The sequence below is a fragment of the Streptomyces sp. NPDC002868 genome (genome assembly GCF_055563295.1).
The window spans coordinates 171,669-228,860 of record NZ_JBVHDR010000012.1; the positions used below are offsets into that span (position 1 = coordinate 171,669).

Here is a 57,192-nt window from a genome sequence, read left to right on the forward strand (position 1 = left end):
GTGACGGGGCTGCGCGCCCGGGTCAGGGTCAGCAGGGCGGTCAGGGCGGCGGTCTCGCCGGCGCCTTCGGCTCGAGCGCGGGCCGCGGGGCGCAGAACGCTCCCTCCCGTAACGAAGCGCGCCAGAACGGCTTCCAGCAGGGTGCTCCGGCCGCAGGTGACCGAGGCCGGCAGCTGCCGCCCTCCGGCGGCCCGCGCGCCGAGCTCCCCGGCGGCAACCCCCGCCGCGAGGAGCCGCAGCGCCCGCAGCGTCCGCAGGCCGCCAGTTGGGGCAGCGAGCAGCCGCCGGCCCCGCAGCAGCGTCCGGCAGCGGATGCGCCGCGCGGCCACGAGGACAGCGACTCCACCCGCGGTCCCGGCTCGACGGCGGAGTTCGCACGGCCCGACTTCAACGCCCCGCCGCCGCGAGGCGCCAACACGGGCGCCGCTTCGGGCTCCACAGGACAGTTCGTACGCGGCGATGTGTACGGCACGCCTGACCCCTCGTCCACGGGCCAGTACGCCCGTCAGGATCTGAACGGCTCGCAGGACCCTGCGTCCACCGCTCAGTTCGCTCGTCCCGATTTCAACGCTCCGGCCCCGCGCCAGCGCGGCGGCCGGGACAACTCCGGCTTCGCCGCGCCGCGCCCCGCTGGGGGCACCTCCCATGCCGGAGGCCATGGGGGAGCGCTGCCCCCGCAGCCGCAGCCCGAGGCGCTGCCGCCGGCCGGTCCCGGCGACGGCCGTACGCCGCTGTACGACACGCTGGAGACGAACTGGTTCCACGGCACTCAGAACGGTCAGCAGGGCGGTCAGTCGGCACAGCAGCCGCAGCAGCCGGCGGACCGTCCCGTTCCACCGATGCCGCAGCGCTCCCCGGCGCAGACCCCGGTGACCCCGGGCAACGCGCCCAACGCGAGTGCTGCCGCCTGGCGCACCTCACCCAATGACGAGTTGGTACGCCAGGCGGAGCGGGTCAGGAAGCCCGCAGCCGGCGGCGTCACCACCTCTGGTCTGCCCCGCCGGGTCCCGCGCGCCAACCTTGTGCCGGGCACCGCACAGGAGCAGAACAACCAGGCCGGTCCGCAGGTTTCGCGTGCGCCTGACGACGTACGCGGCCGACTGACCAATCTCCGTCGGGGCATTCAGCAGGGCCGTCAGCAGAACAGCTCGACGACCGGCAGCTTCAACCTCGGCCCCACTCACCAGCAGGAGCGTTAGTTGAGCCCGATGAGCCAGGCGGCGCAGAATCTGAACTGGTTGATCACCAACTTCGTGGACAACACCCCTGGGGTGTCCCACACGGTGGTGGTCTCCGCCGACGGTCTTCTGCTGGCAATGTCCGAAGGATTCCCCCGCGACCGCGCCGACCAACTGGCGGCTGTGGCGTCCGGGCTGACCTCGCTGACCGCGGGGGCGTCCCGGATCTTCGAAGGCGGCCCGGTCAGCCAGACCGTTGTCGAGATGGAGCGCGGCTTCCTCTTCCTCATGTCCGTCTCCGACGGCTCCTCGCTGGCCGTGCTCGCACACCCCGAGTGCGACATCGGCCTCGTGGGCTACGAGATGGCTCTCCTGGTGGACCGGGCGGGCAGTGTCCTCACGCCGGACCTGCGCGCCGAGCTCCAGGGAAGCCTGTTGCACTGAACCCGCCTACCCCACGCAGGTGCTTCAGCCATACGCCACCGCACAGTCACCGTCAGGTCGCCCACAGGCCCCCCACCGGCCCACTCAGACGGCACGCCGACCACTTGCTGTCACGCCCGGAGGATTCATGACCCCGCCACCCGCCTCTCACGATCCGTACGGCGCCTCAGTCGACGCGTCGTACGGACTTGAGGGCGATCAGCCGCTGGTCCGTCCGTACGCCATGACCGGCGGCCGGACCCGGCCGCGCTACCAGCTCGCCATAGAGGCACTGGTCAGCACCACGGCCGACCCGGCGCACCTCGGGACACTGCTCCCCGAGCACCAGCGGATCTGCCACCTGTGCCGTGAGGTCAAGTCGGTGGCCGAGGTCTCGGCGCTGCTGTCGATGCCCCTGGGAGTGGCCCGGATCCTCGTGGCCGACCTGGCGGAGGCGGGCATGGTGGCAATCCATCAGCCGGGCAACGGAGAGGCCGGCGGCACGCCGGATGTGACACTGCTCGAAAGGGTGCTCAGTGGACTTCGCAAGATCTAGCGGCGGTGCAGCCCGGTCGACCACCAGCGCGAAGATCGTGGTGGCGGGCGGCTTCGGCGTGGGCAAGACCACGTTCGTCGGCGCGGTCTCGGAGATCAACCCGCTGCGTACCGAAGCCGTCATGACGAGCGCGTCCGCAGGCATCGACGACCTGACCCACACCGGGGACAAGACCACCACGACGGTGGCCATGGACTTCGGCCGTATCACCCTGGACCAGGACCTGATCCTGTACCTGTTCGGCACGCCCGGACAGGACCGCTTCTGGTTCATGTGGGACGACCTGGTCCGCGGTGCGATCGGCGCGGTGGTGCTGGTGGACACCCGGAGACTTGCCGACTGCTTCCCGGCGGTCGACTACTTCGAGAACAGCGGCCTGCCGTTCGTCGTCGCCCTCAACGGCTTCGAGGGACACCAGCCGTACAATCCGGAGGAGGTGCGCGAAGCTCTCCAGATCGGTCCGGACGCTCCGATCATCACCACCGACGCCCGCCACCGCGCGGACGCCAAGAGCGCCCTGATCACGCTGGTCGAGCACGCACTGATGGCACGGCTCAAGTAGACGGTCGAATGGACGGTCAAGTGGACGTCGACGTACGGCAGTTGTCGTAGTTGTGAGGGGACGGGCTGTGTCGATTGACACGGTCCGCCTCCGTGTTCATAACGTTTCGACAGAGAATTACCCGGCCTCGGACACCCGGTGCATACGAGTGGTACCACTGCGCTCACATCAGCCCCGCCATTTGACGGGGCTCGCCCCTTATGCCCCGATTTATCTGAGGCCTGCACACTCGGAATGGCTGATTCCAACTGTTTGGAAGGGGGCCGCTCGACGTGCTGAAATCTGGCGAACTCCCTAGTAGTAAAGCTCTGAACGAAACACGGCACAGCGTAGGTGCCGACGCCGAGAGGTTGTTGGTCGAGTGAGGCGAAGCATGACGAGCTCCGCAGAGCAGCAGGCGCGGGGCAACTTCACCCCGCCGCCGCGCACAGCGGCGTCGCCTGCGGATGCGCCCGGTCCGTCCCCGGCCGCCGGAAGCTCCAGTCGGCTGTCCCCGCGCAACTGGCGGGTGCCCACCCGTCTGAACGCGATCCTCCTCATCCCCGTGCTCGTCGGTCTGGTGATGGGCGGCTTCCAGGTCAAGTCCTCCATCGACACCTGGGACGAGGCGCAGGACGCCGAGAAGACGGCGCTGATCGTGCGCGCCGCCTCGGAGTACGGCCAGGCGCTGCTCAACGAGCGTGACCTCACGGCCGCGACGCTGCTCACCGCCACCAGCGAGGCAGACCGCCAGAAGCCCCCCGTCACCAAGGCGTACGAGACCACGGACGCCGCGAAGAAGAAGTTCGACCTGGCCATCCAGGACATGCCCGACAAGCAGGGTCTGGATCGCCGTCTGAGCCTCTTCCGCGCGGAGGAGCCGACCCTCGCCAAGCTCCGCCTGGCCGCGTACACCAAGGCCCTCGACCCGGTGAAGACCGAAGAGGGCTACGTCAAGGTCCAGCACTCGCTGATGGAGTTCTCGAACGAGCTCGGCCTCGGCACCGGCAACATCACCAGCTACGGCCGTACGGTCTACGCGGTCCAGCTGGCCAAGGCCGCCGCGTCGCTCCAGCGCTCCATCGGCATGCACCTGCTGGTCCGTCCCAGCGCGGACGACACCGTCCGCGCCCAGCAGACCGTGGCGTTCAACTCGTACAACTACCTCGAGCAGATCGCGATCGGCGAGTACGTCTCCGGCGGCACCCAGGCCGACACGGACAAGCTGAAGCAGATCATGGCGGGCAAGGCCGCCGCGGGCGAGAAGCAGCTCAAAGCCCTGGGCCTCAACCCCCCGCGGGACAAGAGCGGCCAGGTCCTGGCCGGCATGGCCGGCAAGATCGGCGAGGGGCTGAGCCCCAAGGAGCTGAAGAAGCTCGACGTCACGCCCGAGACCTGGATGGGCGCGTCCACCGCCAAGTTCGACGGCTACACCGAGATCGAGAACGAACTCGTCGACAAGGCCGTGACCGAGGCCGCGGCGATCTCCGACGACGCCAAGACCGACGCCATCACCAACGGCGGCATCGTCGTCATCGCCCTGCTCACCGCCTTCATCCTGGCCGGCCTCATGGCCCGCCAGATGAGCCGCTCGATGCGCCAGCTGCGCACCGCCGCCTTCGGCATCGCCGAGCAGCGTCTGCCGATGCTGGTCGACCAGCTGTCGCGTACGGAGCCGGGCCGCGTCGACACCCGCGTGCAGCCGATCCCGATCGACAGCCAGGACGAGATCGGCGAAGTCGCCCGCGCCTTCGACCAGGTCCACCGCGAGGCCGTGCGGCTCGCCGCCGAGCAGGCCATGCTCCGTGGCAACGTCAACGCGATCTTCACCAACCTGTCGCGCCGCAACCAGTCGCTGATCGAGGGCCAGCTGACCCTGATCACCGACCTGGAGAACAACGAGGCCGACCCGGACCAGCTGGAGAACCTCTTCAAGCTGGACCACCTGGCGACCCGTATGCGCCGCAACGGCGAGAACCTCCTGGTCCTCGCCGGCGAGGAGCCGGGCCGCCGCTGGAACCAGCCGGTGCCGCTGGTCGACGTGCTGCGTGCCGCCTCCTCCGAGGTGGAGTCGTACGAGCGCATCGAGCTGACCGGCGTCCCGGAGACGGACATCCACGGCCAGGCCGTGACCGACCTTGTGCACCTGCTGGCCGAGCTGCTGGAGAACGCCACCACGTTCTCCTCGCCGCAGACCAAGGTGCGCGTCACCGCGACCCGTCTGCCCGACGGCCGCGTGATGATCGAGATCCACGACAAGGGCATCGGCCTGACCGCCGAGGACTTCGCGGACATCAACCACAAGCTGGCCAACCCGCCGACGGTGGACGCCGCCGTCTCGCAGCGCATGGGCCTGTTCGTGGTCGGCCGCCTTGCCGACCGGCACGGCGTCCGCGTCCAGCTGCGCCCCTCCGGCGAGCAGGCCGGCACCACCTCGCTGGTCATGCTGCCCGACGCCATCACGCACGGTGGCGGTGGCGAGCCGCTGCCCGAGGACGACTTCACGGTCTCCCAGATCATTCCGGAGCAGCAGGTCTTCGAGCCCGCCCCGATCCAGAGTGCCCCGATGCGCACCGCCGCGGAGCTCGGCTTCGACGACTCCCGCTACGAGGACTCTCCGAAGCTCGACCCGGTGGGCCGCTCGCTGATACGCGAGGAGCGCCGTGCGGCGCTGGAGGCGCAGGCTCAGGGCGGCGAGCGGCCGCTCTACCGGGACGAGACGCAGTACCCGCAGGAGCAGCAGCAGTACGCCTCCGAGTACGGCCAGGAGTACGCGCAGGACTACGCCCAGGAGCAGCCGCAGGCGTACGACGGCTACCAGCCGCAGGGCGGATACCAAGGGCCCCAGGAGCACCAGGAATCCGCATATGCGGAAGCCACTTACCAGGCTTCGCAGACGCCGGAGCCGCAGTACGACGGACAGTTCGACACCCAGTCCCACCAGGCAGAGTGGCCGGAACAAGGTACGTACCAGAGTGCGTACGAGCCGGAGTACCGGACCGATTCGGAATCTGCCCCCGGCGCCCCCACGAACGCTCCGGAGCGCGTAGGCTTCGAACGTCCGGGACCCTCTCCGAGCAGCAGCCACGCGCTGACCGACGCCGGTCTGCCGCGGCGCGGCGGCACCCAGCAGCCGCAGCCCCAGCAGCAGTGGCAGCAGCCCGCCGAGCAGGCCCAGCAAGCTCCGCAGAGCGGTCAGGCCGAGGCGGCCGGCAACGGCGCCGGCCCCGAGGACTGGCGCTCGACCAACGACCAGCGCTGGCAGAGGGCGGAGAAGCTCCGCGAGCCGAAGGCGGGCGGGGTCACCCCCTCCGGTCTTCCACGGCGAGTGCCCAAGGCCAATCTCGTCGAGGGAACCGCGGAGCAGACGCCGCAGGGCGGCCCCCAGGTCTCCCGCGCCCCGGAGGACGTACGTGGCAGGTTGAGCAACCTGCGGCGCGGCGTCCAGCAGGGACGCAGCGCGGGAACGGACACGAACGGACCGGGCTTCGGCTCGGGCAGTACCTACAACCAGGAGCGTTAGTGTGAGCCCGATGAGCCAGGCGGCGCAGAATCTGAACTGGTTGATCACCAACTTCGTGGACAACACCCCTGGGGTGTCCCACACCGTGGTGGTCTCCGCCGACGGACTCCTGCTGGCGATGTCCGAAGGTTTCCCGCGGGACCGAGCCGATCAGCTGGCGGCGGTCGCCTCCGGTCTGACCTCGCTGACCGCGGGGGCGTCCCGGATCTTCGAAGGCGGCGCGGTCAACCAGACAGTGGTGGAGATGGATCGGGGCTTCCTCTTCCTCATGTCCATCTCCGACGGTTCCTCGCTTGCCGTGCTCGCACACCCGGAGGCCGACATCGGCCTGGTGGGTTACGAGATGGCTCTGCTGGTGGACCGTGCAGGCAGCGTGTTGACCCCGGACCTCCGTGCGGAGCTCCAGGGCAGTCTTCTCAATTAACAGACAGTGCGTTTCACGCCACCGCACCATAGGGTGCGGTGGCGCGGCTCCACAGGGACATGGACCGGCGACCGGCAGTCGGAGGAGGAAACGTGGCAACACCCCCGGGCGGACGCCCCTATGACGGTGCTCACCAACCGCCGGGTGATCACTCTCAGAACCGCTTCAACTTTCCCTCCGCGCCGAGCAGACAGGGCTCCCAGCAGCCCTACCAGCAGTCGCCGTACGACCCCTCGTACGACCAGCCGCAGCAGCCCCGGATCCAGCCGGTGCAGCGGCGGGCGCCGGAGCCCGCGCCTACGGCCACGCACAACCCGTTGGTGCGCCCGTACGCCATGACCGGCGGCCGGACCCGGCCGCGCTACCAGCTCGCCATCGAGGCACTGGTCAGCACCACGGCCGATCCGTCAAGGCTGCAAGGGCAGTTGCCCGAGCACCAGCGGATCTGCCGGCTGTGCATCGAGATCAAGTCGGTCGCTGAGATCTCGGCACTTCTCACCATCCCCCTCGGCGTTGCCCGGATCCTTGTCGCCGACCTGGCGGAGGCCGGACTTGTCGCCATCCACCAGCCAGGCGGCGACGAGGCCGCCGGCGGCCAGCCAGCCGTGACACTGCTCGAAAGGGTGCTCAGTGGACTTCGCAAGCTCTAGCGGCGGTGCAGCCCGCTCAACCACCAGCGCGAAGATCGTGGTGGCGGGCGGCTTCGGCGTGGGCAAGACCACGTTCGTCGGCGCCGTCTCGGAGATCAACCCGCTGCGTACCGAAGCCGTCATGACGAGCGCGTCCGCAGGCATCGACGACCTGACCCACACCGGGGACAAGACGACGACCACCGTCGCCATGGACTTCGGCCGTATCACCCTGGACCAGGACCTGATCCTGTACCTGTTCGGCACGCCCGGACAGGACCGGTTCTGGTTTATGTGGGACGACCTGGTCCGCGGTGCGATCGGCGCGGTGGTGCTGGTGGACACGCGTCGTCTCGCGGACTGCTTCCCGGCGGTCGACTACTTCGAGAACAGCGGCCTGCCGTTCGTCATAGCTCTCAACGGTTTCGACGGACACCAGCCGTACAACCCGGAAGAGGTGCGGGAGGCGCTGCAGATCGGCCCCGACACCCCGATCATCACGACCGACGCCCGCCATCGTGCGGACGCCAAGAGCGCGCTGATCACGCTGGTCGAGCACGCACTGATGGCGCGCCTGCGGTAGCCGGTACCACGGCCGCGTGTCTCTGTTGAGGACGCCCTCGCCTCCTGCTTGGAGTGCGGGGGCGTCCTGCTGTTGTTTTCTCCACCGCCCCGCCCCTTCCCGTAACTGGGGGCAAGCCCCCAGCCCCCTCGTACGCACGCTGGGGGTCCCCCCACGCCCGCAGGGCGCAGGGGGAGTGTCCTCAATCGCTGGACGCGGCCGCCGATCTCGGCGGCTCACCGGGCACCCAGGCGATGGACAGAGCTGCGCCGAGGAGGGCCAGCAGGAGGCCGACGAGGAAGCCGCCGAGGTTGGACATCGGAATCGACAGCAGGGCAAGCACGATCGCCGCGACACCCGCAAACACCCGCACGATGGGCTGGAACCACATGGTCAGGCCGAGCGTCGCGAGAAGCACGCCGATGACCAGTGAGCCGGAGCCGGCACTGGTGGCCATCTGGATGGTGAGTTGGCCGATCGCGAGGTCCGCGTACGGCAGATACACGATCGGCACCCCGCCGAGCATGGTCAGCAGCCCGGCCCAGAACGGCCGACTCCCCCGCCAGTCGCCGAAGTGCAGCCAGAGGCCCTTGAGGTAATGGACGTTGCGCCTTGGAGAATCGACGCTCATAGAACAGCTCCCGGGGGCCAGGCTTCCTTCGGACATGTGAAGAGAAGGGGCGGGTGCGGGGAATGAGTTCTTCTCATCGGTCGCGGCGTGTCTAGAAGCACTCGTGAACGCCCTTGTAGAATCTCAGGCTGCTTCCGCTGGTCCTGGTAATTCTGGCGCTCGTTGCCAGCACGATTTGCTTGGAATTGGTCACCAAAACCGAATCGGCCTCCTGCGCGGCACGGCCGGGGTCCGTTTTATCCCCTTCCTTGATGCCCGGTCCCTTTCTGCTGGTCCCGGCGGCAATACCGTTGTTTGTGTTCTTGAGCGTGATACTGCCACTGTCACTTTGGACTGTATCGGTGTACGTGTCACGAGCCGTGATCTTCTTTGCAGTCACCTTTACCGTGAACGTGCCGATCAGCGGGATGTTCCGAGCGACCACGGACTGGCAATAGCCCGTGGTCTTCGACTGCTTCAGGCCCGTGACCGTAACGGGAACGATCTTCCCGTCGTATCGCCGGTCTACGGCGCTGTACTGGATCAGCCCGACGCCTTCGGTGCGCTCAGCCGTTACTTTGAATTGCTGGTTGGAGACAAGGAACGACGCGGCAAGCGCGCCCTGGGCCAAGGCAACGAACAGCGCCGCGCTAGCGACGAGGCTGGGCACCATGACAACGGCAAACAGCCTCCATCTGATCCTGCCGTGCGTCCTGGACAAGACTTCTCCTCGTTTTTGAACGTGTGCCTCAGGCATCATCTCCGGCCTTCCACAAGCTCCCCCGGGACGGGGGAGCCGAGTCGCCAGTGAGAAATAACTCGAACATTCAGATGTCTCTTGGTCGGCTACGGGCGAGGGCATGAGAAGGATGGCGAGCGCATTCGGATGGTATACGCCGATTCGCTCGTGAACCCTTCCCGGAATGGCCGCCGATCGGGTGACATGGCGGGGCTGGTGAGGCCTATTCGCGGGGTCACCAGCCGTTCTTGCAGAACGGCCTTGGGGAACATCGGTACAGCGGTTATCGGTGAGATTGATCCTGCTGGCTACTCGGTCTCCGAGGACTGGAGCACTTGGGCCTGTCGACGCTTCTTGCCGTGGCAGATGTCCCGAGCAAGCTTGTGGCGGGACTCCTGGACGGTGAGCTGCCTGTGCGGGCCAGCGCCTCCAGCGGCCCGTAGCCGCCGGTCGGCTGAGGCGTTGTCGGTCGCGACCATCTCCTGCTTCACTCCGCCGTCCAGGTTCAGCAGGGCGTCCAGGATGAACAGGCTGTCGCGCGGGGTGCCGGGCACCACCAGCTGCCCGATCCCCGCCAACTGGTCATTGGACGGGGGACCGGGGCGGAGCCCCGACAGTCGGCCCGTCCGACGGAAACTCAAGCCTCGTCGGCGTTTGAGGCGTGGGGCCGGGGGCGGAGCCCCAGGAGAAGACAGCAAAGACCCCAGCGCCCGTACCGGGCGCTGGGGTCTGCGTTACGCGGCAGCAGCCTCAGCCCTGCCAGCTGTGGGCCGTGCGGAAGCCCCGCTGCCGCTCGAGGCGGCGCCAGCCCGCCGTGGAGCGGCCGCGGTGGGCAGCGTCGGTCTCGGACTGGGACGCCGCACGGGCAAGCAGCACCGCGGTGATCGCGGCCAGCTCCTCGGGGTCGGCGTGACCCTTCTCTACGCGCAGCAGGGAGGATGACGACTCGGCAGCAGTGCTCATGGCTTTCGGGCTCCAGTCTCGCAGGGTCACTGCGGGGGGTTGCCGTGCTTGCGGGACGGCAGGTCGGCGTGCTTTGTACGGAGCATCGCGAGAGATGCGATCAGCACCTCGCGTGTCTCGGCGGGGTCGATGACGTCGTCGACCAGGCCGCGCTCCGCCGCGTAGTACGGATGCATCAGCTCGGCCTTGTACTCCTTGACCATGCGGGTGCGCATGGCCTCGGGGTCCTCGGCCTCGGCGATCTGCCTGCGGAAAATGACATTGGCGGCACCCTCGGCGCCCATCACCGCAATCTCGTTGGTCGGCCAGGCGTAGGTGAGGTCCGCACCGATGGACTGGGAGTCCATGACGATGTAGGCACCGCCGTACGCCTTGCGGAGGATCAGCGAGATCCTCGGCACGGTGGCGTTGCAGTACGCGTACAGCAACTTCGCACCGTGCCGGATGATTCCACCGTGCTCCTGGTCGACGCCGGGCAGGAAGCCGGGCACGTCCAGAAGAGTGATGATCGGGATATTGAAAGCGTCGCACATCTGCACGAAACGTGCGGCCTTCTCGGAGGCTTCGATGTCCAGGACACCGGCCAGGGACTGCGGCTGGTTGGCGACGATGCCGACCACCTGGCCGTCGAGCCGAGCCAGGGCGCAGATGATGTTGCGGGCCCAGCGCTCGTGGATCTCGAGGTAGTCGCCGTCGTCGACGAGCTCCTCGATGACCTTGTGCATGTCGTACGGGCGGTTCCCGTCGGCCGGCACCAGGTCCAGCAGGACGTCGGAGCGCCGGTCCGCGGGGTCCTCGGCGTGGGCGACCGGCGGGTTCTCGCGGTTGTTGGAGGGGAGCATCGCCAGCAGGTAGCGCACCTCGGCGATGCAGGTCTCCTCGTCGTCGTACGCGAAGTGCGCGACGCCCGAGGTCTCGGCGTGGACGTCCGCGCCGCCCAGGCCGTTCTGGCTGATCTCCTCACCGGTGACGGCCTTGACGACGTCAGGCCCGGTGATGAACATCTGCGAGGTCTCGCGGACCATGAACACGAAGTCGGTGAGCGCCGGCGAGTACGCCGCGCCGCCCGCGCACGGGCCGAGCATCACGCTGATCTGCGGGATGACGCCGGAGGCGCGGGTGTTGCGCTGGAAGATGCCGCCGTAGCCGGCGAGCGCGGAGACGCCCTCCTGGATACGGGCGCCGGCGCCGTCGTTCAGCGAGACCAGCGGAGCCCCGGCCGAGATGGCCATGTCCATGATCTTGTGGATCTTGGTGGCGTGCGCCTCGCCGAGCGCGCCGCCGAAGATCCGGAAGTCGTGCGCGTAGACGAACACCGTTCGGCCCTCGACCGTGCCCCAGCCAGTGATGACACCGTCGGTGTACGGCTTCTTGGCCTCCAGGCCGAACCCGGTCGCCCGGTGCCGGCGCAGTTGCTCGACCTCATGGAACGATCCCTCGTCCAGCAGCAGCGCGATGCGCTCGCGGGCGGTCAGCTTGCCCTTGGCGTGCTGCGCCTGGGTCGCACGGTCGCTGGGGCCGCGGTGCGCCTCGTCGCGAAGGGCGTGCAGCTCGGCCACACGCCCGCGCGCGTCATTCGGCTCGCCGGTGGTCTCGTCCAAAACGGTCATGCATTGACCCTACGGATCCGACCAAGAAAACCCTGCCGTTGACTCCGTACAGTCTCCGGACGTTTCTCCTGTCGCCCTCTGACAGAACCATCGCGCACTGCAGCCCTAGTACCAGCTCACGGCCATCAAGCTTTGTGGAAGTTCAACAAGGCGTTCACCTGAGAGCCACCTCACAGTGGTGGCTGGCTCCAGCGGTGCCTCCGGTGATTCGCAGCCGCAGCGACCGGCCGGTGGCGAGCACCTCGACGGACGCATCCTTGCTGTTCACCTTGTGCACCGGGTGGTGCCAGGTGATCTCCAGCGGGGCCCCGGTGCGCGGCGGCTCGCTGATATGAAGAGTTGCTGTGCGGCGGTTACTCCGAACGAGGGCACTCGCCGGTGCGGTCGCGGTGAGCGGGCCCACCGTACCGGGCTGCCAGAAGTTCGCGGCGGTCAGTCCCAGGGAGCGGACAGCGACCGCCTGGCATGCCTCGCTGTTGGCGAGGATCTCCACCCGACGGCCGTCGCGGGCGCGCGCGGTGACGGTGCGGCGGGTCGCTCCCGGCAGCAGCAGATACGCGTACGAGGCGTCCACCGGGTCGGTGCCGTGGTCGAGCCAGAGGGTCTGGAAGCGGCGCGTGACGCGCTCGGTGGAGCTGGTGGTGTTGATGTCGCTCCAGGCGCCCGAGCGGTCCTCGCGCAGGGTGCGCAGCCGGGCGGTGCCACCGGGGAAGATCCAGCCGCCGTGGCCTTCGAGGTGCGCCCAGCGGGAACCGAGGGTCAGGGCGTTGGTGCCGCCCTCGCCGAGGTTGCGGTTGTCGACGATCGTCTCGACGGGCACCCCGTCGCTGCTCGTGATGCCGGCGCCGAGGCAGATGACCTCGTCCTCGACGCAGAACCACGACTTACGGGCCTCAAGGGTGGAGCCGAGGCCGAGCAGATGCTGGCCGACGGCCGCGAACTCGCCGTCGCTCGCCCCACCCACCCACTTCGCCGCGGGCTTGGGCACGCCCCATTCGCCGCCCGCCCGGTCGGCAAGTCGCTTGGTCGACACGGTCGTTCCGGGCAGCCGGTAGAAGTCGACGGTCGGCCAGAACCAGTCGGTGTACTGATCGCCCGCGGCCTCGCCCGGCCACCAGTAGAGCATTCCGGCTCCGGTGTGCCAGCCGCGCGGATTCTCGCCGTTGCCGCACTCGTAGTACGAGATCCGCTCCGAGGCCATGGAGATGTTCGCGGCACAGCCGGGCCGGCGGTGCACGGCCCGGTCCATCGAGGCGAAGAGCTGGTGGCCGACCGGCTCGGGCGCGGCCGGGACGGGCGACGCGGCGACTGCGTGCAACCGGGAGAGGTCGGCGACGCCGAACTGCCGGCCGGTGAGAATCGGCGTCACAGTGTCCCGCTCGATCCAGCCCTTGATCCTGGCGTGCCAGCGCTCCCGCTCGGCGGCGGAGGCTCCGCCCGCGAGCAGCGCGATCGCGGCGATCAGGCCCTGCCCGTGGAAGTGGTCACTGCGCATGATCCTGCGCTCGTCGCTCTTGAGGTAACCCCGGCTGATGGCACGGCCGTTGACGCTGTCCATCATCAGCCCGTTGTGGATCAGGGGCGCGTACGCCTGCTCGACGCTGTCCAGGATGATCTGGCGGTTGGGGTCGGTGACGGCCCAAGTGGAGCCCGCGAACAGGGCGAAGAGGCGACCGAGGCCGTCAAGCATGACCTGTCCGTACGTGCCGGAGTAGGCGACCCAGGTGTGCTGGATGAACGATCCGTCGGCGTAGAGGCCGTCGCCCTTGGTGACGTACGGGAAGACGGGCGAGAGGGCGTCCCGGGCGAGTGCGATCTTCTCCGGGGCCCTGCCGAGGACGCCGCGCAGGGCGACGGAGCGGCAGAGGTCGACGCGGTTGGCGCCGGTGGATGTGCCGCTGTAGTCGCCGAGCATCGCGTCGGGGACGAAGTGGTCGACGGCGGCGAAGGCGGCGTCGCGCCGGTCCTGGGTCAGCTTGTCCTGAAGGACGGCGACGATGTCCATGAGGAGGCGGGGGCTGCCTATCTGCCACTCCCACCAGTTGCCGTAGCGGGTGGTGGAGGGGTTGTAGATCTTCGAGGCGAGGTGGTCGAGCCCGCGGATGACGTCGGCGAGAAGTCCGGTGTCGCCGGTGAGGCCGGTGCCCTGCTGCGCGTACGCCTGGGTCATGGTCCACAGGCGGCTGTAGCTCTGGGTGATGCCGGAGGGCGGGTTGAAGGTGTAGCCGGGCCACAGGGAGGTGTCGGTGGGGGCCATGGCCGCGCGGAATCGGGCGGCCAGCTCGCCGGTCTCGGCGAGGCGGGATGCGTAGGGCTCCACGGCCGGGTCGTAGCCGGTCCCGAGGCTGATCTCCAGCCAGCGCAGGCGCAGTGTCTCGTGCTCGTCCTGTTCGGTGGCGTGTCCCCGGGAAGGAAAACCCAGGGTGAGAGCGCTTGCTCCCGCTGCGGCGAGGAAGATACGGCGGGACCATGCGGGCGTAAGCGGCACGGGAGCCTCCGGAAACAGAAGTGATGTAGACCGGTTGCCCGTTGGTCTAGCAGCCCTTCACCACGCCTTCAATGGGCATGACAGAGGGAGATAGAAAGCGCTTGCCCCTCGGTTGGCCTTCAGCACGAGGGGCAAGCGCCGTTCATCAGCCGCCGCAGTGGAAGCGAGCACTCCCCCAGTCGGCGTGGTCGTTGCCGTTCCCGTCGCCGCCGTCACCGACGACCAGGTCGACGTACTTCGCGCCCGTGACATCGGCCGTCAGCGACCAGGCGGCATCCGTCGCTTTCAGCACCGGCGACTTCACCTTCTCCGCGCCGTCCGCCAGCACGCTGAACTGCACGCTGCCGCGCGACGTCTGGACATCGTCCACCCCCACCCCGGCAGTGAAGGAGGTGCACTTCCCGCCCAGGTAGTAGCGGATCTTCGCCGGGGCGTGGCTGCCGAGTCCCTTCTCGTAGGCCACTCCTCCGATCTTCAGCGGGCTGCCGTCGCCCGTTCCCGTCTCGCCGTTGGACAGGTCACGCTCGACCGGTCCCCAGCCGTTCTCGGACGCCGTCCAGTCCAGGTCGCTCGCCCACGCGTCGGTGGCGGGCGGTGGCGGCAGAGCGCGTACCGAGGTCACGGCCGTGAGCTTGCGGAAGGCCCCGCCCACCGCGTACGAAGCCGCCCCGCCGATCGTGTACGTCCGGTACACGGCGTCCACCGGCGGCGTCACCTGCCATGTACCGGTCGCCTGCGCACCCGCCGCGACCGAGTCGAAGGTCACCGGACCCGCAGGCTCCGCCGTCCAGCCCTCGGGGAGCGTGAGCCCGACCGAGACACCGCTCACCGCGGTCGCCTCATTGTTGGTGAAGGCGGCCGTGACCTCGTTCTTGTGACCCGGCTCCAGGGTCTCGCCCGCCGTGACGGCCAGCGTTCCGCACGCCGCCTGCTCGGTGGCCGGGCCCAGATCGGTGACGGTGAAGCCGTCGAGCACGAAGTCCGCGCCGTCCGGGGCGTCGCCGCGCTTGCGCAGTCCGGCCCAGGTGCCGCCACAGCCCGCCGTCACGGTCTCGGTGAAGTGGCCGATCGTCCGCTGCTCTCCTATCGGCGTACGGCGGGTCTCCACGGCTCCGGTGCCGCCGCCGTAGCCGGTGACCCACTCGTACGCGCCCGCGTGGCTCGACTGGTAGTCGTATTCGACCCGGTAGCTGCGCCCGTCCAGCATCGGCACCGTCCAGGGCGCGGTGCGGTAGACGAGACCGGTGTTCTCCTCGTGCGACTTGAGAGACTCGGCCCCGCCCAGCACATCGTCGATCAGCTTTCCGTTCCAGCCGGCCTGGGTGTACGGGGCGTGCAGCCGGCTCACATGCGTACGGGGGTCGGTGACACCGCCGGCGTCGCCCTTGAGGAAGGGGCCCCAGCCCTGGTCGACGGCTTCGAAGTCCTCGTACACCAGCGCGCCGGACCGGGTCGCGGGCGCATTGGCCACGAGCCGTACGTCATCGATCCGTACTGCCGCCGAACTGCCCCGCGCCGCCTCGGCCTTGAGCGTCGCGACACCGCCCGCCGGCGCGGTGAAGTTCACCTTCGCCCGCTGGAAGTAACTGCCGTGCCAGTCGGACGCGGCCACCTGGTCCTTGGCCGTCGAGCGCTCGACGGCGACCGACTTCCCGTCGATGGACAGTGTCGTACGGCGCGACTTCCCCGGTTCGACCTCGATCCATGCCGAAGCGGTGTACCGCCGGCCGGCCTCAAGTCCCGTGATCCGCTGCGAGAGCGACGCGCTGTCCGTACCGCTGAGCGCGGCGCTGTTGCGGCCGTGGTCGTCGGTGTCGCGGGTGACCGTGCCCCGCTTGGACCAGGCGGCCAGCCCGGCGTCGTTGAAGCCGGGGTCGGCGACCGGGCCGCCCGCGCCCCACTTCGGGTCCTGCGCGGCGGGCGCGCGGTCCGGGTAGAGGACGTACGGCTGTCCGGCGGCCGCGGTCAGGGTGATCCGGCCGTCCACCGGCCGTACGGTCCCGGCCTTCACGCGTCCGTTGTCGGTGAGCTTGTAGACGGTGTACGACGACGCGCCGGTCACGGCCCAACTGCTGGTGCCGCCCGCCTTGTTGTAGTGGTACAGCTTCCTGCCGCCGTCCCACGGGAGCAGATAGCGGTCGCCGTCCAGGACCTTGCGGCCGTGGTCGTAGAAGGTGCGGCGGCCGCCCTCGACCGTGCCGCGCACACCGCCGGTGAAGGTCACGTCATTGCCGTCCCAGCGGGTGATCTGCTCCTGCTGGAGGTACTTGGCGGGCAGATCGCGCTGCCAGACGTTGTCGTAGAAGGCGTTCCAGTCAGTCTCGCCGGTCCAGCCCTCGAAGTCTTCGAGGGCGGTCTGGCCGAGGACCGGGTGGTTGTTCCAGACGTCCTTCTCGCCGTTGCGGATGAACCGGATGATCTGGGAGTTGAGGCCCTTGTTGGTGGCTCCGCCGTAGTCCAGGTCATTGGCCCAGTGCGACCAGAGCGAGGCCCGCTCGAACTTGTCGGCCCACTCGGTGCCGACGTTCCAGCCCTGTGCCTGCACGGCCTGCATCGTCTTGTCGGCGATCCAGCCGTGCGTGTAGTACACATCGATGTACAGGAAGGAGAGATTGCGGTCGGTCTCGTCCCTCAGCTGCTGGAATCTGCGGGCCAGATCGCCGCTGTTGATGTCGCGGCGCTGGTCGATGTAGTAGCTCTGGTTGAGCCAGTTCCAGCCGGGCTTGGTCTTGTCGACGAGGCTCTCACTGAAGTTCTTCGCCTCGGGGTACGACTCGGTGGCGTTGACGTGCACGCCGAAGGTCGCTCCCCACTTCCTGCCGTCCTTCAGCAGTGTGTTGAGGTCGCTGAGCCCCCCGGCGCGCTTGTTGTAGTTGCCGCCGTAGTCGGGGTGCGCCGAGTCGTGGCCCTCTGAGCCGTATCCCTTGAGCACCGCGAGCTGTCCGAGCCCGTCCGTGGCGAGCGAGATCCGCTTGACGTCGTCGAGGGTACGCAGGAAGGGGTGGGTGGCCTGGCTGGCGAAGTTGAACGGGATATGGGTGATCACCCGGTCGGGCGTCTGCTCACTGCCCGGGGCCCTGACCCCGATGGCGCGGAAGGCGACCGCGCCGTCCTGCCAGTCGACCTTCCGGTCGCCGTTGGCGTCGGGCGTGACGACGACCTTCGCCCAGGGGAGGCCCTTGCCGCTCTCCGGCTTCGGGGCGCCGCTCCCCCGGTAGGTCCACTGTCCGGACCAGACGCCGACGCGGGTGCTGGCGTCCGCGGCCTTGCGGGCCTGGTGCCAGAAGCGGGCGTCGTCGCCGCCGGTCGCGCCGGCCGGCTTGTCGTAGCTGGAGTTGGACTCGATGGCCGCGGCCAGCTGTCCCGTGTTGACCAGGGCGTACGAGGCTCCGACCGGAGCCGCGTCCGCCGCGGTGTCGGGCGTGACCGGGGCGAAGACGTCGGCGGTCTTCGTCGAGTCCGGGTCGAGGCGGGTGAAGGCTGTCGCGGCTCCGGCGTCCGTGCTGCCGACCGACACCAGGTCGTGTCCGGGGATGTCGATCGTGGAGACACGGAAGGCGTCGGTGTCGCGGACAGCGGTGACCTTGAAGGCAGTGGTCCGGCCGGAGACGGTGAGCGTCGCGTCGATTTCGACGCCGGGCAGGTCGCCGAAGGTCAGGGTGTACGCGGCGCTCGACGCCTTGACGGCGGGCGCGCCCTTCAACCGCACCGCGTACGCCTTGCCGTTGAGGGTTACCTCCGCGACCGCGCTCGTGCTCCCCAGGAGCGTGGCCCCACTGGCTCGGTCGGTGTACGACACCACTCTGGGGAAGTCCTTGGCGACGGCAACGGAGAGCTGGCCGGAGCCGATGACGACGGGGGCCTCGCCCTCGGCTGCGGCGGCCGGGAGCGCGGGCCCGGCCAGGGCGAACACGGCGGATGAGGCGGCGGCAAGCGCGCACGCCGCACGGAGTCTTCGTGGCATGGGGACTGACTAGCCCGTCGCTTTCGCCACCGTCAACGAAGTCGTGCGCTCCGGAGGCCAGCAGTCCAACAACCGCCGCGCGTTAGTCCAAGTCCCCTCCATGAACGACAACTTATGAAGCGGCGAAGATTCTGAGAGCGCTCTCAGTCACACCTCTTGACGACCGCTCCCGCCGTCGCAAGAGTGGTGGACACCCCCACAAGTACAGGAGTTCATCCGTGATTTCCCGCAGAATGTTCCTGTCCGGCACCGCCGCAGCCGCGACCGCGCTCACCTACCCCGCCTGGGGAAGCGCTCTCAGCCCCCGAGCCAAGGCCGCGCCCCCCACCTGCGAACTGGCCCTGGAGAACAAGTCGTTGCCCGGTCAGGTCAATGCCTATGTCACCGGTCACGAGCAGGGCACCGGACGCTGGGTGCTGCTCCGCCCGGGCGGCGGCGTCTACTACCCCGAGTCCCCCTCCGCGCCCCAGACCCCGCTCCCCGTCGACTGCGCCATCCCGCTGCGCGCGGCGGGCGCGGGCCCGGTCGTGCTGACACTGCCTCAGATGTTCGGCGCCCGCGTCTATTTCGTACGCGACAGCAAGCTGGACTTCTTCGTGAACCCGGGTCCCGGTCTCGTCGAACCGGCCTTCGCGACCCCCTCCGACGCCAACTACGGCCGCACCTGGTCCTTCGCGGAGTTCACCTTCAACCCGACACAGCTCTACGCCAACATCAGCTATGTCGACCTGGTAACCGCCCTCCCCATCGGCCTCATGCTGACCGGCGACGCCACCCACACGGTCGCCACACTGCCGAACGGCGCGCTCCAGAAGATCGCCGACGAGCTCGTGGCCCAGGCGGGCCGCGACGGCCAGCCCTGGGACAAGCTGGTCATCCGCGGCTCGGGCGGCCAGGTCCTACGGGTCATCTCGCCGCAGAACCTGATGGCGCCCTTCTTCGACCGGCCCGACGAGATGCCCTTCCGGAACGTCTTCGACAACTACATCAACCGGGTGTGGGACAAGTACCGCTCCACAGATCTGCGGATCGACCTCCAGGGCGGCCGCGGCGTACGCACGGGGCGGGTGAACGGCGACGTGCTGACCTTCACCGGCGGCCACACCTTCGCCAAGCCCACCTCGAAGGACATCTTCACCTGCAACCACGGACCCTTCGCCAACAACCCGGGTGACTCCGACGACAATAAGGGTCTGCTGGCCAGGCTCGCCGCCGGCTTCAACCGGACGACCCTGCTGACCCACCCCGACCAGCCGAACGGGGCGACCTCGGCCGACTACTACCGCGACCCGGCGACGAACCACTTCTCCCGGGCCGTGCACGCCAACACCCCGATCGGATATGCCTTCCCGTACGACGACGTGCGCCCGGACGGCCAGCCGGACGTCTCCGGCGCGGCGCACGACGGCAACCCGCGGCGCTTCACACTGACCGTCGGGTCCTGACCGTCGGGTCCTGACCGTCGGGTCCTGACCGTCGGGTCCTGAGCCTCGGCTCGTGACGCGGACGGGTACCCGGCCGGCATGGGGGAACCGGCCGGGCACCCGCACGTCCGCACCGGCTCAGCAGCCGCCGCAGTTGTAGTACGTCACGTCCCAGTGGTTGCCCTCGTCCGCGTAGATGTTCCCGGAGCCGGACCTCCACTGCGGGGCACCGTCGCCCGGACGCGCGCCGATGTAGGTGAAGGTGTTCTTGATGTAGTTCCCGACGCAGGTGTACTCGTGTACTTGCTGTAGTCGAGCTTTTAGCCGTTCCAGTGCGAGTACGTGCCGCCAGCGTGCCCGGTCTCCGTACCTCCGGTGATGTTGAGCGCACAGCCGCTCGCGCTCTTGAGGGTCTGCGCTCCCTTCGCGCTGGCGAGGTTGAGCTGCTCGAAGGACGTACACGACGGGTTGTTGCGGTCGGAGCAGCCGCCGGACGAGGACCAGGTGATCCCGGACGAGCGGAACATCGAAGTCGCAGTGGCATGACTGATCTTGGTGACGGCGTGCGCTTCGGTCGCGCCGCTGATCACGCCGAACCCGGGGGCGAAGAGCGCGCCCGAGACGAGCGCAAGCACGCTGAGCGCGAAGCGGACTTTCATGGCGGGGGGATCCCTCCTGCTGATGACCGTTGAGGACTGTGCGTTCCGGTGCGGACCGGTGCATTCCGGCGGTACGGCTGTGCAGGTGGAGCAAGGAGATGGTGCCCGAGTTCTACGCGCGTCCGCCAGAGGGCTGCCGCGTACCTCTGGGTGAACCCCTCGAGAAGATGTTGAACATTAAACGGAATAGGTCTATGGTCGATTCCGTTGAAGCTTAAACAACACACCACTACGTCCCCCAAGGAGTGCGTCATGGGTCTCTTCAACCGCAAGACCGCCACCGCCACCGCCCCCACCACGCTGGCCGTCGACCCGGCGCTGGCCGCGCTGACCGGCGACTACACCGTCGACCCCGCCCACAGCAGCATCGGCTTCACCGTCCGGCACGCGATGGTGACCAACGTCCGTGGCTCGTTCGGCGACTTCTCGGGCAGCCTGAGTCTGAACGGCACCGACCCCCACCACTCCACCGCCGAGATCGACATCAAGATCGCCAGCATCGACACCGGCATCGCGGACCGTGACGCCCACCTGCGCACCGGCGACTTCTTCGAGGCGGAGGAGTACCCGCTGATGACGTTCCGCTCGACGCACGCGGAGCAGCTCGGCGGCGACTCGTACCGCATCACGGGCGACCTGACGATCAAGGACGTCACGCGTCCGCTCGCCATCGACCTGGAGTTCAACGGCTCCGCCACCGATGTGTACGGCAACGAGCGCGTCGGCTTCGAGGGCAGCGCCGAAATCCTGCGCTCCGACTGGGGCCTGACCTGGAACGCGGCGCTGGAGACCGGCGGCGTCATGGTCAGCGACAAGGTCAAGCTGAACTTCGACATCTCCGCGATCAAGGCCGCCGCCTGACGGTCGGTCCGACCCCCCTGAGCGCGCCCGCCCTGCCGTCCCCCCACGGCCGGGGCGGGCGCTCGGTCATGCCCGAGGGTCGCCTCAGAGTCGGTTACCACTAAGGAGACAGGGCGGTGCCGAGGGAGTCGGCGCCCATGAACTTCGGCGCCCCCTTCTCGTAGAAGACGTCGAGTGCCGTGATCGTGAACCCCGCGGTCGTCAGCATGTCGACGGTCCGCCGGGTGAGGTGACACCCGCCGAAGAGCCGTTTCTCCATCGGCTCGAGCCGTCGTTGCCAACGGCGCACGTTTTCGTCCTCTTCCGGGGCCAGCCCGTGCTCGAGGAAGTGCAGGGTCCCTCCGGGCTTGAGGACGCGCCGCACCTCGCGCAGGGCGGCCCCGGCATCGGGGATGGTGCACAGCGTCCAGGTGGACAGGGCGGCGTCAAAACTGCCGTCCTGGAACGCCAAGGACTGGCCGTCCAGACCGGCGCGCCGCACCGGGACGTTTGACGCTCTGACGCGTTCGCCGGCAAGTCTCCACCCGACATCGGAAGGCTCGATCGCGGTCACGCCGGTGACGGCCGCCGGATAGAAGGGAACGTTGTGCCCCGAACCGAATCCGATCTCGACCACTTCGCCCTCAAGGCCCTCGCAGACTCGGCGTCGTAGCGGTTCGACTGCCTTGACCCCGCAGGCGACGTTGACAATCCGCGGCACGACCCGCTCGGCGTAGAACCCCACTAGAAGCCGCCGCCGCCATCGAAGCCGCCACCGCCGCCGAAGTCTCCGCCGCCGCCCCAGCCCCCTCCTCCCTCGAAGTCGGAGGAGTTGAAGTCGGCACCGGAGTAGTCGCCGCCGCTGAACTCACCGCCGCCGTACTCCGCCCCGTACGCCGGACTGGCGAGCATGTTGCCCAGCAACGTGCCCACCAGCAGGCCCGGCAGCAGGCCGCCGCCGAAGTAGCCGCCCGCCCAGGGGCCGTAGGCAGGACCCGCCTCCCAGTACGGGCGACGGCCGGATTCCGTCTCGACCATGCGGCCCATCGGGTCCTGGCCGTCCTCGAGACGGGCCTTGTCGGCGGCGCAAACCGGGACCTCGCGGGACGTGGCGCCCGCCGGGGACCAGGTCATGTCGGCGACCGAAAGCCCGTGGCGCGGGTCGAAGAAGCAGGGCGGGCGGCGCTCCGGCACGGGTTGGCCCGTACGGCGTGCGTCCAGGGCCGCCAGCGAGTACCGGCCGTCCTCCAGGGCCTGCGTGACCGCGCGTACGTCACTGGGATGCTCGGCCGACCCCATCAGCGATTTCGCCCTGTCGTACGAGTCGAGTGCGCGCTCGTATTCCGCGCGCATGGCGTCGTCCGCGCCCTTCTCCGAGGGGTGGAAGTCCAGCCGGTCCAGCTCCTCGCCGAACGCGGTGATGTCCTCGTCGACGACCACGCGCAGCTTGTCGAGGGCGGCTCGCTCCGCCTCCTCCCGCTTGCGGCGGTTGCGGCGGATCACGCTGTACACGCTCGCGCCGCCGGCGGCAGCGACCGCGCCGACCGCGATCAGACCGGCGGTGTTCACGCCTTCGTCCGGGGCCGAGCCCCAGGAGGAGGGGGCGCTGCCGCGCAGCTGGGGCAGTGCCTGGTCGACGAAGTTGTTCAGCTGGGTGGCGGCGTCGGCGCCGGGGGGCGTCTTGACCGCGGTGACCAGGTTCTGCACGGCCTGGTTGGTCATGACGCTACGGTCGGCGCCCGCGTTGAAGCCGTCGCCGAGGCGGATGGCGTACAGCCCTGTGATGCCGGTCTCGGTGCGGAGGTTCTGCATGACCGTGTTCGGCGGGAACTCCGCCGTCCCGGCGGGCAGGACGGCCACGAAGAGCGGCTTGTCCGCGTCCTTGATCTTCTTCGCGAGGGAGTCCGCTTCGGCGCTGGAAAGCTGGCCGGCGGCGCGCGGATCGACGTAGACGGGGCTCTGCTTCAGGGCTTCGGCCACGGTTTCGGGGCCGGTGGCTGCTTGGGCTCCGGGGGCCGCGACGAGGGCGGTGGCCGAGAAGGCGAGCAGCAGACCGGACAGTGCGGTGAGCAGCCTGGTCTTCATACCTTGACGCTACCTGAATGGGTGCGAATTCGGACAAGCGGCGAGGTTCAAGAACCGGGGCTCCGCCCCCGACCCCGCTCCTCAAAATCGCCGGAGGGGCTCCGATGGAGCCCGTCCGGCGATTGAGGACATGCCCGAAGGGCGTACCTGGGGCCTGGGGGCTTGCCCCCAGTTTCAGGCCAGTCGGTACGCCGACGTCAGCTTCGCCACCGCCCCCGTCAGGTCCCCCCTCAGCCGCAGCTGGTCCGCCTCCGCGAACGGCTTCGCCGATGCCGCCGTCACGTGCCGGCCGATCTTCGCCTGGACCATCAGCCGGGCCTGCGAGACCAGCGCCCTGGCCTCCGGGGAGTCCGCCCGGCCCGCCGACTCGAGGATCTTCGCCGCGAGGGCGATGGCCTTGAGCGTGAGCTCACCGCCCGACGGCGGCTTGGTCAGCGTGGTCAGGCCCCAGCCGTACGGGTACTGCGGGTCGTACGTCTTGTCCCCGACGTTGACCGGCAGCTGTGCCTGGGACTTGGGCCAGGTGACCGGGAGCTGGCCGGTGAAGGCGCGCTTGCCGTAGAGGACGTCGGCCACACCGTCGCCCTCCGTGCCCGGCAGCCAGGAGGCGACGAGCGCGTCGATGTCGCCGAGGCGGTCGCCGATGAGCTGCGGGCGGCCGGAGACGATCAGCACCGCGCACTTCATCGCGGCGCAGACTTTGTCGACGGCGGCTTTGTCGGCGGCAGTCAGCTCTAGGTCGTTGCCGTTGCCGACGTCGCCGAAGCCCTCGGCGTACGGGGTCTCGCCGACCACGACCACGCCGACGTCATGGCCCTCGGTGGGCGCGGACGCGTCCTTGGAGTAGGTGAGGGCCGCGTCGGGGGCGGCCTTCTTCATGCCCTCCAGGATGGTCGTGCCGGTCGTGATCTTTCCGGAGGAGCCCTGCCAGCTGATGGTCCAGCCGCCTGCCTGGTTGCCGAGGTCGTCGGCGTTGGACCCGGCGACGTACACCTTCTGGGACGGCTTGAGCGGCAGCACCGCGCTGTCGTTCTTCAGCAGGACCTGGGACTTGGCGGCGGCCTCGCGGGCGACCGCGCGGTGTTCGGCCGAGCCGATCTTCGACAGGTTGGAGGTGTCCGCGTACGGCTTCTCGAAGAGGCCCAGGGCGAACTTCTGGGTCAGGATCCGGGAGACCGCGTCGTCGATCCGGGCCTCGCCGATGCGGCCCGCCGTCACCTCGTTCTGCAGCGTCTTGTGGAAGTCCGGGTAGGCCGTCGGGACCATGATCATGTCGAGGCCGGCGTTGATCCCCGTACGGACGTCGCTCGGGTAGTCGCCGGGGATCTGGTCGATGGCCTGCCAGTCGCTGATCACGAAGCCCTTGAAGCCCATGCGGTCCTTCAGCACACCGTTGATCATGGCCGCGTTGGCGTGCATCTTCACCGGGCCCTCGGCGTCGCCGAGGATGTCCAGCGAGGAGTACGAGGGCATGACCGTGCCGGCGCCGCGCTTGACAGCTTCGGCGAAGGGCGCGAGGTGTACTGCCTCCAGCTCCTGCCGGGTGACCTTGGTGATGCCCTGGTCGATCGTGTACGAGCCGGTGGAGGACGAGCCGAATTCCGTGCCGCCGTCGCCGACGAAGTGCTTGGCGCTGGCCAGCACCTTGTCGTTGCGGTCGAGGTCCTTGCCCGACGGGGAACCCTGCATGCCGCGGATCACCGTCTCCATGGCGGTGACCAGGGCCGGGTCCTCGCCGAATGCCTCGTAGGAGCGGCCCCAGCGCTCGTCGCGGGTGACGCAGAGGCAGGGCGCGAAGTCCCACGGAATGCCGGTGGCGCGTACTTCCTTTGCTGTCACCGCGCCGGTCTTCTGAGCGACGGACGGGTCACGCGTGGCTCCGATGCCGATGTTGTGCGGCATGATCGTCGACCCGATGACGTTGTTGTGGCCGTGCACCGCGTCCACGCCGTAGATCAGCGGGATCTGGAACCGGGTTGCCTGGGCGCGCAGTTGGTACGCGTCGACCATGTTCGCCCACGCCTCGGGGGCGTTGGGTGTGGGGACCGAGCCGCCGCCGGAGAGCAGCGAGCCGAGGTCGTAATTCGCGATGTCACCCTGGGACTTGAGCGCGTTGCGCTCGGCCTGGGTCATCTGGCCGGCCTTCTCCGCGAGGGACATCCGGGAGAGAAGGTCGGCGACGCGCTTCTTCACCGGGAGCCTGGCATCGAGGTACGGCAGGCCGTGGGCGTCCACGACGACCTGCGGGGTCTCGGCCGGGGGCTTCGCGCCGGTGACGGTGAGCCCCAGCGGGACCGTCTCGGCGGACTCGGCCGTGCGGTCCTTCTTGGTGGCGACGGCGACGGTCTTGGAGGTGCCGGAGGCCGTACCGGCCGGGAAGGTGACGGTGCCGGAGACGGGCTCGTAGTCCTTGCCCGACTCGGCGGTACCGCCCTCGGTCTTGTACACGACGGTCACGGGCTCGTCGATCGGGCCCGAGCCGGTGGTGGCGACGGAAAACTTCACCTGGGCCGTGCCGCCCTCGTCGACCGGGTACACGGCGGCGTCGGTGACGACCTTCGCCTTCAGTGCCGGGTCGGCCTTTCCGTACAGTTCGACGCCGTCCATGGCGAACTTGCCGGGCGCGCCGGGCGGCAGGGTGAGGGCGTACCCCCACATCTCGTTCAGGCCGAGGATCTGGTCGATGCCGCCGACAGGCTGGTAGTCCGCGCGGTACTGGAAGTCGGCGAAGGGGATCTCGACGAGGTGCCAGCCCTCCCAGTCGTCGGTGAAGGACGTGGTCCACAGCTCGGAGGCTTCGCCGTTGGCGCCGCCGTCCTTGAGCTCGAAGTTGATGCGCTTGCCGGAACCGGGCGGGAGGGGTGCGGTGTTCTGGCCGTACCACCAGAAGCGGATGCCCTTGTGCGCAGTCCAGTCGTGGGCGGGCTTGTCGAAGGCGAAGTCGTGGGTGAGTCCGCCCCAGCCGCTGATGTCGTAGGCGCCTTCGAGGACCTTGCTGCCTTCGGGGGCGTCGGCGCGCTCCTTGAGCTCCAGTTTCGGCTGATCGTCGGCGTCGCTGCCCCAGGTGAAGATGCCTTCGGCCGGGGGGCCCGCGAAGGGGATCTCACCCTCGAAGCGGTCCACGAGGACGGGGGCGGGGTCGTCGGCGGCGGCGCCGGGGGCGGCGCCGGCGAGCAGGCCGGTGAGTACGGCGGTGGCGGCAAGCACCGCCGTACCTGTTCTCGTTCTCAGGCGGGTGCGTGGCATTGCGGCTCCTTCGGTACGGACGGGTACTGCGGAGGTCACGACGCGGGTGCGGAACGCCGGACGATCAATTCGGTGGGCAGGACGACGGGCTCGTCGGGGGCAGGGGTGCCGCCCAGGTGTGCGAGGAGCATCCGCGCCGCCGTCTCGCCCATCTCCCGCATGGGCTGGCGGACGGTGGTCAGCGGCGGCTCGGTGTGCTGGGCCATGGGTATGTCGTCGAAACCGACCACGGCGATGTCGTCCGGCACGGTCCGGCCTGCCGCGCGCAGCGCCCGCAGCGCGCCCGCCGCGCTGAGGTCGTTGTGCGCGAAGACCGAGTCGAAAGGCGTGCCGCCGGCGAGTGCCCGCTCGACCGCGAGCCGACCGGAGGCCTCGGTGAAGTCCCCCTCGGCGATCAGGCCGGTCGGCAGGACGTCGAGGAAGCCTGCCAACCGGTCGCGTACGCAGCCGAAGTGGCGGCGGCCGGTGACGATGAGCGGGCGGGTGCGGCCCGCGGCGATGAGATGGCGGGCGGCGGCGGCTCCGCCTTCGCGGTTGGTGGTCGCGACGGACGGGAACTCCGGGTGGTGGCCGCGGTCGTCGATCAACACGACCGGGAGGCCCTTGCGGTGCATGGCGGTGATCGTGTCGAGGGTGTTCTCGGGTTCGACCAGGAGCAGTCCGTCGAAGGCGCGGGCCGAGACCTGACTGGTGAAGTGCTCCACGGACTCGGCGCCGCGATTGCAGGTGAAGAGCAGCAGCCCGTATCCGGCGGCCTCGACGGTGTCGACGACTCCCTGGAGGACTTCGCCCATCCACGGCCAGTTGAGCGGGGGCGTGAGCATGCCGACCGTACGGCTGCTGCCGCGGGCCAGGCCGACGGCACCGCTGCTGGGCACATAGCCGAGGCTTGCGATCACTTCACGAACGCGGGCGGCCGTCGTGACGTCCACTTCGCCCTTGGTGTTCAGGACGCGGGACACGGTTGTCTTGCTGACACCCGCCTCACGTGCGACATCGGCGATCGTGACACGCATCGGAGCCCTTCGGGTCAAGTTCCGGAACCGGTGCCGGAACCGGTACCGATGGTGCGCGCGAGTCAATCGGCGTTCCACCGCGCCGTCAAGACTTCACACCGAGATCCCTTTATTCCCAAGTTTCCGGCGCCTGAAGGGGGTTGTGCGTTCAGGCTCTGAATGCGCAAACCCTTGACGGCCGTAGCCAACGGCAGTTCACTCACGCCTCGTCCCCCACACCTCTGCCAGAGAGGGCCCAGCCCATGGCACGACGTACGAGAACGATCAGAATCCTGCTCGCATCGGCCCTGGCCGCCGCCGGGCTCACTGGTCTGACGACCGGCTCCGCTCACGCCGCGGGCGAGCAGGTGAACATCTGGCTGACCACGACGAACGACGACCGCGGCCGCAATGTCACCCGCGGACTCCAGCAGCAGACACCCGTCAACTTCCAGCCGGGCACCGGCGGCAGCGGCGCCAGTGTCACCGTCGACGAGAACACCCGCTTCCAGACGTTCACGGGGGGCGGGGCGTCCTTCACCGACACCGCGGCCTGGCTGATGAAGGGCAGCGGCGCGCTGACCCAGGCGACCCGCGACGAGACGATGAAGAAGCTCTTCTCCCCCACCGAGGGGATCGGGCTGTCCTTCGTACGCAACCCGATGGGCGGCTCCGACCTGGCCCGCTTCGGCTATACGTACGACGACGTCCCGGCCGGGCAGAGTGACCCGTCGCTGTCGAAGTTCTCCATCGCGCACGATCTCGCGGATGTGCTGCCGCTGACCAAGCAGGCCAAGCAGCTGAACCCTTCCCTCACCACGATGGCCTCGCCGTGGACCGCGCCCGCCTGGATGAAGGACAGCGGGCAGCTCAACGGCGGCTGGCTGAAATCAGAGTTCTACGGCGCGTACGCGAACTACTTCGTGAAGTATCTGCAGGCCTACCGCGACCAGGGCGTCCCGGTCGACTATGTCACCGCCCAGAACGAGCCGACCTGCTGCGACAGCTACCCGTCCATGAGCTGGAACGCCTCGGGCCTCGCCTACTTCACCAAGAACGAGCTGCTGCCGAAGCTCCAGGGAGCGGGCTTGGCGACCAAGGTCATGGCGCACGACTGGAATTGGGACACGTACGACGCCTACGCCGCCCAGACGGTGAACGACGCGGCTGTGCGCAGCCACCCCAACTTCGGCGGCATCGCCTGGCACGGCTACGGCGGCAACGTCTCCAAGCAGACAGAGGTCCACAACCAGCATCCGCAGCTGGACGCCTTCCAGACCGAGCACTCGGGCGGCACCTGGATCGCCAATCAGCAGCGCGAGGACATGATGAACATCATCGACTACACCCGTAACTGGGCGAAGTCGGTGACCAAATGGTCCCTCGCGGTCGACCAGAACCGCGGCCCGCACAACGGCGGCTGCGGGGTCTGCGACGGCCTGATCACCGTGCACAACGGCGACGGCCGGCACGGCCAGGTCGACTACATGATCGAGTACTACACGATGGGCCACCTCACGAAGTTCGTGAAGCCGGGCGCCCATCGGATCGCGTCCACGGCGAGCTCGGCCGTGCCGAACGTGGCCTGGCGCAACCCTGACGGCTCGAAGGCGCTGATCGCGTACAACGACGCGTCGTCGGCACAGAGCATCACGGTCAACTGGGGTGGCCAGCACGTCACTTACTCCCTGCCCGGCAAGACGTCGGCGACCTTCACCTGGTCCGGCACCCAGGCGGGCGGCGGCTCGGACGCTGCGGGCAGCCTCGTCGGCCTGGCCGGAAAGTGCCTCGATGTGGCGGGCGGCTCCAGCGCCGACGGCACGGCCGTCCAGCTGTGGGACTGCAACGGCTCCGTCGCCCAGCGCTGGACCGTCCGCGCGGACGGCACCGTCCAGGCACGCGGCAAGTGCCTGGACGTGACCGCGGGTTCGACGGCCGACGGCGCGAAGGTGCAGCTGTACGGGTGCAACGGCTCGGGCGCGCAGCAGTGGCGCTACGAGTCGTCCACCGGCGATCTGGTGAACGTCCCGGCCGACAAGTGCCTGGACGTCTCGGACAACTCATCGGCGAACGGCACGCGTGCACAGATCTGGTCCTGCACCGGAGCCGCCAACCAGAAGTGGCGGCTCCAGGCCTGACCCGCGTGGGCGGCTACTCGGCCGGTTCGACGCCGGCGCGCAGCAGACCGTAGGTGTAAGCGTCCTCCAGGGCCTGCCAGGAGGCGGCGATGACATTTTCGGCGACGCCGACGGTGGCCCATTCGCCGCTTCCGTCGCCCGTCGTGATCAGCACGCGAGTGGTGGACTCGGTGCCGTGGCGGCCTTCGAGGATGCGGACCTTGTAGTCGATCAGCTCCAGCTTGGCGAGCTGCGGGTAGATCTTCTCCAGGCCGACCCGCATCGCCCGGTCCAGCGCGTTGACCGGGCCGTTGCCCTCGGCGGTGGCGACGATGCGCTCGCCCTTGGCCCACAGCTTCACGGTGGCTTCGTTGGCGTGGGTGCCGTCGGGGCGGTCCTCGACAATCGCCCGCCAGGACTCCGTACGGAAGTAACGGCGGGGCCGGCCCTCGGCCTCGGCGCGCAGCAGCAGCTCGAAGGAGGCGTCGGCAGCCTCGTAGGTGTAGCCCTTGAGCTCGCGCTCCTTGACCCGCTCGACGACCCGCCCGACGAGCTCGCGGTCGCCGCCGAGGTCGATACCGAGCTCCTTGCCCTTGAGCTCGATCGAGGCGCGGCCCGCCATGTCGGAGACGAGCATCCGCATGGTGTTGCCGACCTGCTCGGGGTCGATGTGCTGGTACAGATCGGGGTCGACCTTGATGGCGGAGGCGTGCAGTCCGGCCTTGTGGGCGAAGGCGGATACACCCACATAGGGCTGGTGGGTGGAGGGCGTCAGGTTGACGACCTCGGCGATCGCGTGCGAGATCCGGGTCATGTCGGCCAGCGCGCCCTCGGGGAGCACCTTCTTGGCGTACTTGAGCTCCAGGGCAGCCACGACCGGGAAGAGGTTGGCGTTGCCGACGCGCTCGCCGTAGCCATTGGCGGTGCACTGGACGTGGGTGGCGCCCGCGTCGACCGCGGCCAGGGTGTTGGCGACGGCGCAGCCCGTGTCGTCCTGGGCGTGGATGCCCAGGCGCGCGCCGGTGTCGGCGAGGACGGTGGCTACGACGGCCTGGATCTGGGCGGGCAGCATCCCGCCGTTGGTGTCGCACAGCACGACGACGTCGGCGCCGGCGCCGGCCGCCGTGCGCACGACGGACTTGGCGTACTCCGGATTGGCGCGGTAGCCGTCGAAGAAGTGCTCGCAGTCCACGAATACCCGGCGGCCCTGTTCGCGCAGGTAGGAGACGGTGTCGCGGACCATCTCCAGGTTCTCGCCGAGCGTGGTCCGCAGGGCCAGCTCCACATGCCGGTCGTGCGATTTGGCGACCAGCGTGATCACCGGGGCGCCCGCTTCGAGGAGGGCTCTGACCTGGGGGTCTTCGGCGGCCTTGGCACCGGGGCGGCGGGTGGCGCCGAAGGCGACGAGCTGGGCGTGCTTGAAGGTGATCTCCTGCTGGGCACGGGAGAAGAACTCCGTGTCCCGCGGATTGGCGCCGGGCCAGCCGCCCTCGATGAACCCCACGCCGAAGTCGTCCAGGTGCCGGGCGATGGTCAGCTTGTCCGCGACGGTGAGGTTGATGCCCTCGCGCTGGGCTCCGTCGCGCAGCGTCGTGTCGAAGACATGAAAGCTGTCGTCGGTCTCCGTGGTCATGGCTGAATTGACTCCTGTCGGATTCGTGGCTCCGGAAATGCTGGCTCCACTTGCCCCCATCTTCGCGCGACTCGTTCTTGGCCGGGGTGAGGCCGTAAAAGGAAAAAACCTCTCGCGGGTGCGAGAGGTCTGCGCGCGGGTCTGAGGCACGGTGGTCGCGTCGTATGTGGTGGTACGAGGCGATCACTGCGGACCGGCGCGCCTGCTGCCCATAATCGTGGCGAACGTAAGCACGGTCGCAGTCTGCCATACGCCTGCGGCGGGCGGGCGGGGGTCTCACGATGCGGGCGCCCGGTGACCTGGGGGCTCGTGCGGCCGGCCGCACCTGGGGGCTCCGCCCCCAGACCCCCGCGCCTCAATCGCCGGCGGGGCTGAATTTCAGCCCCGGGTGGGCTGAAACGTCAGCCCGCCGGGCGGAAAGCCAGCCCGTCGGGCGAGTATTTTCAGCCGTCCGGCGACTGAGGACCGGGTCTGGGGGCGGAGCCCCGGCACGTCTAGCCCGTCCGGCCGTTGAGGGCCGGGGTCCGGGGCAGAGCCCCGGCTCTTCAGCCCGTCCGGCTGTTGAGGACCAGGGTCCGGCGCAGAGCCCCAGCCCTTCAGCCCGTCCGGCGACTGAGGACCAGGGTCCAGGGCAGAGCTCCAGCTCTTCTAGCCCGTACGGCGACTGAGGACCGAGGTCCGGGGGCAGAGCCCCAGATCTTCAGCCCGTCCAGCGACTGAGGACCAGGGTCCGGCGCAGAGCCCCAGCCCTTCTAGCCCGTCCGGCGGTTGAGGGCCGGGGTTCGGGGCGGAGCCCCGGTTTCGGGAAGGGGCGGGGTGGGGGCACTCACCCGGTTCAGGTCGATGTCGCGCGTCTCGCGCATCGTCACGTACACCACCAGCGACACCGCCGCGCACCCCGCCACATACCAGTAGTAGCCCGACTCCACGCCCGCGTCCTTGAACCACAGCGCGACATACTCCGCCGTGCCTCCGAACAGCGCGTTCGCGATCGCGTAAGGGAAGGCCACACCCAGCGCCCGGATGCCCGTCGGGAACAGCTCCGCCTTCACGCACGCGTTGATCGACGTGTAGCCGGTGACGACGACCAGCGCGAGAAGCGCCAGACCGAAGGCCGGCCAGAAGGACCCCGCGTGCTTGAGCATCGTCATGATCGGCACGGTCAGGAAGGTCGAGCCGACCGCGAAGCTGATCAGCAGCGGGCGGCGGCCGATCCGGTCGGACAGCGCGCCCGCCAGCGGCTGCAGGCACATGAAGACGAACAGCGCGCAGAAGCTGACCAGCGAGGCGGTCGACTTCTCCATTCCCGCGCTCTTGGAGAGGAACTTGGTGAGGTAGGTCGTGTACGTGTAGTACGCGGCGGTCCCGCCCATGGTCAGGGCGATCACCAGGAACGCCTCGCGCTTGTGCGCCCACAGCGCCTTCAGGGTGCCGCGGTCCTCGTCCCGCGCGGCGCCCGAGTCTTCGTACACCTCGGTCTCGAGCATGTTGCGGCGCAGATAGAAGACGATGGCCGCGCCCAGCGCGCCGATGACGAAGGGGATGCGCCAGCCCCAGCTGTGCAGCGCCGCCTCGGACATGTTGCGCTGCAGGATGATCTGCAGGCCGAGGCCGACCAGCTGGCCTGCGGTCATCGACACGTACTGGAAGCTGGAGGCGAAGCCACGCTTCGAGGGTGCGGACGCCTCGGTGAGATACGTGGCGCTGGCGGCGTACTCGCCGCCGACCGACAGGCCCTGGAGCAGCCGGGCGACCAGCAGGACGGCGACGCCGCCGTAGCCCGCGACCTCGTAGGTCGGCGCGATCGCGATGAGGATCGCGGACGCCGACATGAGGGTGACGGTCATGGTCAGCGCGGCCTTGCGGCCCTTGCGGTCGCCGATCCGGCCGAGCAGCCAGCCGCCGACCGGCCGCATGAAGAAGCCGACCGCGAAGATCCCCATGGTGTTCATGAGGTTCGCGGTCTCATTTCCCTTGGGGAAGAACGAGTCCGCGAAGTACACCGCGAAGGTTGCGTACACGAACCAGTCGAACCACTCGACCATGTTGCCGGCCGAGCCGACCCAGATCTTCTTCCAGTGCTCTCGTCCCATGGGGGGCCACCGTGCCGGAGGGGCAGAAGGCGATCAAGGGAGCGGGGCGCAACGATCGGGAGTACTTACCTTCGTTGCGTTCACGGAAGCAAGGTGTCGTCGAGGAACTCCCGCACGTGGGCGAGGACTTGGGGCCGTCCGGTGCCGGGTATCCCGACCGCTACATGGACGCTGAACCCGTCGAGGAGCGCGCGCAGCCGGGCGGCGAAGCGGTCGGGGTCGACGGTGCGGAACTCGCCGCGGGAGATGCCCTCGGCGAGCAGCGCGACCAGGTCGCGGTGCCAGGCGCCCTCGATCGCGGCCTGGCGGGCGCGGGCGTCGGCGTCGGCGTTCTGCGAGCGGTTCCAGACCTCCAGCCAGAGGGTCCAGTGCGGGTCGCGGGGTCCGTCGGGGACGTACAGATCGACGTACGCGGCGAGCCGCTCGGCGACGGGCGCCTGCTGGGAAAGCAGGGCGCTGCGCTGGGCGCCGAGACGGCCTTCGCTCCATTCGAGGGTCTGGAGCAGGAGCTCGTCCTTGGTGCGGAAGTAGTAGAGGAGATGCCCACTGCTCATCCCGACCTCCCGCCCGAGCCCGGCCATGGTCAGCCCGTCGAGCCCGCGCTCGGCGATGGTGGCCATGGCGGCGGCAAGCAGCTCCTCGCGGGGCGGCGCGGTGCTGCGGCGGCGCGGGGCGGGAGTCATACGGCAGCCTCCGGATCACGGAGCAGTACGTTCACTCGTACGTTCTACCTGATCGCGCAGCCGTACTCGGCCATACGGTCCGGCCGCAGGCTGCCACGCCGCCCACGGCCGCACCGAACCGTTTTCAGACCCTCGGCTGCTGCTGCGTGATGCAGTGGATGCCGCCGCCCCCGGCGAAGATCGTCCGGGCGTCGACCAGCGTGACCGTGCGGCCGGGATAGAGCCGGCGGAAGATGCCGGCCGCGATCTCGTCACGCGGGTCGTCGAAGGCACACAGCACCACGCCGCCGTTGCAGACGTAGTGGTTGATGTACGAGTAGTCGGCCCACTCCCCGTCCTCGTCGCGCACCACCGTCGGTGCCGGGACTTCTACGACCTCGATGCGGCGGCCGCGGGCGTCCTTCTGGGTCCCCAGCAGCGCCACGTTCTCCTTGCAGAGCTCATGGTCGGGGTGGGCCGGGTCGGGCTGGGTGTGGGCGACGATCACGCCCGGACCGGCGAAGGCCGCCACGATGTCGACGTGGCCCAGGGTGCCGAAGCCGTGGGGCGGGTAGTCGGCCGTCAGGCCGCGCCGAAGCCAGATCGCCTTCGTCGTGCCGAGCTTGGCGTGGATCTCCGCCTCGGCCTCGGCCTTCGTCCAGCCGGGGTTGCGCTCGGGGCCGAGCTGCACCGTCTCGGTGAGCAGCACCGTGCCCTCGCCGTCGACGTGGATGCCGCCGCCCTCGTTGACCAGGGGCGAGCTGTGGACCGGCACGCCGACGAGGTCCGCGACCTGACGGGCGATCTTCGCGTCGTGCTCCCAGGTGGCCCAGTCCTGGGCACCCCAGCCGTTGAACACCCAGTCCACGGCGGCCAGTCGGCTGCCGTCGGTGACGAACGTCGGGCCGATGTCGCGCATCCACGCGTCGTCCAGCTCGCGCTCGACCAGGTCGATGTCCGGGCCGAGGAGCGCGCGGGCCCCCTCCGCCTGGCCTGTGCCCACGACCATGGTCACCGGCTCGAAGCGGCGTACCGCATGGGCGACGGAGGCCCACGCCCGGCGGGACTCGGCGAGGTCGTCGCCGGAGAAGGTGACGTTGGGGCCGGGCCAGGCCATCCAGGTGCGCTCGTGCGGGGCCCACTCGGGCGGCATACGGAAGGTCATGAGTGATTCCTAGAGACTGTGTCGATTACAGGAAAATAGTCGATTACAGGAAATAGAGGCGGTTGAGGGAGACCGAGTCCGCGGGCTCGGAGCGCAGCGCATCGCCGTCGAGGGTGACCAGACCGGTGCGGCCGTCCACCCCCACATCACCGATCCGTGAGTTGAGCCGCAGATCCGCCGGGCCGATGCCGCGCGTGCCGCGCACGGCGACCCGGCGGCGGCGCGTCGGCATCAGGTCGGAGCCCAGCTCGGTCGCGGCCTTGGCCACGAAGGCGACCGAGATGTCCGCCGCCGTTGCTCCGTACGCCCCGAACTGCGGCCCCAGGACCAGCGGTTCGCAGGTGTCGGTCGCGGCGTTCGGGTCGCCCGTCACTCCGTACGCCGGGAAGCCCGACTTCAGTACGAGCTGCGGCTTCGCCCCGAAGTACTGCGGCTTCCACAGCACGACGTCGGCCAGCTTGCCCACCTCGATCGAGCCGATCTCGTGCGCGAGCCCGTGCGCGATCGCGGGGTTGATCGTCAGCTTCGCCATGTACCGCAGCACGCGCGCGTTGTCGTCATGCGCGCCGTCGCCCTCCATCGGGCCCAGCTCGGCCTTCATCTTCCCGGCCATCGCGAAGGTGCGGCGCACGGTCTCGCCCGCGCGCCCCATCCCCTGCGCGTCCGACGAGGTGATCCCGATCGCGCCGAGGTCGTGCAGCACATCCTCCGCGCCCATCGTCCCGGCCCTGATCCGGTCGCGGGCCATCGCGGCGTCGCCAGGCAGGTCGGTCTTGAGGTCGTGTACGGAGACGATCATCCCGTAGTGCTCGGCGACCGCGTCCCGGCCGAAGGGGAGGGTCGGGTTGGTGGAGGAGCCGATGACATTCGGGACGCCCGCCATCTTGAGCACGTTCGGTACGTGTCCGCCGCCGCAGCCCTCGATGTGGAAGGCGTGGATCGTACGGCCGTCGAGCACGCGAAGGGTGTCCTCGACCGACAGGCACTCGTTCAGCCCGTCGCTGTGCAGGGCGACCTGGACGTCGTACTCCTCGGCGACCCGCAGGGCCGTGTCCAGCGCACGCGTATGCGCGCCCATGTCCTCGTGGACCTTGAAGCCGGACGCGCCGCCCTCGGCGAGCGCCTCGACCAGCGGCGCGTCGTCGGAGGACGAACCACGCGCCAGGAAGCCGATGTTGACCGGCCAGGCGTCGAAGGCGTTGAAGGCGTGGCGCAGCGCCCACGGCGAGTTGACGCCGACGCCCCACACGGGGCCGAACTCCTGGCCGATGACGGTGGTGACGCCGGAGGCCAGCGAGGCCTCCATGATCCGCGGCGAGAGCAGATGGACATGGGTGTCGACGGCTCCGGCGGTGGCGATCAGGCCCTCGCCGGAGGCGATCGACGTGCCGGTGCCGACGACGACGTCGACGCCGTCGAGAGTGTCCGGGTTACCGGCCCGCCCGATCGCCGCGATGCGGCCCTCGCGGATGCCGACGGAGACCTTGCGGATGCCCTGAACGGGGTCGATGACCAGCACATTGCTGATCACGACGTCGCAGGTCTCGCGGACGGCCGCGGCCTTGAGGTGCAGCCCGTCGCGCGCGGTCTTGCCGAATCCGGCGAGGAATTCGTCCCCCGGCTTCTGCGAGTCCGACTCGACGCGCACGACCAGGCCTGAGTCGCCGAGGACGACCCGGTCCCCGGCGCGCGGTCCGTGCACGCTCGCGTACTCGTACGGGTCCATCAGTTGCCCTCCACTCCCAGGTAGCCGCAGGCCGCCGCGCGTCGCAGGGCCTCCTCCTTCGCGCCCGGCGCGTCCAGCGGACCGTCGACCAGACCGGCGAAGCCGATCGCGATCCGGTCGCCGCCGATGGGGACGAGACCGACCTCGGCCTCGCCGCCCGGGTCGAAGCGCGTCGAGGAGCCGGCCGGGACGCACAGCCGCATGCCGTACGCGGCCGCCCGGTCGAAGTCGAGCCGGGGGTTGGCCTCGAAGAAGTGGAAGTGGGACGTGACGCTCACCGGCACGGTGGCGGTGTTGCGCACGGTCAGCCGCAGCGTGGGGTCGGGCTCGGGGCGCGGCGGCGCGGGGATGACGGCGCCGGGCGCGCGGTCGCCGAGCCGCGCGCCGGGACCGCTCCCGATGGGCTCCGAGACGACCGCGAGCCGTGACCCGTCGTCGAAGACGGCCTCCACATGCACCTCCGTGACCACGTCCGCGACACCGGGCAGGACGTCGTCCGGACCCAGCACACTCCGCGCCGCCTCGATCGCCTCCGCGAGCCGTCTGCCGTCGCGGGCCGCCTCGCAGACGGTGTCCGCGATGAGCGCGGTGGCCTCGGGGACATTGAGCCGTAGGCCGCGGGCCCGGCGCGCCCGCGCCAGTTCGGCGGCGCCGAAGAGCAGCAGCCGGTCACGCTCGGTCGGGGTCAGTCGCACGTCACCACACCTCCTGTTTGAACGCCACTCTAACCATGAGTTTCTTTTCACGGAAGCATTGACGGGTGAGCATTGCTTGAGTCACATTGAGCGCCACTCAAACAGTCGAGAGCAGTCGAGCGTAAGGGGCGGCCTCATGCCGATAGAACAGCGCGGAGTCGACACGATCCCGGAGGCGGAGCGCACCAGCACTCCGCGCGATCTCATCTCGATCCTGCTGGGATCGAACCTCTGCCTGGGCGTCATCGTCTTCGGCTGGCTGCCGGTCTCCTTCGGGCTCGGCCTGTGGCCGGCCGTCACCTCGATCGTCGCGGGCACGATCGTCGGTGTCGCGGTCACCGCGCCGCTCGCCCTGGTGTCGCTGCGCAGCGCGACCAATCTGTCGACGTCCAGCGGCGCGGCCTTCGGTGTACGCGGCCGGCTCGTCGGCTCCGTGGTCGGGCTGCTGCTCTCGCTCGGCTACACCGCGCTGACCCTCTGGATCGGCGGGGACGTGATGCTCGGGACGCTGGCGCGGCTCGCCGGACTGCCGACGGGCGGGCTCGCGCACACTCTGGTCTACGCGCTGCTCGCCGCGTGTACGGTCGTCGGCGCTGTCTACGGCTACCGGCTGCTGCTCGGGCTGAGCAAGGTCCTCGCGATCGGCATGACCGCGCTGCTGCTGCTCGGCCTGGTCGCGTACGCCCCCGACCTCACCACGGCCGCGCCGCCCGACACCCCGTATCTGCTGGGGGCCTTCTGGCCGACCTGGGTGCTGTCCGCGGTGGCCGCGGGGCTGAGCGGCCCGATCGCGTTCATCACGCTGCTCGGCGACTACACGCGCTACATCTCGCCGCTGCGGCACAGTCCGCGGCGGGTCCTGCGAGCGACCTGTCTGGGCCTGATCGCGGGACTGCTGATCCCGCAGCTCTTCGGCACGTACACGGCTCTGGCGGCCCGTGCCGCGCTCGACTACGCGGGCCCGCTGGTGGCCGCGTCACCGGCCTGGTATCTGGTCCCGCTGCTGCTCGCCGCCACCGCGGGCTCGGTCGGCAACGCGGGCCTGATGCTCTACTCGATGGGCCTCGACCTGGACGCGATCCTGCCGCGCGCCACCCGGACGCGGGCCACCCTCGTCGTCGCGGCCGTCGCGACGGTGTTCGTCTTCCTCGGCCACTTCGCCTGGGACGCGCAGTCCGCGATGACATCGTTCGTCCTGCTGCTCACGGCGATCGGCACGCCCTGGGCGGTGATCACGATGATCGCCCACGCCCGGTGCGGCGGCGCGTACGACGCGGAGGCCCTGCAGGTCTACAACCGCCGTGCCCACGGCGGCATTTACTGGTTCCGCGCGGGCTGGAACCCGCGCGCCACGGTCAGCTGGGCGATCGGCGCGACGCTCGGCCTGTGCGCGGTCTCCACCCCGCTGTACGAGGGCCCGCTACTGGCGCTGACGGGCGGGGTGGACTGCAGCTTCGTGCTGTCGGGGGTTGTGGGCGGGGCGGCCTACGCGGCGCTGGGCGCACGCGGCGCGCGTGCGCCGGAGCCGGAGCCCGAGGTGGCTGTCTCCTGACCCCTGCGTGGCAACGGGCCCGCGCCCCGACAGGCGGGGTGCGGGCCCTTGAACGGCACGCGTCAGCCCAGCTGGTGGGTCCAGCCGTGGACGTCCTCCGCCTTGCCCGTCTGGATGTCCAGCAGCGCCTTGCGCAGCTCCAGCGTGACCTCGCCCGGCTGACCGCCGGACTGCTTCCATTCGCCGTCCGCGGACTTGACCAGGCCGACCGGGGTGATGACCGCAGCCGTACCGCAGGCGAAGACCTCGGTGAGCGTGCCGTTCTCGGTGTCACGCTTCCAGTCCTCGATGGAGATCCGGCCCTCCTCGGACTTGTAACCCAGGTCCCGGGCAAGGGTCAGCAGCGAGTCACGGGTGATGCCCGCGAGCAGCGAGCCGGTCAGCTCCGGGGTGACGACCTTGTCCCCGTACACGAAGTACAGGTTCATGCCGCCCAGTTCCTCGACCCACTTGTGCTCCACGGCGTCGAGGTAGGCGACCTGGTCGCAGCCCTTCTCGGCGGCCTCGGCCTGGGCGAGCAGGGACGCGGCGTAGTTGCCGCCGGTCTTGGCGTCGCCCATGCCGCCGGGGACGGCGCGCACGCGGTCCTCGGACAGCCAGATGGAGACCGGCTTGACGCCGCCGGGGAAGTAGGCGCCCGCGGGCGAGGCGATGACGATGAAGAGGTACTCGTTGGCGGGCCGCACGCCCAGGCCGACCTCGGACGCGATCATGAAGGGGCGCAGATAGAGCGAGGACTCGCCGCCGTGCGCCGGGACCCACGCGTTGTCCTGCTGGACGAGCGCGTCGCACGCCGCGATGAAGGTCTCGACCGGCAGCTCCGGCATCGCCAGCCGGCGGGCCGACCTCTGGAAGCGTTCGGCATTGGCCTCGGGGCGGAAGGTCGCGATCGAACCGTCGGGGCGACGGTACGCCTTCAGGCCCTCGAAGATCTCCTGCGCGTAGTGCAGCGTCATGTTGGCCGGGTCGATCGACAGCGGCGCATACGGGACGAGCTGAGCGTCGTGCCAGCCAACCCCCTCCGTCCACTTGATCGTCACCATGTGATCGGTGAAGTGGCGGCCGAAGCCGGGGTTGGCCAGGATCGCCTCGCGCTCCGCGTCGGACAGCGGGTGCGAGGAGGGCTTGAGCTCGATCGTGGGCGTCGTCATGAGTGCAGTGTCCTTCACCGGTTGTTTGTGACGGACCGCGCTCACGCCGCTACTGCTGCTAGGACGTCCGAGCATTCCCGCATGCCACGGCCCACGTCCGATTATCGCTCGGGGGGACTGTGCCAGGAAACGGGGTGAATACGGTCCAGGGTTGATGGTGACACCCGGAGGCCGCACAAGAGAAGCCGCCGGGTGCAGATGCGACCCGGCGGCTGTGGTGGTACTGGAACCGACGGGTCAGCTCGCTACTCGTACCGCGAGCGCGTCGCCGATCTCGTCCGTCGTACGGAAGGTGGCGCCGTCGCGCCCCGCGAGGTCGACGGAGACGGCCTCCTCGATACGTGCCGCCTCGGCCTCGAAGCCGAGGTGCCGCAGCAGGAGAGCGACGGAGAGGATGGTCGCCGTCGGGTCCGCCTTGCCGGTGCCCGCGATGTCGGGCGCCGACCCGTGGACGGGTTCGAACATCGACGGGAAGGCGCCCGTCGGGTTGATGTTGCCGGACGCGGCCAGGCCGATGCCGCCGGTCACGGCAGCGGCGAGGTCGGTGAGAATGTCACCGAAAAGGTTGTCGGTGACAATGACGTCGAAGCGCTCCGGCTGGGTGACGAAGAAGATCGTCGCGGCGTCGACGTGCAGATAGTCGGTGGTGACCTCGGGGTACTCCTTGCCGACCGCGTCGAAGATGTTCTTCCACATGTGGCCGGCGTAGACGAGGACGTTGTTCTTGTGGACCAGCGTCAGCTTCTTGCGGGGGCGGGAGTTGGCCCGCTCGTACGCGTCACGGACGACGCGCTCGACGCCGTACGCCGTATTGAGGCTGACCTCGGTGGCCACCTCGGCGGGCGTACCGGTGCGCAGGGAACCGCCGTTGCCGGTGTACGGCCCCTCGGTGCCCTCGCGGACGACGACGAAGTCGATGTCGGGGCGGCCGGCCAGCGGGGTGGCGGTGTTCGGGAAGAGCTTCGACGGACGCAGGTTGACGTAGTGGTCGAAGGCGAACCGCAGCTTGAGCAGCAGCCCCCGCTCCAGCACGCCGGACGGCACGGACGGGTCGCCGATCGCGCCGAGCAGGATCGCGTCGTGGTTCTTGAGGGAGTCGAGCTCCGCGTCGGGGAGGGTCTCGCCGGTGCGGTGCCAGCGCTGGGCGCCGAGGTCGTACTCCTTGGTCTCCAGCTTCACATCTTGCGGGAGGACAGCCGCGAGGACCTTCAGGCCCTGGGCCACGACCTCCTGGCCGATGCCGTCACCGGGGATCACTGCGAGATTGATGCTGCGAGACATATCGGCACCCTACTCTCCGTCCCACCCCATGACACTTGATGTCCACCATCTGGACGTCCATGAATCGATCAACACTGGTTTGAATTTCATTCACTCAATGTCTGGCCGGGAGTTGTAAGTTACTGGCAAGTTCTGTGTCATGACTGAGGACACCCCCCACGTCGGGATTCCCGAGCAGCTCGCCCGCCGCATGAGCATGCCGGAGCAGCACGAGTACCTGCGCGCCAAGCACGCACGCCCGAAGCTGTCCCGCCGCGGCGCGCTGGCCGGCGGGCTCGCGGCAGGTGTGGCGGGCGGCGGCGGACTGCTGCTCGGCCGCGCATCCACCGCCACCGCGGCCTCCCCCGAACTCGCCACGGCTGCGGCGACAGCCGCGGTGGACGGCTCGCTGGTCGCGCCGTTCGGCCGGCATCTCGCCTTCGGCGCCGACCCGAAGACCCAGATGCGGATCTCCTGGCAGGTGCCGTTCGCGGTGAAGCAGCCGTATCTGCGCGTCGGCCTCAAGCCCTGGGAGCTGAGCCGGAAGATCGAGGCCGAGGTGCGCGATCTGCACACGCCCTCCCTGTCCAGGAAGCTGCCGGCCGTCGACCAGTTCTACCTGCATGTGGGCCTGGACGGGCTGAAGCCGGGGACCACGTACTACTACGGGGTCGGCCACGACGGCTTCGACCCCGCATCGCCGGAGCGGCTGGCCACGATCGGCTCGTTCCGCACGGCTCCGGCGACGCCCGAGAAGTTCGTCTTCACGGCCTTCGGCGACCAGGGCGTGAGCTATCACGCCCTGGCCAACGACCAGTTGATCCTCGGTCAGAACCCGTCGTTCCATCTGCACGCGGGCGACATCTGCTACGCGGACAGCAGCGGTCACGGCAAGGACTCGGACACCTACGACGCGCGGGTGTGGGACCAGTTCCTGGCGCAGACGGACAGCGTGGCCTCGCGGGTGCCGTGGATGGTGACCACCGGCAACCACGACATGGAGGCGTGGTACTCGCCGAACGGCTACGGCGGCCAGTCGGCCCGCTGGTCGCTGCCCGAGAACGGACCGGACGCCAAGAACGCCCCGGGCGTCTATTCGTTCGTCTACGGGAACGTCGGCGTCGTGGCGCTGGACGCGAATGACGTCTCGTACGAGATCCCCGCCAACAAGGGCTACACGGACGGCAAGCAGACCGCCTGGCTGGACAAGCGCCTGGGCGAGCTGCGGGCGCAGCCCGGGATCGACTTCGTGGTGGTCTTCTTCCACCACTGCATGTACTCGACGGCGACCCACGCCTCGGACGGCGGGATGCGCGACGCATGGCTGCCGCTGTTCACCAAGCACCAGGTCGATCTGGTGATCAACGGCCACAACCATGTGTACGAGCGCACGGACGCGATCAAGGGCGGCGAGGTCGGCAGGCCGGTGCCGATCGGGGCGTCCACCGACCCGACGCGGGACGGCATCGTGTACGTCACGGCGGGCGGCGCCGGGAAAGAGCTGTACAGCTTCGGGCCCGGGGTCCAGGACAGCTACGAGGGCAACGTCCACGACCACGACACCATCGTGACCTTCCACTGGACCAAGCTGCGGCTGCCGGACCCGGACACCGTGCAGTGGTCGCGGGTGCGGTACACCGGCTTCTCGTTCCTCGCGGTGGAGGCGGAGTCCGGTACGGCGCCGAAGCTGAAGGTCTCCGCGCTTGCCGAAAGCGGCAAGCGCATCGACTACTTCGAGGTGAAGCGCTCGGGTGGGTAAACCGGCTCAGTGGCCGGTGGAGCCGCCGTTGTCCCTGCGGTCGAGGGCTCGCTGCAGGGCGGCGGCGGCATTCTTGCGCTCAGCCTCGCTCGAACGGGCGGTGTGACGGACGCGGCGGACGGTCGTCTCGGGCATGGTGATCGACTCCTTGAGATCAGAAATGATTTCGAGGCGCCGGAAGGGGCGGGGAGCCGGGCCGCAGGGGTTGCCTGCTTCGGGCACTGGCTCACGACCGCCATTCGCTGGATCGAGCGAGACGTTCGGCTTCTACAAAGCTAGGACAGGTACGCGCTTCTGTCTCCACAATTACTCGGACTTCCTACTATCTGAGACGGCGACGTCGCGATGCCCAGGTCGGCGTGCCCGTCGGCGGCCTCGCCCGCGGTGCCTCGCCCCAGCTCCCGCACCACCCGCACCTGCGGCGGCCGGGGTCGCGCCCTGCCGCCCGCGGTCGAAGAGCACCGCGGCGATCTTGCGCTCGCCGGCCCGCACCGAGTGGGACACCGCCGACTGGGTTCATGCCGAGGGCGGCAGCCGCGGCCCATGCTGAGGGGTGGGAACCTGGGAAAGATGCTGGTCGAGTCTGCCGGACGGGTCAGCGACTGAGGCGCTGGAGCTACAACACGTCCCCGTCTCGCCAGTCGAAGAGCAGCGCGGCAGGGGGCTGCGGCAGTGGACGGCCCGCGGCGGGGCGCAGATATGTGGAGTCCTCCTCGTCCGGGAGGTGCACCACCCCGTCCGGGCCGAGCGCCTCGACCCGGCCCTGCCACAGCTGCCAGCCGCGCGTCCGGTACAACTGGGCGCCGTCGTCGGACGCTGACAGCGCGCCGAACTCGTACGCGCCGTCGACGACCCGTTCCAGCTCCGCCATCACCCGGCTGCCGAGCCCTTGCCTGCGGCAGTCGGGGCGTACGGCCATCGCCTCGATGTAGCCGATGCGGTATGAGCGGCCCCCGTACAGCACCCGGCGCATGATCACGCTGCCGTGCGCGGCGATGCCCTTGTCGTCGCGTACCAGCGCATGGAGGCCGCCGAGCGAGTGGTCCCAGTCCTCGTCGCCGAAGTCGCCCTCGAAGGCGTCGTCCATCAGTGCGCGGATCTCGGCCAGTTCGGCCGGGGAGAGCTGGTAGGTGTGGGCGGCGCGCAGCGGCTGGGTCATACGCCCCACTCTGGCACCGCCGCCCCCATCAGCTCGACACGAGCCTGCGATTGATCCGATGTCCAGGGCGTCAGAAGCCTTGACGGTCACTCAACTCGCACCCATCCTCCCGGTCATCGGATGACTGTGCATCGGACGACGCTCCAGGAGGCACTCGTGGCATTACCGCACCGGATCCGCACCTTCGCCCTCGTACTCTGCGGCGCGCTCGCCGCCGCGCTGCTCGCCTCCACCCCGGCCCAGGCCAAGAGCCCCACCTGGACCGTGCGGAACCACATCGGACCGACCGCCAGGCTCGCCCTCGCACCCGGCACAGGGACACTCACCCTCGCCATAGAGCGTGACGGCAAGACCGTCATCGAGCCGTCCCCCCTCGGCATCCGTACCGAAAGAGCCGATCTTTCCAGCGGGTTGACGTACCTCGGGCGCAGCGACCGCACCGTCTCCGAGTACTACCGGACAGCCGCGGGCAAGGACCGCACCCGCCACGTCCAGATGCGCGAGGCCCTCTTCCGGTTCCGTACCGCCGACGGCGCGCGGCTCGAGCTGGCCGTCCGGGCCTCCCGGGACGGCGTCGCCTACCGCTACAGCCTTCCCGACACCGGCGACACCGGGAACATCCTCGGCGAGGCGTCCGCCTTCACGCTGCCCGACGGCGCCGACGCCTGGCTCGGGAAGTACCGGCGGGACAACGAGAACCTCTTCACCCACCACGCCGCCACCTCCGCGCCCGCCGACGAGTACATGATGCAGGCGCTGTTCAGGACACCCGGCGGCTATGCGCTGATCGCCGAGTCCGACCTCACCGGCTCCTACTCGGCCGCCCGCCTCACCCATGCGGCCGACTCCCCCACCTACGGCGTGAGGCTCTGGGACGAGCAGGTCCAGGTCACCGGCGGCCGGCTCAGCACCCCCTGGCGCGCGGTGGTCACCGGCAGCCTCGCGGACGTCACCGAGTCCACCTTCACCGACGACCTCGCGCCCGCCTCCCGCATCCGTGACACCTCCTGGATCGAGCCAGGACCCGCCCTGTGGACCTGGCTGGCCGGCGGCCGCCCCGCCGGGCAGAGCCTGAGCATGCAGAAGGGGTACGTGGACTACGCCGCCGAGCGCGGCTGGCCGTACACCGTCGTCGACGCCGGCTGGTACTTCGACCCGGCACGGTGGGACGTCACCGACCCCAACTGGCGGCAGAACAGCTGGATTCCGGAGCTGGTGCGCTACGCACGCGCGAAGAACGTCGACATCCAGGTCTGGATCCACCACCGCGACCTCGACACCGCCGAGGAGCGCGAGCAATGGCTGCCCACACTGGAGAAATGGGACGTCAAAGGCGTGAAGATCGACTTCATGGACTCGGAGGCGCAGGAGCGGCTGCGCTGGTACGACGCGATCCTCCCCGCCACCGCCGAGCACCATCTGCTCGTCAACTTCCACGGCTCCACGATCCCCAAGGGCATCCAGCGCACCTGGCCGCACGTGATGACGCTGGAGGGTGTCAACGGCGAGGAGAAGCGCGTCAACACCGCCGAGCACCTCACGATCCTCCCCTTCACCAGGAACGTCATCGGCTCGATGGACTTCACGCCCGGCGCCTTCCACCGCCCGACCCGCCCCAACGCAGCCTCCGACGCAGGCGAGTTGGGCCTGTCGGTGCTGTACGAGTCCGGCATCCAGAACCTCGCGGGAACGCCCGAGTCGTACGACGCCCGCCCGGAGGCGCGCCGCTTCCTGGAGCAGCTCCCGGCGGCATGGGACGAGACCCGGCTGCTGGCGGGCGAACCGGGCAGCGGCGCGGTGGTGGCGCGGCGCGCCGGTGCGCGCTGGTTCATCGGCGGTACTTACGCGGGCGCGGCCCGCACCGCCGCCGTACCGCTGCGGATCGGCCGGGGCAGCTGGCTGGTCGAGACGGTCACGGACGGTCCGGCGGGCCTGGTCCGGACGGCGAAGGTGGCCCGCGGCGGTGCGACGCTGGAGATCGGCGTGGTGGCGGACGGCGGCTTCGCGGCGACAGCCTGCCCCTGGCATCCGGGCCGCACGACCTGCGACCGTTAGCACAGAGAATCGCGCAACCGATGGGTTGCACTTCCCGGCTATGACGTGCAACCATTGGGTAGCACGTCATAGCCGAGCAGAAAGCTGAAGATCATGAGCGAGGACCGGATCGAACGAGAGATCACCATCGCCGCGCCCGTCGAGCGCGTTTGGGCGGTGCTCACGGAGCCGGAGCACGTCGGATCGTGGTTCGGACAGGGCAAGCCGACCCCGGTCGACCTGCGCCCGGGAGGCACGATGCTCTTCGACCACGGGAAGTACGGACAGTTCCCGACGACGATCGTGAAGGTGGACCCGCCGAACCACTTCTCGTACCGCTGGGCGAGCGCCTTCCCCGGTGAGCAGGCCGCCGAGGGCAACTCCACCCTGGTGGAGTTCACTCTCACCCCGGACGGCGACGGCACCCGTCTGCGCGTGGTGGAGACCGGCTTCGCCGACCTCGACATCCCCGCGGACAGGGTCGACACGGCTGGGTACGAGAGCCACTCGCGCGGCTGGACCGAACAGGCCGAGAACATCAAGCAGTACGCGGAGCGGCTCGCGGCATGACGGAGGACGCAGGCCGGGACACGGACAGCCGCGACCCCGGCCCGGGCGCGGACCAGGCCGCGGACCGGAGTACGGACCAGGACGCCGTCACAGAGGTCCTGTCGGCGCTGGCGGACCCGACCCGCCGCCGGATACTCGACGCCATCGCCGCGCACGGCGAGGCGACAGCGACAGTCCTGGCGACGGAGCTGCCTGTCAGTCGGCAGGCGATCGTCAAGCACCTCGCGGTCCTGACCCGGGCCGGTCTGGTGGCCGGCCACCGGGAGGGCCGCGAGGCGCGCTATACCGTCCTGCCCGCGCGGCTCGGCGTCACCGCCCGCTGGATGGACCGTGTCGCCTCCGAGTGGGACAACCGGCTCTCGGCGATCAAGCGCCTCGCCGAGGCGGACCCGGCTACGCCGAGACCTTCTGGCTCAGCTCCCGGGCAACCCGGGCGATCCACTCGCTGAACTCCTGCCGGTGATGCACCTGTCCGCCGCACAATGCGCTGACCTGCGCATCCGTGAGCCGGTTCGGCCCGTCCACCGCCAGCAGCCCGCTCATCTCCCGTAGCACGGAAGCCAGTCGCACGGCATCGGTGTGCTCGATCGAGTCGACCCCGTGGCCGCCACCCAGCGTCGTGGAACCAGGCATCACGCCCTCCTTCCGGCGCCCCCTTGAAGCAGCGTAGACCCGCCGGACGTGGACCGCCCCCGTCCGGCATGGGGGCCGGGACGGGGGCGGGGTTCAGGGAGCTGAACGTCAGCCCATGTGCGGGTACGAGTAGTCCGTCGGCGGGACCAGCGTCTCCTTGATCGCGCGGGTCAGCGTCCAGCGCATCAGGTTCTGCGGGGCGCCCGCCTTGTCGTTCGTGCCGGACGCACGGCCGCCGCCGAAGGGCTGCTGGCCGACGACGGCGCCGGTCGACTTGTCGTTGATGTAGAAGTTGCCCGCGGCGTACCGCAGCTTCTCCATCGTGTACGCCGCCGCTGCTCGGTCGTTCGCGATGACCGCACCGGTCAGTGCGTACGCGGACACCGACTCCATCTGCTCCAGCATCGCGTCGTACTCGTCGTCCTCATACACGTGCACCGCGAGGAACGGGCCGAAGTACTCGGTCGTGAAGACCTCGTTGCCCGGGTCCGAGCACTCGACGACCGTCGGGCGGACGAAGTAGCCGACCGAGTCGTCGTACGTTCCGCCCGCGACGATCGTGCAGGTCGGGTCTTCCTTCGCACGGTCGATCGCGGCCTTGTTCTTGGCGAAGGCGCGCTCGTCGATCACGGCGCCGATGAAGTTCGTCAGGTCTGTGACGTCACCCATCTTGATGGCGTCGACCTCGGCCGCGAACTCCTCCTTGAAGCCGGAATTCCAGATCGAGGCGGGGACATACGCACGCGAGGACGCCGAGCACTTCTGGCCCTGGAATTCGAAGGAGCCGCGGGTCAGCGCGGTCTTCAGCGCGGCACGGTCGGCGCTCGGGTGGGCGACGACGAAGTCCTTGCCGCCGGACTCGCCGACGATGCGGGGGTAGGAGCGGTACTTCTCGATGTTGTTGCCGACCGTCTTCCACAGGTGCTGGAAGGTCTTGGTCGAGCCGGTGAAGTGGATGCCGGCCAGCTCGGGGTGGTTCAGTGCCACCTCGGAAACGGCGATGCCGTCGCCCGTCACCAGGTTGATGACGCCCTTGGGCAGGCCCGCCTCCTCCAGCAGCTGCATCAGCAGAACGGCCGCGTGAGTCTGGGTCGGGGACGGCTTCCAGACCACCACATTGCCCATCAGGGCGGGGGCGGTGGGCAGGTTGCCCGCGATCGCGGTGAAGTTGAACGGCGTGATCGCGTAGACGAAGCCCTCGAGCGGGCGGTGGTCCAGACGGTTCCACACGCCAGGCGAGTTGGCCGGCGGCTGCTCGGCGAGCAGATCACGCGCGTACTTGACGTTGAAGCGCCAGAAGTCGACAAGCTCGCAGGGGGTGTCGATCTCGGCCTGCTGCACGGTCTTCGACTGACCCAGCATGGTCGAGGCGGCGAGCGTCTCGCGCCACGGTCCTGCCAGCAGCTCGGCCGCGCGCAGGATGATCGCGGCGCGGTCGTCGAAGGACATCGCGCGCCACGCGGGCGCGGCGGCCAGCGCGGCGTCGACCGCGTCCTGCGCGTCCTGCTGCGTGGCGCCGCCGAAGGTGCCGATGACGGCCTTGTGGTTGTGCGGCTGTACGACGTCGAAGCGCTCGCCGCCGCCCATCCGCTTCACGCCGCCGATCGTCATCGGCAGCTCGATCGGGTTCTCGGACAGTTCCTTGAGCTTGGCCTCCAGGCGGGCGCGCTCGGGGCTGCCGGGAGCGTAGCTGTGCACCGGCTCGTTGACCGGGGCGGGGACCTGGGTCACAGCGTCCATGAGTTCCGATACTCCTTTGTGAGGGGTGGGAGGGCTCAGCCCTTGGTGATCATCGAGCGCAGGAAGAACAGCAGATTGGCCGGCTTCTCGGCGAGACGGCGCATGAAGTAGCCGTACCAGTCGGTGCCGTACGCCGTGTAGACGCGCATCCGGTGACCCTCGGCCGCGAGCCGGAGGTGCTCGTCGCTGCGGATCCCGTACAGCATCTGGAACTCGTACTCATCCAGTTTGCGCCCGGCGCGGCGCGCGAGCTCCTGTGTGACGGCAATGAGGCGCGGATCGTGGGACCCGATCATCGGGTAGCCGTCGCCCTCCATCAGGATCTTCAGGATGCGGACGTACGCCTTGTCGATCTCGGCCTTGTCCTGGTACGCGACGGTCGAGGGCTCCTTGTAGGCGCCCTTCACGATGCGGACGCGGCTTCCGGCCGCGGCGAGGCGGCGGGCATCGTCCTCGGTGCGGAACAGGTATGCCTGGATCACGCAGCCGGTCTGCGGGTAGTCCTTCCGCAGCTCCTCGTGGATGGCGAACATCGAGTCGAGGGTGGTGTGGTCCTCGGCGTCCAGCGTGACCGTGGTGCCGATGGAGGCGGCGGCCTCGACGACGGGGCGGATGTTGGCGAGCGCCAGCTCGTGTCCCGCCCGTCGCCCGCCACCACCCTTGGCCGAGAGCCCTGCGGGCTCGCCCCCCTCGATTTCCAGGCACTGGCCGAACATCGACAGCTTGACCGACATCTCGGCCTTCGCGCCCAGGCCGAGGTCTTCGAGGTACTCGATCAGTTCCATGTAGGCGTCGCGGGCGGCGTAGGCCTGATCGCGCGTGGTGATGTCCTCGCCCACGACGTCCAGGGTGACCTCGAGGCCCTTGGCGACGGTCTCCTTCACGATCGGGATGACCTGCTCAACCGTTTCACCGGCGATGAACCGGGCGACGACCTGCTTGGTCCCCGGGGCGGCCGAGACGAAGCGGCGCATCTTGTCGCTGCGGGAAGCGGCGAGGATCACGGGACCCAGCACGGGGCACCTCCACGGAAACAGGGGCAGAAGGAGGCCGGAACCGAACGAATCGGGAACGGCACGAAGAACCACCGTGAAACCTAAGGATCGCTCCGATCCTGTGCCATCGACAGCTGTCACGCATCCGTGGCCCGGATCTCAGACATATGTCTGAAGGAGGTGCGAGAATGTCCGGGTGAAGGGCGATTACCAAGACCTGGTCGACGAGATCTCGGCGCTGCTGGCCGTACCCGCGACGCTGGAGAACCGCGACTTCGGGCTGATCGCCTTCGGCGCGCACGACAGCGACGACGACACCGCGATGGACCCGGTCAGGACCCGCTCGATCCTGACCCGGAAGTCGACGCCGGCGGTCCGCGCCTGGTTCGAGGGCTTCGGCATCGCACGCGCGACGGGCCCGGTCCGGATCCCAGCCGCCCCGGACGCGGGGGTCTTCCGGGACCGGATCTGTCTTCCCGTACGCCACCGGGGCATCGTGCTGGGTTACGTATGGCTGCTCGACGCGTCCCCGGGCCCGACCGAGGCGCAGCTGGCGGCGGCGATGGAGGTCACGGCGAGGATCGGCACGCTGCTCGCGGACGAGGAGCGGGCGGGCGCGGATCTGTCCCGGGAGTTCCGCGCGGTGCTGACGGCGGAGCACGGCTGGCAGTACGACATGGCGGTGTCGGCACTGCGCACGGCTCTGGGCGGCGCGTCCGCGGACGGCCTGCATGCGGTGGTGTGCGTGACCCCCTGGACAATGCCAGACGCCCCGTCGTCCCGCTCCCTGCTCGGGGCGGCGGCGCTGTGCACGGTGTCGTGCGGAGTGGGCGGCGGTGCCCGGGCCGGGCAGCTCGGCGCCGGCGGGAGCGCGGACAGCCGAGCGGTGAGCCCTGACTCGGACACCGGCGGAGCCGGGGCTCCCTGGAGCGGCACAACCGGCCGAACCGGAGCGCCCGGCGGCGGCGCGGGCGGAGCCGCAAGCCCCGGGAGCGGCGGCATCGACGGCTCCGACGACCCCCACGACACCGGCCATGCCCTCGCCGTACTCGTACGGCTCCGCTCGGCCGACGCCCTCGCGCCCGCCGTCACCGCCGCGGACCGGCTCCGCGCCATGGCGGGCGGGGACGCGGCGACCGCCGGAGTCGCCGCCCCGCGCCGCGGTCTCGCCGACCTCAACACCGCCTGGCTGGAGGCGACTTCCGCGGCCCGCGCCGCCCGGGCCCAGCCTCGGCTCGGGCCCGTCGCCGAGTGGGCGGCGATCGGCCCGTACCGCATGCTGACCGCGCTGCGCGCGGACTCCGCGCACGACCCCGCCGTACGCGAACTGCTCGACCGCTCGCACACCGAACTGGCCCGCACCGCCGAGGTGTTCCTCGACAACGCGGGCCAGGCGGGCCGTACGGCGGCCGCCCTCGGCATCCACCGGCAGACGCTCTACTACCGGCTCTCCCGCGTCGAGCAGCTCACCGGACTTGACCTGGCGGAGGGCGAGGACCGGCTGCTGCTGCACATGGCGCTCAAGGCCGCCCGGTTTTAGGAAACGTCCCGCCGGGTCCGCGGGCTCAAAACAGCCAATCGACGAATCATCACATGACGGCCGGGGCATGATAGTTGACCACCGTAGTTGGGGGTACTCCGATGGTGCGCTCGACCGCAGACCTTTCCGGCGCCGCCCTGACCGAGGCGATCGATCGTGCGCACGCTTGCCTGCGGCGCAACTTCCGGGCGGTGGAGGGCGCATCGGGTTGGTACCACTACCTGGACGATCCCAATCCGGGTGTCACGGCTTCGGCCGTCGGCCTGTACGCGTTCAGCCTTCCCGGGGCAACATTCGAGCGGACGCCGGACGTACTCCGCTATCTGATCAGTCAGCAGAGAACTTCGGACGATCGCAGCGATGGCGGCTGGTCGGTCCGGACCACTAACGGCTTTCCGGTGGCCGAGGCGACGGCATGGGTCGTCCGGGCCCTCAGCCGCCCGGAAGTCGGCCCGCTCAGGGGCGGAGAAAGCCTGCGGCGCGGCGCCGAGTGGATAAAGAACAACCAGAACATCGACTTCGGCTGGGGATCGCACCTCGGGCAGCCGTCACGCGTATTCCTCACGGCCCTCAACATGCTCGCTCTGCACGAGTGCGGCGGCGACCGAACAGCTCTCTCCAATGCACAGAGATGGCTGATCGACGCACAGAGTCCGAGCATGCCCGCCTGGGGCCCCACGCCCGGCTCCGAGGCGACTCTCGTGCATACCAGCTTCGCACTCATGGCTCTCACCAATATCCCTGGAGCGTTGAGCGTGAACACCATTCGCCAGACGACGGAATGGCTGATGGAGAAGTTGGAGCCAGGGGTACACGTCGAGCGAAGCACTACGGTCGAGGAGTACGACGTTCCTTACCCGCAAGGTGACACGACCGTCGTCTTCCAGAATTCCCTGCCACACTTCGCCGGTCCCCTTGCCATCACCGCCGTTCTGTCGACGGGCTCGGTCGACCCATTGCGGGCGAAGTTATTCAACGCGATCCAGGGGATACTGGACACTCAACAGGATGGCGGCCATTGGGAATTACCGCGAAGTCCGGTGAGACCGTCGATCTGGGCGATCTGGCCCTTCGTATCCGCGTTGACTCTCGCACGATCGGCCATTTTCACCACGCCCAACAGCAGAGCCACCCTCCTCTTCCCCGGCTGCGTCATCATTCAGAACGAGAATTCGGAGCAACGGCTCACCAGAAGACTGCTAATCAAGAACGCGCTGTTCGACTGGCTCCGCTCAAAATGGATCACAGTCTTGCTGTGGTTGACGTCCGCGATTGCCACCGGGGTGCCCCTGGCCCTGCTCATCACCCGGAAGCTGTCGACGGTCGAATTTCTGATGGCGCTGATAGTCCCGGTACTGCTGATGATATTTGACTATGCACGCGAGCGCCGGTCCGTCACAGGCGAGAGGTGATACTGGGTGATCGGTTTGCATACCGACGGCCCGTGCAAGATGCACGACGAAGTGCGATGAGGCGGATCCACCGTGACCGGCGACGGCAAACCTTCGGACACTTCGTCGTTTTTGTCGAACACAAATCCCGCGGAAATGAATCCCAACCGGGCGGCTCCTGTATCCTTCCCGATGACGAAGAATGAGTGGATGGGATCCTTTGTGCCGTCAGGGAGCCATCGGGTAGCCAGGTCGGCCGAACCGGCCCGTGCCGCCGAAAAGAGACGGAACTACTACTTCTGCACGTGAAAACGAGACAAAGGTCATGGTCGATCCGAAATTACCTTCTCAGTACGCCAGGCGCGTCTGGGCGGGACTGCTCGAGCATTCGGACCTCTGGCACTGGGCCGCACCCCTCTGCCTCTCCAACTCCCGGAGGACGGCAGAGTCCCTCGGAGGAGCAGAGGACCAGGACGCGGGACTCCTCATCCATGAGACGTTGCTCGCATATGGAAGCGCCGCGGAGAAATATGCCCGAAGGACAAGCATGTTTACGCCGGGCTCCACACTCCCATCCGAAATCGCCGAGATGTCCCGGTCGACCAGCCGAGTCGTCCTGGACGCGGGATCAGGCGCAGGCCGTGACTCCCTCCGCTTCGCATTGCAGGGCAGCGAAGTGCTGGCTCTGGACGCATGCCTCCCCCTTCTCTCTATGACCCCAGCACACCCACGGCTGCGGACCGTATCAGGCGATGTCCGGTCGGTTCCTCTGCCGGACGCCACAGTCGGCGCCGTTTGGTGCTCTGCGGTCCTCCTCCATATGCCGCCCGCCGAATTCCTTGCATCACTTCTCGAGTTCCACCGGGTACTGAAGCCCGGCGGACTGTCGCAGATTTCCGTCAAAGAGGGCACGGGTCACGTCGCACTGCCCATAGCCGGACACGGTTCACCGATCCGCCACTTCTTTTTCTACCAGCTCGACGAACTCAAGACCCTTGCCCACAGCAGCGGATTCGAAGTCGTCAGGACCTGGACTGAGGACGAGGTGGACTCCTCCGCCAGTCTCCAGCGCTGGATCAAACTACTCCTGCGAAAAGCGCCGTGATCCCGCATCCGCATCTGCACCTGGAGCCCGAGGAGCGGAAGAGGGGAGCCCTGTGCCTCGCCAGCAGAAGGCCACATTTCAGAGAAGAGTTCTTCGACACTCACCGGCGGACAAGGACGACCGGCCGAAGGTGATGCCGACCGATCCGCGTGGCTTCCTGAGCGACGTCCACTCCGAACAACGCTCACAGGGAATCGACCACGTGGACTTGCCCGTCTCGCCACGTCGCTTCCTCGGGGACGGCATGTCCTGGGCCGATTTCGTGAAAGTCGTCCACGCGAGCAGCGGCCGCCTCCGCCGGGCTCGGAGCCTCCATCGGCGGGCGAGTTCGGGCCGGAGGAGCATGTCTGGCGGGCGCTGGACCACTCGGTGCCCAGCGGATCGGCCATGGCCTGGCAGCCGGGTCGAGCCGATCGCTGATCCGGCGCCTGGCACGGGACGGAGTTCTCGTCAAGGTCTCGCTAACGTCCAACGTCGCGCTGGGCGCGGTCATTCGCCTGACGTCTCGTGTTGACTCTGCCGGAGCATGGCGTACCAGCGTCCTTCAACTCCGATGTGCCGCTGCACACGGGGCGGTCCTTCATAGACGACGTTTCCGCAGCGTCGGCGCTGCTCGACATCGACCGCACCGCCGTCCTCGGCTTCCAGGCTCGCGCGGCGCCGTCCCGCTTCGCCCGGCCGGGATGACGCGGGGGCACATCTCAGCGCTTGTCCTCCAGGATCGCCCGCAGCCCCTGCGTCAGATCCTTCGCCGACGGCGCAGTCTCCGGGTCGACCATCCACTGGATCATCACGCCCGCCACCAGCGCCTGGTAGAGGAGCCCGGCCACCCGGGCCTTCTCCGGGTCGGCCTGCGGGTCCATGCCGAGGAACGCCTCGGCCATGCCCGAACGCCCCTCCCTCTGCGGGTCCTTGATCGCGTCGCGCAGCGTGTCGTCGTCGTCCAGCCGCGACACCACCTCCAGCTGGAGCTTCCAGACCGCGCGGCTGGCGTCGAACGCGGCGATGATCTGCTCCCAGGTCTTCTCGAAGCGCTCCAGGGGATCCGCCGTCAGATCGGGCGCCTGCCTGTTCGCCGGGCCGACCGCATTGCCCCACTCCTCCGTCACCGCGAGGAAGGCCTGGTTGAGGAGCGCCTCCTTCGAGCCGTAGTGGTAGCCGATGGAGGCCAGATTCGTGCCGGAGGCGGCGACGATGTCCCGCGCGGTCGTCCGCGCGTAGCCCTTTTCCAGCAGGCAGCGCTTCGCACCTTCGAGCAGATCCTCACGATGTCCCATGACAGCAGCGTACCCGGCACACAGACGCTTGTGTAAGACGCACGTCTATGAACCGGGTACGCGGAGCGGGAGCTGCCGGGATCAGTCGGTGAGGTTCACCGAACGCGCCGACGCCGCGCCGATCTCGTCCGCGATCTCGGTGAGCACCGACGGCGGCACGGTGTCGTCCACGGTCAGCACGACCACCGCCTCGCCACCCTCCTCCGAGCGCGAGACCTGCATGCCCGCGATGTTCAGTCCGGCCTCGCCGAGGATCCGGCCGACCGTGCCGACGACGCCGGGACGGTCTTCGTACCGCAGGACGACCATGTGGTCGGCGAGCGCCAGGTCGATGTCGTAGTCACCGATCGCGACGATCTTCTGGAGGTGCTTGGGGCCGGCCAGCGTGCCGGAGACCGCGACCTCCTCGCCGCCCGAGAGCGTGCCGCGGACGGTGACGACATTGCGGTGGTCCGGGGACTCCGAGCTCGTCGTCAGCCGGACCTCCACGCCGCGCTCCTGCGCGAACAGCGGGGCGTTGACGTACGAAACGGTCTCGTCGACCACGTCCTCGAACACGCCCTTGAGCGCGGACAGTTCGAGCACCTTGACGTCGTGCTGGGTGATCTCGCCGTACACCTCGACGTCGAGCCGGACCGCGACCTCGCCCGCCAGGGCGGTGAAGATCCGGCCGAGCTTCTCGGCCAGCGGCAGACCCGGGCGCACATCCTCGGCGATGACGCCGCCCTGGACGTTGACCGCGTCGGGCACGAGCTCACCGGCGAGCGCGAGACGGACCGAGCGGGCGACGGAGATACCGGCCTTCTCCTGCGCCTCGTCGGTGGACGCGCCGAGGTGCGGGGTGCACACGACCTGGTCCAGCTCGAACAGCGGGGAGTCCGTGCACGGCTCCTTCGCGTACACATCCAGGCCGGCGCCCGCGACGCGTCCCTCCTTGAGCGCCGAGTACAGCGCCTCCTCGTCGACGATCCCGCCGCGCGCGGCGTTGACGATCCGGACCGACGGCTTGACCTTGTGCAGCGCTTCGTGGCCGATCAGGCCGAGCGTCTCGGGAGTCTTCGGCAGGTGGACGGTGACGAAGTCGGAGACCTCGAGCAGCTCGTCGAGCGAGAGCAGCTTGACGCCCATCTGCGCGGCGCGCGCGGGCTGTACATACGGGTCGTACGCGACGATCTTCATGCCGAAGGCCGACATCCGCTGCGCGACCAGGACGCCGATACGGCCGAGGCCGACGACGCCGAGGATCTTCTCGCTCAGCTCGACGCCGGTGTACTTGGAGCGCTTCCACTCGCCGTTCTTCAGGGCGGTGTTGGCCTGCGGGATATTGCGCGCGGTGGCGACCAGCAGACCGCAGGCCAGCTCGGCGGCGGTCACGATGTTCGAGGTGGGGGCGTTGACGACCATCACGCCGGCCTTGGTGGCGACGGAGACGTCGACATTGTCGAGACCGACGCCCGCGCGGGCGACGACGCGCAG

Annotated in this window: 46 protein-coding genes and 2 pseudogenes (2 of these 48 running past the window's edge); 20 read left to right on the forward strand and 28 right to left on the reverse strand. The window is 69.1% G+C overall.

Annotated elements, in window-relative coordinates; all coding sequences use genetic code 11:
* The 8 genes from ACZ3H8_RS30930 to ACZ3H8_RS30965 all read left to right on the forward strand — a co-directional run.
* Positions 1-1,199, forward strand: the final stretch of a protein-coding gene (locus ACZ3H8_RS30930; protein WP_467407482.1) for a sensor histidine kinase. The gene continues 2,350 nt to the left of window position 1, outside the view; 1,199 of the gene's 3,549 nt are visible here — the last part of the coding sequence; its start codon lies beyond the left edge, outside the window; the stop codon is at positions 1,197-1,199.
* Between the two features lie 9 nt (positions 1,200-1,208).
* On the forward strand, positions 1,209-1,622 hold the full coding sequence (locus ACZ3H8_RS30935) for a roadblock/LC7 domain-containing protein (protein ID WP_142214992.1): 414 nt from the start codon (positions 1,209-1,211) through the stop codon (positions 1,620-1,622).
* A 127-nt stretch (positions 1,623-1,749) separates the two neighbouring features.
* The gene (locus ACZ3H8_RS30940; RefSeq protein WP_467407483.1) at positions 1,750-2,157 is read left to right on the forward strand and encodes a DUF742 domain-containing protein; all 408 of its coding nucleotides are present in this window, start codon (positions 1,750-1,752) and stop codon (positions 2,155-2,157) included.
* Positions 2,138-2,719 (forward strand): GTP-binding protein, encoded by a 582-nt coding sequence (locus ACZ3H8_RS30945; protein WP_307660891.1) that lies wholly within the window; start codon positions 2,138-2,140, stop codon positions 2,717-2,719. Before ACZ3H8_RS30940 ends, ACZ3H8_RS30945 begins: the two co-directional genes overlap by 20 nt.
* A 361-nt stretch (positions 2,720-3,080) precedes the next feature.
* Positions 3,081-6,221 (forward strand): nitrate- and nitrite sensing domain-containing protein, encoded by a 3,141-nt coding sequence (locus ACZ3H8_RS30950; RefSeq protein WP_467407485.1) that lies wholly within the window; start codon positions 3,081-3,083, stop codon positions 6,219-6,221.
* A 10-nt stretch (positions 6,222-6,231) separates the two neighbouring features.
* Positions 6,232-6,645, forward strand: coding sequence for a roadblock/LC7 domain-containing protein (locus ACZ3H8_RS30955; protein ID WP_307665799.1), 414 nt, complete (start codon positions 6,232-6,234; stop codon positions 6,643-6,645).
* A gap of 92 nt (positions 6,646-6,737) precedes the next feature.
* Complete coding sequence (locus tag ACZ3H8_RS30960; protein WP_467407486.1) at positions 6,738-7,295, forward strand: DUF742 domain-containing protein; 558 nt, start codon at positions 6,738-6,740, stop codon at positions 7,293-7,295.
* Positions 7,276-7,857, forward strand: coding sequence for a GTP-binding protein (locus ACZ3H8_RS30965; protein WP_050791473.1), 582 nt, complete (start codon positions 7,276-7,278; stop codon positions 7,855-7,857). Before ACZ3H8_RS30960 ends, ACZ3H8_RS30965 begins: the two co-directional genes overlap by 20 nt.
* A gap of 181 nt (positions 7,858-8,038) precedes the next feature.
* Here the strand turns inward: ACZ3H8_RS30965 and ACZ3H8_RS30970 are convergent, their stop codons facing one another.
* From ACZ3H8_RS30970 to ACZ3H8_RS31000, 7 genes are all read right to left on the reverse strand, one after another.
* Positions 8,039-8,467, reverse strand: a complete 429-nt coding sequence (locus ACZ3H8_RS30970) for a DUF6114 domain-containing protein (RefSeq protein ID WP_467407488.1) — start codon at positions 8,465-8,467, stop codon at positions 8,039-8,041.
* Between the two features lie 91 nt (positions 8,468-8,558).
* Entirely contained in the window at positions 8,559-9,119 is a 561-nt protein-coding gene (locus tag ACZ3H8_RS30975) for a DUF6230 family protein (protein ID WP_467407489.1), read from the reverse strand.
* Between the two features lie 374 nt (positions 9,120-9,493).
* Complete coding sequence (locus tag ACZ3H8_RS30980) at positions 9,494-9,763, reverse strand: hypothetical protein (protein ID WP_467407654.1); 270 nt, start codon at positions 9,761-9,763, stop codon at positions 9,494-9,496.
* A 172-nt stretch (positions 9,764-9,935) separates the two neighbouring features.
* Positions 9,936-10,148, reverse strand: coding sequence for an acyl-CoA carboxylase subunit epsilon (locus tag ACZ3H8_RS30985; protein ID WP_356223657.1), 213 nt, complete (start codon positions 10,146-10,148; stop codon positions 9,936-9,938).
* Between the two features lie 26 nt (positions 10,149-10,174).
* Positions 10,175-11,758, reverse strand: coding sequence for an acyl-CoA carboxylase subunit beta (locus ACZ3H8_RS30990; protein WP_467407491.1), 1,584 nt, complete (start codon positions 11,756-11,758; stop codon positions 10,175-10,177).
* Between the two features lie 154 nt (positions 11,759-11,912).
* Positions 11,913-14,246, reverse strand: a complete 2,334-nt coding sequence (locus ACZ3H8_RS30995; protein WP_467407493.1) for a polysaccharide lyase 8 family protein — start codon at positions 14,244-14,246, stop codon at positions 11,913-11,915.
* Between the two features lie 145 nt (positions 14,247-14,391).
* Positions 14,392-18,210 carry an endo-alpha-N-acetylgalactosaminidase family protein gene (locus ACZ3H8_RS31000; RefSeq protein ID WP_467407494.1) on the reverse strand — a complete coding sequence of 1,273 codons (3,819 nt, stop codon included), beginning with the start codon at positions 18,208-18,210 and terminating at the stop codon, positions 14,392-14,394.
* Positions 18,211-18,443: 233 nt separating this feature from the next.
* On the opposite strand from ACZ3H8_RS31000, the gene ACZ3H8_RS31005 reads away from it, so the two are divergent.
* Positions 18,444-19,655 (forward strand): glycoside hydrolase family 64 protein, encoded by a 1,212-nt coding sequence (locus ACZ3H8_RS31005; RefSeq protein ID WP_467407646.1) that lies wholly within the window; start codon positions 18,444-18,446, stop codon positions 19,653-19,655.
* Between the two features lie 117 nt (positions 19,656-19,772).
* Here the strand turns inward: ACZ3H8_RS31005 and ACZ3H8_RS31010 are convergent.
* A pseudogene (locus ACZ3H8_RS31010) lies at positions 19,773-20,293 on the reverse strand (hypothetical protein).
* 252 nt (positions 20,294-20,545) lie between these two features.
* On the opposite strand from ACZ3H8_RS31010, the gene ACZ3H8_RS31015 reads away from it, so the two are divergent.
* On the forward strand, positions 20,546-21,154 hold the full coding sequence (locus ACZ3H8_RS31015) for a YceI family protein (RefSeq protein ID WP_467407496.1): 609 nt from the start codon (positions 20,546-20,548) through the stop codon (positions 21,152-21,154).
* Positions 21,155-21,254: 100 nt separating this feature from the next.
* Here the strand turns inward: ACZ3H8_RS31015 and ACZ3H8_RS31020 are convergent, their stop codons facing one another.
* The 4 genes from ACZ3H8_RS31020 to ACZ3H8_RS31035 form a co-directional block, all read right to left on the reverse strand.
* Complete coding sequence (locus tag ACZ3H8_RS31020; RefSeq protein WP_467407497.1) at positions 21,255-21,854, reverse strand: class I SAM-dependent methyltransferase; 600 nt, start codon at positions 21,852-21,854, stop codon at positions 21,255-21,257.
* Positions 21,855-21,877: 23 nt separating this feature from the next.
* Positions 21,878-23,218, reverse strand: coding sequence for a hypothetical protein (locus ACZ3H8_RS31025; RefSeq protein WP_467407498.1), 1,341 nt, complete (start codon positions 23,216-23,218; stop codon positions 21,878-21,880).
* A gap of 174 nt (positions 23,219-23,392) precedes the next feature.
* Positions 23,393-26,464, reverse strand: a complete 3,072-nt coding sequence (locus tag ACZ3H8_RS31030; RefSeq protein WP_467407500.1) for a glycoside hydrolase family 3 protein — start codon at positions 26,462-26,464, stop codon at positions 23,393-23,395.
* Between the two features lie 35 nt (positions 26,465-26,499).
* Positions 26,500-27,480, reverse strand: a complete 981-nt coding sequence (locus ACZ3H8_RS31035) for a LacI family DNA-binding transcriptional regulator (protein ID WP_467407501.1) — start codon at positions 27,478-27,480, stop codon at positions 26,500-26,502.
* 242 nt (positions 27,481-27,722) lie between these two features.
* On the opposite strand from ACZ3H8_RS31035, the gene ACZ3H8_RS31040 reads away from it, so the two are divergent.
* Positions 27,723-29,597: a ricin-type beta-trefoil lectin domain protein gene (locus ACZ3H8_RS31040; RefSeq protein ID WP_467407503.1), complete on the forward strand. Its 1,875-nt coding sequence runs from the start codon at positions 27,723-27,725 to the stop codon at positions 29,595-29,597.
* 13 nt (positions 29,598-29,610) lie between these two features.
* On the opposite strand, the gene cimA is transcribed toward ACZ3H8_RS31040, so the two are convergent.
* The 6 genes from cimA to ureA form a co-directional block, all read right to left on the reverse strand.
* Positions 29,611-31,209 (reverse strand): citramalate synthase, encoded by a 1,599-nt coding sequence (gene cimA / locus ACZ3H8_RS31045; protein WP_467407504.1) that lies wholly within the window; start codon positions 31,207-31,209, stop codon positions 29,611-29,613.
* A 752-nt stretch (positions 31,210-31,961) separates the two neighbouring features.
* Positions 31,962-33,302, reverse strand: a complete 1,341-nt coding sequence (locus ACZ3H8_RS31050) for an MFS transporter (protein ID WP_467407505.1) — start codon at positions 33,300-33,302, stop codon at positions 31,962-31,964.
* An 80-nt stretch (positions 33,303-33,382) separates the two neighbouring features.
* Entirely contained in the window at positions 33,383-33,985 is a 603-nt protein-coding gene (locus tag ACZ3H8_RS31055; RefSeq protein WP_467407507.1) for a TetR/AcrR family transcriptional regulator, read from the reverse strand.
* 124 nt (positions 33,986-34,109) lie between these two features.
* The gene (locus ACZ3H8_RS31060) at positions 34,110-35,129 is read right to left on the reverse strand and encodes an agmatine deiminase family protein (RefSeq protein ID WP_467407509.1); all 1,020 of its coding nucleotides are present in this window, start codon (positions 35,127-35,129) and stop codon (positions 34,110-34,112) included.
* A gap of 43 nt (positions 35,130-35,172) precedes the next feature.
* Positions 35,173-36,855, reverse strand: a complete 1,683-nt coding sequence (locus tag ACZ3H8_RS31065) for an urease subunit alpha (RefSeq protein ID WP_467407510.1) — start codon at positions 36,853-36,855, stop codon at positions 35,173-35,175.
* A complete protein-coding gene (ureA, locus tag ACZ3H8_RS31070; protein WP_467407512.1) occupies positions 36,855-37,550 on the reverse strand; it encodes an urease subunit gamma in 696 nt (231 codons plus the stop codon). Before ureA ends, ACZ3H8_RS31065 begins: the two co-directional genes overlap by 1 nt.
* 136 nt (positions 37,551-37,686) lie before the next feature.
* Here ureA and ACZ3H8_RS31075 point away from each other — a divergent pair, with 136 nt between their 5' ends.
* Positions 37,687-39,102, forward strand: a complete 1,416-nt coding sequence (locus tag ACZ3H8_RS31075; RefSeq protein ID WP_467407514.1) for a cytosine permease — start codon at positions 37,687-37,689, stop codon at positions 39,100-39,102.
* A 62-nt stretch (positions 39,103-39,164) separates the two neighbouring features.
* On the opposite strand, the gene ACZ3H8_RS31080 is transcribed toward ACZ3H8_RS31075, so the two are convergent.
* Both ACZ3H8_RS31080 and ACZ3H8_RS31085 read right to left on the reverse strand, forming a co-directional pair.
* Positions 39,165-40,253 (reverse strand): branched-chain amino acid aminotransferase, encoded by a 1,089-nt coding sequence (locus ACZ3H8_RS31080; RefSeq protein WP_467407515.1) that lies wholly within the window; start codon positions 40,251-40,253, stop codon positions 39,165-39,167.
* Between the two features lie 237 nt (positions 40,254-40,490).
* Complete coding sequence (locus ACZ3H8_RS31085; protein ID WP_467407517.1) at positions 40,491-41,534, reverse strand: 3-isopropylmalate dehydrogenase; 1,044 nt, start codon at positions 41,532-41,534, stop codon at positions 40,491-40,493.
* A gap of 139 nt (positions 41,535-41,673) precedes the next feature.
* Here ACZ3H8_RS31085 and ACZ3H8_RS31090 point away from each other — a divergent pair, with 139 nt between their 5' ends.
* Entirely contained in the window at positions 41,674-43,272 is a 1,599-nt protein-coding gene (locus ACZ3H8_RS31090; protein ID WP_467407518.1) for a purple acid phosphatase family protein, read from the forward strand.
* A gap of 6 nt (positions 43,273-43,278) precedes the next feature.
* Here the strand turns inward: ACZ3H8_RS31090 and ACZ3H8_RS31095 are convergent, their stop codons facing one another.
* From ACZ3H8_RS31095 to ACZ3H8_RS31105, 3 genes and pseudogenes are all read right to left on the reverse strand, one after another.
* On the reverse strand, positions 43,279-43,407 hold the full coding sequence (locus ACZ3H8_RS31095) for a hypothetical protein (protein WP_307660919.1): 129 nt from the start codon (positions 43,405-43,407) through the stop codon (positions 43,279-43,281).
* A gap of 182 nt (positions 43,408-43,589) precedes the next feature.
* Positions 43,590-43,810 (reverse strand): annotated as a pseudogene (locus ACZ3H8_RS31100) (helix-turn-helix domain-containing protein); the annotation flags it as partial.
* 78 nt (positions 43,811-43,888) lie between these two features.
* Positions 43,889-44,431: a GNAT family N-acetyltransferase gene (locus tag ACZ3H8_RS31105; RefSeq protein WP_467407520.1), complete on the reverse strand. Its 543-nt coding sequence runs from the start codon at positions 44,429-44,431 to the stop codon at positions 43,889-43,891.
* Between the two features lie 120 nt (positions 44,432-44,551).
* Here ACZ3H8_RS31105 and ACZ3H8_RS31110 point away from each other — a divergent pair, with 120 nt between their 5' ends.
* The 3 genes from ACZ3H8_RS31110 to ACZ3H8_RS31120 all read left to right on the forward strand — a co-directional run bounded on the left by ACZ3H8_RS31110 (position 44,552) and on the right by ACZ3H8_RS31120 (position 47,484).
* The gene (locus ACZ3H8_RS31110) at positions 44,552-46,486 is read left to right on the forward strand and encodes a glycoside hydrolase family 97 protein (RefSeq protein ID WP_467407521.1); all 1,935 of its coding nucleotides are present in this window, start codon (positions 44,552-44,554) and stop codon (positions 46,484-46,486) included.
* 93 nt (positions 46,487-46,579) lie between these two features.
* A complete protein-coding gene (locus tag ACZ3H8_RS31115; protein ID WP_467407523.1) occupies positions 46,580-47,035 on the forward strand; it encodes an SRPBCC family protein in 456 nt (151 codons plus the stop codon).
* A gap of 98 nt (positions 47,036-47,133) precedes the next feature.
* Positions 47,134-47,484 (forward strand): ArsR/SmtB family transcription factor, encoded by a 351-nt coding sequence (locus tag ACZ3H8_RS31120; protein WP_467407648.1) that lies wholly within the window; start codon positions 47,134-47,136, stop codon positions 47,482-47,484.
* Here the strand turns inward: ACZ3H8_RS31120 and ACZ3H8_RS31125 are convergent.
* The 3 genes from ACZ3H8_RS31125 to ACZ3H8_RS31135 form a co-directional block, all read right to left on the reverse strand.
* Complete coding sequence (locus tag ACZ3H8_RS31125; protein ID WP_356223594.1) at positions 47,429-47,668, reverse strand: hypothetical protein; 240 nt, start codon at positions 47,666-47,668, stop codon at positions 47,429-47,431. The two genes, ACZ3H8_RS31120 and ACZ3H8_RS31125, sit on opposite strands and share 56 nt — an antisense overlap.
* A 108-nt stretch (positions 47,669-47,776) precedes the next feature.
* Entirely contained in the window at positions 47,777-49,408 is a 1,632-nt protein-coding gene (gene pruA / locus ACZ3H8_RS31130) for an L-glutamate gamma-semialdehyde dehydrogenase (RefSeq protein WP_467407524.1), read from the reverse strand.
* 35 nt (positions 49,409-49,443) lie between these two features.
* Positions 49,444-50,424, reverse strand: coding sequence for a proline dehydrogenase family protein (locus tag ACZ3H8_RS31135; RefSeq protein ID WP_467407526.1), 981 nt, complete (start codon positions 50,422-50,424; stop codon positions 49,444-49,446).
* A gap of 175 nt (positions 50,425-50,599) precedes the next feature.
* On the opposite strand from ACZ3H8_RS31135, the gene ACZ3H8_RS31140 reads away from it, so the two are divergent.
* From ACZ3H8_RS31140 to ACZ3H8_RS31155, 4 genes are all read left to right on the forward strand, one after another.
* The gene (locus tag ACZ3H8_RS31140) at positions 50,600-51,943 is read left to right on the forward strand and encodes a PucR family transcriptional regulator (protein ID WP_467407527.1); all 1,344 of its coding nucleotides are present in this window, start codon (positions 50,600-50,602) and stop codon (positions 51,941-51,943) included.
* A 101-nt stretch (positions 51,944-52,044) separates the two neighbouring features.
* Positions 52,045-53,355 (forward strand): prenyltransferase/squalene oxidase repeat-containing protein, encoded by a 1,311-nt coding sequence (locus ACZ3H8_RS31145; protein WP_467407529.1) that lies wholly within the window; start codon positions 52,045-52,047, stop codon positions 53,353-53,355.
* 526 nt (positions 53,356-53,881) lie between these two features.
* A complete protein-coding gene (locus tag ACZ3H8_RS31150; protein ID WP_467407650.1) occupies positions 53,882-54,439 on the forward strand; it encodes a class I SAM-dependent methyltransferase in 558 nt (185 codons plus the stop codon).
* Positions 54,440-54,946: 507 nt separating this feature from the next.
* Complete coding sequence (locus ACZ3H8_RS31155) at positions 54,947-55,126, forward strand: hypothetical protein (RefSeq protein ID WP_467407530.1); 180 nt, start codon at positions 54,947-54,949, stop codon at positions 55,124-55,126.
* Positions 55,127-55,140: 14 nt separating this feature from the next.
* Here ACZ3H8_RS31155 and ACZ3H8_RS31160 read toward each other — a convergent pair whose 3' ends face one another.
* A complete protein-coding gene (locus ACZ3H8_RS31160; protein ID WP_467407531.1) occupies positions 55,141-55,716 on the reverse strand; it encodes a TetR/AcrR family transcriptional regulator in 576 nt (191 codons plus the stop codon).
* Between the two features lie 81 nt (positions 55,717-55,797).
* On the reverse strand, positions 55,798-57,192 hold the 3' portion of the coding sequence (gene serA, locus ACZ3H8_RS31165) for a phosphoglycerate dehydrogenase (RefSeq protein ID WP_467407533.1). It continues 198 nt past the right edge of the window; the window shows 1,395 of its 1,593 coding nt (coding positions 199-1,593); its start codon lies off the right edge, out of view; it ends in the stop codon at positions 55,798-55,800.

What these genes read in the sequence shown, in the direction of transcription:
- ACZ3H8_RS31055 (WP_467407507.1), bottom strand. Translation starts at nt 33,985, where the DNA reads ATGACTCCCGCCCCGCGCCGCCGCAGCACCGCGCCGCCCCGCGAGGAG.
- ACZ3H8_RS31080 (WP_467407515.1), bottom strand. Translation starts at nt 40,253, where the DNA reads ATGACGACGCCCACGATCGAGCTCAAGCCCTCCTCGCACCCGCTGTCC.
- ACZ3H8_RS31145 (WP_467407529.1), top strand. Translation starts at nt 52,045, where the DNA reads ATGGTGCGCTCGACCGCAGACCTTTCCGGCGCCGCCCTGACCGAGGCG.
- cimA (WP_467407504.1), bottom strand. Translation starts at nt 31,209, where the DNA reads ATGACCACGGAGACCGACGACAGCTTTCATGTCTTCGACACGACGCTG.
- ACZ3H8_RS31090 (WP_467407518.1), top strand. Translation starts at nt 41,674, where the DNA reads ATGACTGAGGACACCCCCCACGTCGGGATTCCCGAGCAGCTCGCCCGC.
- ACZ3H8_RS31015 (WP_467407496.1), top strand. Translation starts at nt 20,546, where the DNA reads ATGGGTCTCTTCAACCGCAAGACCGCCACCGCCACCGCCCCCACCACG.
- ACZ3H8_RS31000 (WP_467407494.1), bottom strand. Translation starts at nt 18,210, where the DNA reads ATGCCACGAAGACTCCGTGCGGCGTGCGCGCTTGCCGCCGCCTCATCC.
- ACZ3H8_RS31125 (WP_356223594.1), bottom strand. Translation starts at nt 47,668, where the DNA reads ATGCCTGGTTCCACGACGCTGGGTGGCGGCCACGGGGTCGACTCGATC.
- ACZ3H8_RS31095 (WP_307660919.1), bottom strand. Translation starts at nt 43,407, where the DNA reads ATGCCCGAGACGACCGTCCGCCGCGTCCGTCACACCGCCCGTTCGAGC.
- ACZ3H8_RS31025 (WP_467407498.1), bottom strand. Translation starts at nt 23,218, where the DNA reads ATGAAGACCAGGCTGCTCACCGCACTGTCCGGTCTGCTGCTCGCCTTC.
- ACZ3H8_RS30955 (WP_307665799.1), top strand. Translation starts at nt 6,232, where the DNA reads ATGAGCCAGGCGGCGCAGAATCTGAACTGGTTGATCACCAACTTCGTG.
- ACZ3H8_RS31075 (WP_467407514.1), top strand. Translation starts at nt 37,687, where the DNA reads ATGCCGATAGAACAGCGCGGAGTCGACACGATCCCGGAGGCGGAGCGC.
- ACZ3H8_RS31105 (WP_467407520.1), bottom strand. Translation starts at nt 44,431, where the DNA reads ATGACCCAGCCGCTGCGCGCCGCCCACACCTACCAGCTCTCCCCGGCC.
- ACZ3H8_RS30990 (WP_467407491.1), bottom strand. Translation starts at nt 11,758, where the DNA reads ATGACCGTTTTGGACGAGACCACCGGCGAGCCGAATGACGCGCGCGGG.
- ACZ3H8_RS31115 (WP_467407523.1), top strand. Translation starts at nt 46,580, where the DNA reads ATGAGCGAGGACCGGATCGAACGAGAGATCACCATCGCCGCGCCCGTC.
- ACZ3H8_RS31005 (WP_467407646.1), top strand. Translation starts at nt 18,444, where the DNA reads ATGTTCCTGTCCGGCACCGCCGCAGCCGCGACCGCGCTCACCTACCCC.
- ACZ3H8_RS31085 (WP_467407517.1), bottom strand. Translation starts at nt 41,534, where the DNA reads ATGTCTCGCAGCATCAATCTCGCAGTGATCCCCGGTGACGGCATCGGC.
- ACZ3H8_RS30985 (WP_356223657.1), bottom strand. Translation starts at nt 10,148, where the DNA reads ATGAGCACTGCTGCCGAGTCGTCATCCTCCCTGCTGCGCGTAGAGAAG.
- ACZ3H8_RS30940 (WP_467407483.1), top strand. Translation starts at nt 1,750, where the DNA reads ATGACCCCGCCACCCGCCTCTCACGATCCGTACGGCGCCTCAGTCGAC.
- ACZ3H8_RS31065 (WP_467407510.1), bottom strand. Translation starts at nt 36,855, where the DNA reads ATGGACCCGTACGAGTACGCGAGCGTGCACGGACCGCGCGCCGGGGAC.
- ACZ3H8_RS31040 (WP_467407503.1), top strand. Translation starts at nt 27,723, where the DNA reads ATGGCACGACGTACGAGAACGATCAGAATCCTGCTCGCATCGGCCCTG.
- ACZ3H8_RS31110 (WP_467407521.1), top strand. Translation starts at nt 44,552, where the DNA reads ATGACTGTGCATCGGACGACGCTCCAGGAGGCACTCGTGGCATTACCG.
- ACZ3H8_RS31160 (WP_467407531.1), bottom strand. Translation starts at nt 55,716, where the DNA reads ATGGGACATCGTGAGGATCTGCTCGAAGGTGCGAAGCGCTGCCTGCTG.
- ACZ3H8_RS31050 (WP_467407505.1), bottom strand. Translation starts at nt 33,302, where the DNA reads ATGGGACGAGAGCACTGGAAGAAGATCTGGGTCGGCTCGGCCGGCAAC.
- ACZ3H8_RS31035 (WP_467407501.1), bottom strand. Translation starts at nt 27,480, where the DNA reads ATGCGTGTCACGATCGCCGATGTCGCACGTGAGGCGGGTGTCAGCAAG.
- ACZ3H8_RS31030 (WP_467407500.1), bottom strand. Translation starts at nt 26,464, where the DNA reads ATGCCACGCACCCGCCTGAGAACGAGAACAGGTACGGCGGTGCTTGCC.
- ACZ3H8_RS30970 (WP_467407488.1), bottom strand. Translation starts at nt 8,467, where the DNA reads ATGAGCGTCGATTCTCCAAGGCGCAACGTCCATTACCTCAAGGGCCTC.
- ACZ3H8_RS31150 (WP_467407650.1), top strand. Translation starts at nt 53,882, where the DNA reads ATGTTTACGCCGGGCTCCACACTCCCATCCGAAATCGCCGAGATGTCC.
- ACZ3H8_RS30935 (WP_142214992.1), top strand. Translation starts at nt 1,209, where the DNA reads ATGAGCCAGGCGGCGCAGAATCTGAACTGGTTGATCACCAACTTCGTG.
- pruA (WP_467407524.1), bottom strand. Translation starts at nt 49,408, where the DNA reads ATGGACGCTGTGACCCAGGTCCCCGCCCCGGTCAACGAGCCGGTGCAC.
- ACZ3H8_RS30975 (WP_467407489.1), bottom strand. Translation starts at nt 9,119, where the DNA reads ATGGTGCCCAGCCTCGTCGCTAGCGCGGCGCTGTTCGTTGCCTTGGCC.
- ACZ3H8_RS31060 (WP_467407509.1), bottom strand. Translation starts at nt 35,129, where the DNA reads ATGACCTTCCGTATGCCGCCCGAGTGGGCCCCGCACGAGCGCACCTGG.